This is a genomic window from Acinetobacter pittii (assembly GCF_022449185.1).
Classification (GTDB): domain Bacteria; phylum Pseudomonadota; class Gammaproteobacteria; order Pseudomonadales; family Moraxellaceae; genus Acinetobacter; species Acinetobacter pittii_I.
In genome coordinates, this window is record NZ_JAKUKO010000004.1 from 1 (window position 1) to 57671 (window position 57671).

The 57671-nt window shown below is 39.5% G+C and carries 53 protein-coding genes, 4 tRNA genes and 2 pseudogenes (1 of these 59 running past the window's edge); 43 read left to right on the top strand and 16 right to left on the bottom strand.

Annotated elements, in window-relative coordinates:
* From MKX14_RS10330 to MKX14_RS10385, 12 genes and pseudogenes are all read left to right on the top strand, one after another.
* Nucleotides 1-93: pseudogene (locus tag MKX14_RS10330) on the top strand (hypothetical protein); the annotation flags it as partial.
* Between the two features lie 60 nt (nt 94-153).
* Nucleotides 154-229: transfer RNA gene (locus tag MKX14_RS10335), tRNA-Trp, on the top strand.
* Between the two features lie 75 nt (nt 230-304).
* Nucleotides 305-745 carry a preprotein translocase subunit SecE gene (secE, locus tag MKX14_RS10340; protein WP_108009257.1) on the top strand — a complete coding sequence of 147 codons (441 nt, stop codon included), beginning with the start codon at nt 305-307 and terminating at the stop codon, nt 743-745.
* A 7-nt stretch (nt 746-752) separates the two neighbouring features.
* Nucleotides 753-1286, top strand: coding sequence for a transcription termination/antitermination protein NusG (gene nusG, locus MKX14_RS10345; protein WP_002115092.1), 534 nt, complete (start codon nt 753-755; stop codon nt 1284-1286).
* 109 nt (nt 1287-1395) lie between these two features.
* Nucleotides 1396-1824, top strand: a complete 429-nt coding sequence (rplK, locus tag MKX14_RS10350) for a 50S ribosomal protein L11 (protein WP_001074682.1) — start codon at nt 1396-1398, stop codon at nt 1822-1824.
* A gap of 3 nt (nt 1825-1827) precedes the next feature.
* Nucleotides 1828-2523 (top strand): 50S ribosomal protein L1, encoded by a 696-nt coding sequence (gene rplA, locus MKX14_RS10355; protein ID WP_005804118.1) that lies wholly within the window; start codon nt 1828-1830, stop codon nt 2521-2523.
* 311 nt (nt 2524-2834) lie between these two features.
* The gene (rplJ, locus tag MKX14_RS10360) at nt 2835-3341 is read left to right on the top strand and encodes a 50S ribosomal protein L10 (protein ID WP_002115099.1); all 507 of its coding nucleotides are present in this window, start codon (nt 2835-2837) and stop codon (nt 3339-3341) included.
* A gap of 42 nt (nt 3342-3383) precedes the next feature.
* Nucleotides 3384-3755, top strand: coding sequence for a 50S ribosomal protein L7/L12 (rplL, locus tag MKX14_RS10365; RefSeq protein ID WP_001229360.1), 372 nt, complete (start codon nt 3384-3386; stop codon nt 3753-3755).
* A 304-nt stretch (nt 3756-4059) separates the two neighbouring features.
* Nucleotides 4060-8148: a DNA-directed RNA polymerase subunit beta gene (gene rpoB, locus MKX14_RS10370; RefSeq protein WP_002114857.1), complete on the top strand. Its 4089-nt coding sequence runs from the start codon at nt 4060-4062 to the stop codon at nt 8146-8148.
* Between the two features lie 86 nt (nt 8149-8234).
* The gene (gene rpoC, locus MKX14_RS10375; RefSeq protein ID WP_002114988.1) at nt 8235-12428 is read left to right on the top strand and encodes a DNA-directed RNA polymerase subunit beta'; all 4194 of its coding nucleotides are present in this window, start codon (nt 8235-8237) and stop codon (nt 12426-12428) included.
* A 181-nt stretch (nt 12429-12609) separates the two neighbouring features.
* On the top strand, nt 12610-12975 hold the full coding sequence (locus MKX14_RS10380; protein WP_046812204.1) for a hypothetical protein: 366 nt from the start codon (nt 12610-12612) through the stop codon (nt 12973-12975).
* A 203-nt stretch (nt 12976-13178) separates the two neighbouring features.
* Nucleotides 13179-13535, top strand: coding sequence for a hypothetical protein (locus tag MKX14_RS10385; RefSeq protein ID WP_002115127.1), 357 nt, complete (start codon nt 13179-13181; stop codon nt 13533-13535).
* Nucleotides 13536-13575: 40 nt separating this feature from the next.
* On the opposite strand, the gene MKX14_RS10390 is transcribed toward MKX14_RS10385, so the two are convergent.
* Nucleotides 13576-14061, bottom strand: coding sequence for a DUF4442 domain-containing protein (locus MKX14_RS10390; RefSeq protein WP_240282399.1), 486 nt, complete (start codon nt 14059-14061; stop codon nt 13576-13578).
* A gap of 117 nt (nt 14062-14178) precedes the next feature.
* On the opposite strand from MKX14_RS10390, the gene MKX14_RS10395 reads away from it, so the two are divergent.
* The 5 genes from MKX14_RS10395 (at nt 14179) to htpG (ending at nt 19980) form a co-directional block, all read left to right on the top strand.
* Nucleotides 14179-15057 (top strand): alpha/beta fold hydrolase, encoded by an 879-nt coding sequence (locus MKX14_RS10395; RefSeq protein ID WP_240282509.1) that lies wholly within the window; start codon nt 14179-14181, stop codon nt 15055-15057.
* Nucleotides 15058-15133: 76 nt separating this feature from the next.
* Nucleotides 15134-16498, top strand: coding sequence for a Na+/H+ antiporter family protein (locus MKX14_RS10400; protein WP_046812201.1), 1365 nt, complete (start codon nt 15134-15136; stop codon nt 16496-16498).
* Between the two features lie 330 nt (nt 16499-16828).
* Complete coding sequence (locus tag MKX14_RS10405; protein WP_240282400.1) at nt 16829-17419, top strand: OmpW/AlkL family protein; 591 nt, start codon at nt 16829-16831, stop codon at nt 17417-17419.
* A 186-nt stretch (nt 17420-17605) separates the two neighbouring features.
* Nucleotides 17606-17959 (top strand): lysozyme inhibitor LprI family protein, encoded by a 354-nt coding sequence (locus MKX14_RS10410; protein WP_240282401.1) that lies wholly within the window; start codon nt 17606-17608, stop codon nt 17957-17959.
* Between the two features lie 101 nt (nt 17960-18060).
* On the top strand, nt 18061-19980 hold the full coding sequence (gene htpG / locus MKX14_RS10415; protein WP_060465171.1) for a molecular chaperone HtpG: 1920 nt from the start codon (nt 18061-18063) through the stop codon (nt 19978-19980).
* An 84-nt stretch (nt 19981-20064) separates the two neighbouring features.
* On the opposite strand, the gene MKX14_RS10420 is transcribed toward htpG, so the two are convergent.
* From MKX14_RS10420 to dsb, 3 genes are all read right to left on the bottom strand, one after another.
* Nucleotides 20065-20961 (bottom strand): selenocysteine synthase, encoded by an 897-nt coding sequence (locus MKX14_RS10420; RefSeq protein ID WP_240282402.1) that lies wholly within the window; start codon nt 20959-20961, stop codon nt 20065-20067.
* A gap of 124 nt (nt 20962-21085) precedes the next feature.
* Nucleotides 21086-22228, bottom strand: a complete 1143-nt coding sequence (locus tag MKX14_RS10425; RefSeq protein ID WP_240282403.1) for a hypothetical protein — start codon at nt 22226-22228, stop codon at nt 21086-21088.
* A 358-nt stretch (nt 22229-22586) separates the two neighbouring features.
* Nucleotides 22587-23288, bottom strand: coding sequence for a DsbA family oxidoreductase (gene dsb, locus MKX14_RS10430; protein ID WP_108009267.1), 702 nt, complete (start codon nt 23286-23288; stop codon nt 22587-22589).
* A gap of 177 nt (nt 23289-23465) precedes the next feature.
* On the opposite strand from dsb, the gene MKX14_RS10435 reads away from it, so the two are divergent.
* Nucleotides 23466-24224, top strand: coding sequence for a hypothetical protein (locus MKX14_RS10435; RefSeq protein ID WP_002114707.1), 759 nt, complete (start codon nt 23466-23468; stop codon nt 24222-24224).
* A 14-nt stretch (nt 24225-24238) separates the two neighbouring features.
* On the opposite strand, the gene hmrR is transcribed toward MKX14_RS10435, so the two are convergent.
* Nucleotides 24239-24619 carry a MerR family transcriptional regulator gene (gene hmrR, locus MKX14_RS10440; RefSeq protein WP_240282404.1) on the bottom strand — a complete coding sequence of 127 codons (381 nt, stop codon included), beginning with the start codon at nt 24617-24619 and terminating at the stop codon, nt 24239-24241.
* Nucleotides 24620-24690: 71 nt separating this feature from the next.
* On the opposite strand from hmrR, the gene MKX14_RS10445 reads away from it, so the two are divergent.
* Both MKX14_RS10445 and MKX14_RS10450 read left to right on the top strand, forming a co-directional pair.
* Nucleotides 24691-25338 carry an RBBP9/YdeN family alpha/beta hydrolase gene (locus tag MKX14_RS10445; protein WP_240282405.1) on the top strand — a complete coding sequence of 216 codons (648 nt, stop codon included), beginning with the start codon at nt 24691-24693 and terminating at the stop codon, nt 25336-25338.
* A 250-nt stretch (nt 25339-25588) separates the two neighbouring features.
* Nucleotides 25589-26080 (top strand): hypothetical protein, encoded by a 492-nt coding sequence (locus tag MKX14_RS10450; RefSeq protein ID WP_240282406.1) that lies wholly within the window; start codon nt 25589-25591, stop codon nt 26078-26080.
* Nucleotides 26081-26123: 43 nt separating this feature from the next.
* On the opposite strand, the gene fadA is transcribed toward MKX14_RS10450, so the two are convergent.
* Together fadA and fadB are read right to left on the bottom strand one after the other, a co-directional pair.
* Nucleotides 26124-27296, bottom strand: coding sequence for an acetyl-CoA C-acyltransferase FadA (fadA, locus tag MKX14_RS10455; RefSeq protein WP_005065826.1), 1173 nt, complete (start codon nt 27294-27296; stop codon nt 26124-26126).
* A 12-nt stretch (nt 27297-27308) separates the two neighbouring features.
* Nucleotides 27309-29462, bottom strand: a complete 2154-nt coding sequence (gene fadB / locus MKX14_RS10460) for a fatty acid oxidation complex subunit alpha FadB (RefSeq protein ID WP_017398716.1) — start codon at nt 29460-29462, stop codon at nt 27309-27311.
* A gap of 389 nt (nt 29463-29851) precedes the next feature.
* Between fadB and MKX14_RS10465 the strand changes: the two genes are divergently transcribed.
* Both MKX14_RS10465 and lpxO read left to right on the top strand, forming a co-directional pair.
* Nucleotides 29852-30859: a hypothetical protein gene (locus MKX14_RS10465; RefSeq protein WP_240282510.1), complete on the top strand. Its 1008-nt coding sequence runs from the start codon at nt 29852-29854 to the stop codon at nt 30857-30859.
* Nucleotides 30860-31033: 174 nt separating this feature from the next.
* Entirely contained in the window at nt 31034-31948 is a 915-nt protein-coding gene (gene lpxO / locus MKX14_RS10470; RefSeq protein WP_000598899.1) for a lipid A hydroxylase LpxO, read from the top strand.
* A gap of 45 nt (nt 31949-31993) precedes the next feature.
* On the opposite strand, the gene MKX14_RS10475 is transcribed toward lpxO, so the two are convergent.
* Nucleotides 31994-32254, bottom strand: a complete 261-nt coding sequence (locus MKX14_RS10475) for a hypothetical protein (RefSeq protein WP_046812067.1) — start codon at nt 32252-32254, stop codon at nt 31994-31996.
* Nucleotides 32255-32620: 366 nt separating this feature from the next.
* Between MKX14_RS10475 and MKX14_RS10480 the strand changes: the two genes are divergently transcribed.
* From MKX14_RS10480 to MKX14_RS10505, 6 genes are all read left to right on the top strand, one after another.
* Nucleotides 32621-33448: a hypothetical protein gene (locus MKX14_RS10480; protein WP_046812066.1), complete on the top strand. Its 828-nt coding sequence runs from the start codon at nt 32621-32623 to the stop codon at nt 33446-33448.
* 211 nt (nt 33449-33659) lie between these two features.
* Nucleotides 33660-34190, top strand: coding sequence for a CHAP domain-containing protein (locus MKX14_RS10485; RefSeq protein WP_240282407.1), 531 nt, complete (start codon nt 33660-33662; stop codon nt 34188-34190).
* A 133-nt stretch (nt 34191-34323) separates the two neighbouring features.
* Nucleotides 34324-36123 (top strand): excinuclease ABC subunit UvrC, encoded by a 1800-nt coding sequence (gene uvrC / locus MKX14_RS10490; protein ID WP_240282511.1) that lies wholly within the window; start codon nt 34324-34326, stop codon nt 36121-36123.
* A 121-nt stretch (nt 36124-36244) separates the two neighbouring features.
* Complete coding sequence (locus MKX14_RS10495; protein ID WP_240282408.1) at nt 36245-37039, top strand: thioesterase family protein; 795 nt, start codon at nt 36245-36247, stop codon at nt 37037-37039.
* Between the two features lie 118 nt (nt 37040-37157).
* Nucleotides 37158-37745: a CDP-diacylglycerol--glycerol-3-phosphate 3-phosphatidyltransferase gene (gene pgsA, locus MKX14_RS10500; RefSeq protein WP_002114808.1), complete on the top strand. Its 588-nt coding sequence runs from the start codon at nt 37158-37160 to the stop codon at nt 37743-37745.
* A 168-nt stretch (nt 37746-37913) separates the two neighbouring features.
* Nucleotides 37914-38525 (top strand): alpha-ketoglutarate-dependent dioxygenase AlkB family protein, encoded by a 612-nt coding sequence (locus tag MKX14_RS10505; RefSeq protein ID WP_078224388.1) that lies wholly within the window; start codon nt 37914-37916, stop codon nt 38523-38525.
* A 184-nt stretch (nt 38526-38709) separates the two neighbouring features.
* On the opposite strand, the gene MKX14_RS10510 is transcribed toward MKX14_RS10505, so the two are convergent.
* Nucleotides 38710-39483 (bottom strand): IclR family transcriptional regulator, encoded by a 774-nt coding sequence (locus MKX14_RS10510; RefSeq protein WP_002114686.1) that lies wholly within the window; start codon nt 39481-39483, stop codon nt 38710-38712.
* Between the two features lie 367 nt (nt 39484-39850).
* Between MKX14_RS10510 and MKX14_RS10515 the strand changes: the two are divergent.
* From MKX14_RS10515 to ydhJ, 4 genes and pseudogenes are all read left to right on the top strand, one after another.
* A pseudogene (locus MKX14_RS10515) lies at nt 39851-39982 on the top strand (hypothetical protein).
* Nucleotides 39973-42072, top strand: coding sequence for an FUSC family protein (locus MKX14_RS10520; protein ID WP_064786120.1), 2100 nt, complete (start codon nt 39973-39975; stop codon nt 42070-42072). The pseudogene MKX14_RS10515 and the gene MKX14_RS10520 overlap by 10 nt, the downstream one beginning before the upstream one ends.
* Nucleotides 42065-42271, top strand: a complete 207-nt coding sequence (locus MKX14_RS10525) for a DUF1656 domain-containing protein (RefSeq protein WP_002115096.1) — start codon at nt 42065-42067, stop codon at nt 42269-42271. The genes MKX14_RS10520 and MKX14_RS10525 overlap by 8 nt, the downstream gene beginning before the upstream one ends.
* Before the next feature lie 39 nt (nt 42272-42310).
* Nucleotides 42311-43312, top strand: a complete 1002-nt coding sequence (ydhJ, locus tag MKX14_RS10530) for an HlyD family secretion protein (RefSeq protein WP_002114928.1) — start codon at nt 42311-42313, stop codon at nt 43310-43312.
* 31 nt (nt 43313-43343) lie between these two features.
* Here ydhJ and ruvX read toward each other — a convergent pair whose 3' ends face one another.
* The 3 genes from ruvX to recN all read right to left on the bottom strand — a co-directional run bounded on the left by ruvX (nt 43344) and on the right by recN (nt 46129).
* The gene (gene ruvX, locus MKX14_RS10535; protein ID WP_002115066.1) at nt 43344-43784 is read right to left on the bottom strand and encodes a Holliday junction resolvase RuvX; all 441 of its coding nucleotides are present in this window, start codon (nt 43782-43784) and stop codon (nt 43344-43346) included.
* Nucleotides 43784-44338 (bottom strand): YqgE/AlgH family protein, encoded by a 555-nt coding sequence (locus MKX14_RS10540; protein ID WP_002114753.1) that lies wholly within the window; start codon nt 44336-44338, stop codon nt 43784-43786. The genes ruvX and MKX14_RS10540 overlap by 1 nt, the downstream gene beginning before the upstream one ends.
* Nucleotides 44339-44461: 123 nt before the next feature.
* Nucleotides 44462-46129 (bottom strand): DNA repair protein RecN, encoded by a 1668-nt coding sequence (recN, locus tag MKX14_RS10545; RefSeq protein WP_016142382.1) that lies wholly within the window; start codon nt 46127-46129, stop codon nt 44462-44464.
* A 114-nt stretch (nt 46130-46243) separates the two neighbouring features.
* Between recN and MKX14_RS10550 the strand changes: the two genes are divergently transcribed.
* From MKX14_RS10550 to MKX14_RS10565, 4 genes are all read left to right on the top strand, one after another.
* Nucleotides 46244-47554: a tetratricopeptide repeat protein gene (locus MKX14_RS10550; RefSeq protein WP_240282409.1), complete on the top strand. Its 1311-nt coding sequence runs from the start codon at nt 46244-46246 to the stop codon at nt 47552-47554.
* A gap of 76 nt (nt 47555-47630) precedes the next feature.
* Entirely contained in the window at nt 47631-47957 is a 327-nt protein-coding gene (locus tag MKX14_RS10555) for a pyrimidine/purine nucleoside phosphorylase (RefSeq protein WP_002115102.1), read from the top strand.
* A 102-nt stretch (nt 47958-48059) separates the two neighbouring features.
* Nucleotides 48060-48809, top strand: a complete 750-nt coding sequence (rlmB, locus tag MKX14_RS10560; protein ID WP_005079348.1) for a 23S rRNA (guanosine(2251)-2'-O)-methyltransferase RlmB — start codon at nt 48060-48062, stop codon at nt 48807-48809.
* A 36-nt stretch (nt 48810-48845) separates the two neighbouring features.
* Nucleotides 48846-49760: a DMT family transporter gene (locus MKX14_RS10565; RefSeq protein ID WP_240282410.1), complete on the top strand. Its 915-nt coding sequence runs from the start codon at nt 48846-48848 to the stop codon at nt 49758-49760.
* Here MKX14_RS10565 and coaE read toward each other — a convergent pair.
* The 4 genes from coaE to pilB are packed head-to-tail and all read right to left on the bottom strand — an operon-like array spanning nt 49757 to nt 54180.
* Entirely contained in the window at nt 49757-50353 is a 597-nt protein-coding gene (gene coaE / locus MKX14_RS10570) for a dephospho-CoA kinase (RefSeq protein WP_240282411.1), read from the bottom strand. The genes MKX14_RS10565 and coaE overlap by 4 nt on opposite strands.
* 1 nt (nt 50354) lies before the next feature.
* Entirely contained in the window at nt 50355-51215 is an 861-nt protein-coding gene (locus MKX14_RS18245) for a prepilin peptidase (protein ID WP_275891847.1), read from the bottom strand.
* Nucleotides 51215-52441 (bottom strand): type II secretion system F family protein, encoded by a 1227-nt coding sequence (gene pilC / locus MKX14_RS10585; protein WP_046812057.1) that lies wholly within the window; start codon nt 52439-52441, stop codon nt 51215-51217. Before pilC ends, MKX14_RS18245 begins: the two co-directional genes overlap by 1 nt.
* A 26-nt stretch (nt 52442-52467) precedes the next feature.
* Nucleotides 52468-54180 carry a type IV-A pilus assembly ATPase PilB gene (gene pilB, locus MKX14_RS10590; protein WP_240282412.1) on the bottom strand — a complete coding sequence of 571 codons (1713 nt, stop codon included), beginning with the start codon at nt 54178-54180 and terminating at the stop codon, nt 52468-52470.
* Nucleotides 54181-54471: 291 nt separating this feature from the next.
* Between pilB and tpiA the strand changes: the two genes are divergently transcribed.
* From tpiA to nusA, 7 genes are all read left to right on the top strand, one after another.
* Nucleotides 54472-55266, top strand: coding sequence for a triose-phosphate isomerase (gene tpiA, locus MKX14_RS10595; protein WP_046812055.1), 795 nt, complete (start codon nt 54472-54474; stop codon nt 55264-55266).
* A 12-nt stretch (nt 55267-55278) separates the two neighbouring features.
* Complete coding sequence (secG, locus tag MKX14_RS10600; RefSeq protein WP_032005670.1) at nt 55279-55608, top strand: preprotein translocase subunit SecG; 330 nt, start codon at nt 55279-55281, stop codon at nt 55606-55608.
* A 56-nt stretch (nt 55609-55664) separates the two neighbouring features.
* A tRNA-Leu gene (locus tag MKX14_RS10605) sits at nt 55665-55749 on the top strand.
* Nucleotides 55750-55788: 39 nt separating this feature from the next.
* Nucleotides 55789-55865: transfer RNA gene (locus tag MKX14_RS10610), tRNA-Met, on the top strand.
* Nucleotides 55866-55954: 89 nt separating this feature from the next.
* Nucleotides 55955-56031, top strand: a tRNA-Met gene (locus MKX14_RS10615).
* Between the two features lie 215 nt (nt 56032-56246).
* Nucleotides 56247-56771 (top strand): ribosome maturation factor RimP, encoded by a 525-nt coding sequence (rimP, locus tag MKX14_RS10620; RefSeq protein ID WP_002114922.1) that lies wholly within the window; start codon nt 56247-56249, stop codon nt 56769-56771.
* 37 nt (nt 56772-56808) lie between these two features.
* Nucleotides 56809-57671: the 5' portion of a transcription termination factor NusA gene (gene nusA, locus MKX14_RS10625; protein WP_002115134.1), read on the top strand. It continues 622 nt past the right edge of the window; 863 of the gene's 1485 nt are visible here — the first part of the coding sequence; the start codon lies at nt 56809-56811; the stop codon falls past the right edge of the window.

A 57671-nucleotide genomic window follows, 5' to 3' on the forward strand; every position in this document is an offset into this window, starting at 1 on the left:
CACCCAATCGCAATGGACCCAGGTCTACGTTTTGCGATCCGTGAAGGTGGTCGTACTGTAGGTGCTGGTGTTGTTGCGAAAGTAACTGCATAAGCATATTATAGTGACGGATTACGTCTCAGGTTGAGGGCTTTGGCTCTCAACTTGCATTATAGGTCAGTAGTTCAATTGGTAGAGCGTCGGTCTCCAAAACCGAATGTTGGGGGTTCGAGTCCCTCCTGACCTGCCATATTTTGAAATAAAAAGCTTGATGCTGGCTTAGTTGTTCATATAATAAGTCGCGAGTTCTACGACGAGTACAAAAATGTCGAATGATAAATCGCGTGACGCATTGAGCGACGCGCCAATTCCTCAAAGAAATAATTCTGCTGAAGTTATTCGTTCTGGTTCGCCTCTAGATATTGTTCTATGGGTGATAGCAATAGCATTGTTGCTTTTAGCTACTATGGTGAATCAGCATTTGCCAGCGTATTGGGCACCAGCAAATAATGTTTGGGTGCGCGTTGGGGTAATTTTTGCTTGTATCGTTGTGGCTTTAGGTTTATTATACGCCACCCATCAAGGTAAAGGCTTCGTTCGCTTGCTAAAAGATGCACGAGTCGAATTGCGTCGAGTAACTTGGCCAACAAAACAAGAAACAGTCACTACATCGTGGCAGGTTCTATTGGTTGTAGTTGTCGCATCATTGGTTTTATGGTGCTTTGACTATGGTTTGGGTTGGTTAATTAAGTTGATTATCGGGTAAAAGAGCTATGAAACGTTGGTACATTATTCATGCCTACTCTGGCTATGAAAAACAAGTGATGCGTTCACTTACAGAACGAATCCAGCGTAGCGCTGTTGCCGATAGCTTTGGTGATGTCCTTGTTCCTACCGAAGAAGTGGTAGAAATGAAGGATGGTAAGAAACGTAAATCTGAGCGTAAATTCTTTCCTGGCTATGTGTTAGTCGAAATGGAAATGAATGATGATACTTGGCATATCGTTAAAGAATGTCCAAAGGTTCTAGGTTTTATTGGTGGTACACCTGAAAAACCAGCACCAATCACTCAACGTGAAGCAGATGCGATTCTTGCGCGTGTACGTAATACTGGTGAAGCACCACGTCCTAAAACGATGTTTGAGCCAGGTGAAGAATTACTTGTTATTGACGGTCCATTCACAGACTTTAAAGGTGTAGTGGAAGAAGTTCAATACGATAAGTCACGTTTAACGTTGACGATTAATGTATTTAATCGACCAACTCAGGTTGAACTCGAGTTTCGCCAAGTCGAAAAAACGATTTAATCTCAATTGGTTGAAAAGCGCCCGATTTTATCGGGCATTGTTGTTGTAACAGTAGTGTTGCGTAAAGATTGGGGAGCCTAGCGGCGTTTGTACCCAGAGGTATTTTAAAATGGCTAAGAAGATTGACGGCTATATCAAGCTGCAAGTTCCAGCTGGTAAAGCAAATCCATCTCCACCAATTGGTCCTGCGTTAGGTCAACGTGGTGTAAACATCATGGCATTCTGTAAAGAATTCAATGCTGCTACACAAAAAGTTGAACCAGGTCTTCCAATTCCTGTAGTGATTACTGTGTACAACGACAAGTCGTTCACATTCATCATGAAAACTCCTCCAGCTTCTATTCTTCTTAAGAAAGCTGCTGGTATTCAAAAGGGTTCATCTGTACCAAACAAAACTAAAGTTGGTAAGTTGACTCGTGCTCAGTTAGAAGAAATTGCGACTACTAAAGAACCAGATTTAACTGGTGCTGATTTAGACGCACGTGTTCGTACCATCGCTGGTTCTGCACGTTCTATGGGCTTGGAAGTGGAGCTATAAGACATGGCAAAGTTAACTAAACGTCAAAAAGCCATTGCTGCTGCTGTTGAAGCAAACAAAGTTTATACTTTGGAAGAAGCAGTACAAGTTCTTAACAGCCTACCTGCTGCAAAGTTCAAAGAATCTTTGGATGTAGCTGTAAATCTTGGTGTAGACCCACGTAAATCTGACCAGGTTGTTCGTGGCGCAACTACATTACCTGCAGGTACTGGTAAAACTGTACGTGTAGCTGTATTTGCTCAAGGCGCGCAAGCAGAAGCTGCTAAAGAAGCTGGTGCTGATGTTGTAGGTTTTGATGACCTTGCTGAAAGCATCCAAGGTGGAAACCTTGACTTTGATGTTGTAATCGCTGCTCCTGACGCTATGCGTGTTGTTGGTAAGCTCGGTACAATTCTTGGTCCACGTGGTTTAATGCCAAACCCTAAAGTTGGTACTGTAACTCCTGACGTAGCGAATGCTGTTAAAAACGCTAAATCTGGTCAGGCTCGTTACCGTGTAGACAAAGCGGGTATTATCCATGCTGCGATCGGTCAAGTAGGCTTTGATGCTGCTGCTATCCGTCAAAACGTTGAAACTTTAGTTGCTGACTTGAAAAAGTTAAAACCTGCAACTTCTAAAGGTGTATACATCAAAAAGATCACTTTGAGCTCAACTATGGGTCCTGGTCTTACTGTTGATGTAAACAACGTTTCTAACTAAGTTTAGACTTAGTAAAGAATTTTAAAGTCCTGATTGGGGACAGAACTTAAATAGAAATATTTTTCTATTTGGTTGGGTGGGGCAAAGCTTTATCCCTTACTCATCAGGCGGACTTTGAATTGATAAATGAGAATTTATCAGCGTCAAAGACCTCAGGCGAAGAGATGTCGTTTTCGAATAGCACTTTTCTTAATAAACCAGCCTGCGTAGACGCGGTGGTGTGATTTGTTCCTCCTCCGCGTGTAAGTCGAAAGGCTTACGAATTGGGAGTGTGCCCATTGGGTACATAAATCACCTTAGGAGGTTTTACAATGGCTCTTCTTATTGAAGACAAAAAACAGATCGTTGCGGAAGTAAGTGAAGTTGCTTCTAAGGCGTTTGCAGCCGTTGTTGCTGACTACCAAGGCTTAAGCGTAGAGCAATTAACAACACTTCGTGTTGAAGCTCGTAAGTTAGGTGTTTCTACACGTATTGTACGTAACACTTTGGCTAAACGCGCACTTCAAGATACTCAATTCAATATCTTGAACGACAACCTTGTTGGTCCAACAATTCTAGGTTTTTCAACTTCTGAAGATGACATGGGTGCAGCTGCACGTTTGTTCGAAGATTTTGCTAAAACTAACAAAGCATTTGAGTTAAAAGCTGCTGCATTTGACGGCAAAGTTTATCAAGGTGCTGACGTTAGCGTAATTGCAAACCTTCCGAACCAAGAGAAAGCTCTTACTATGCTTGCCTCTGTCCTTCAAGCTCCTATTTCGAAATTGGGTCGCCTTATTACAGCGCTCAAAGAGAAAAACGAGTCAGAAGCTGCTTAATCAATTTTACACACCATTCAATATCCATTTGGAGTTATTCTCATGGCTTTAACTAACGAAGAAATCTTAAACGCAGTTGCTGAAAAAACTGTTCTTGAACTTGTTGAATTAATTTCTGCTTTCGAAGAAAAATTCAACGTTTCAGCTGCAGCTGTTGCTGTTGCTGCTCCAGCTGGTGGCGCTGCTGCTGCTGCTGAAGAACAATCTGAATTCAACGTTGAGTTGACTTCTTTCGGTGCTAACAAAGTAGCTGTAATTAAAGCAGTTCGTGAAGCAACTGGCCTTGGTCTTAAAGAAGCTAAAGACCTAGTTGAAGGTGCTCCTCAAGTTCTTAAAGAAGGCGTTTCTAAAGAAGAAGGCGAAGAACTTAAGAAGAAACTTGAAGAAGCTGGTGCTACAGTTACACTTAAGTAATTGTAAAAGGAGTCGGTTTTTAAATCGGCTCCATAAAATGGCTGATGGCTCTTGGGTCATCAGCCTTTTTGCGTTACAATAATCGGCTCGATTTTTGTTAGTTTTGTTTGTTTTTTAGAAAAATTCAAATAAAGCAAGTAATTTCAAATGTTTACCAATATTTTTCTTTTTTAAAAATATTGTTAAGCGTTTTTATACCACTAAAAATTGCAGCATTTGTAAACAGTGGTGGCCATATCGGCCTGCGTAATTCCTTCTGAGCCCGTTCTGCAGGCGGGCTTGGTTTACTTTCCGAGGACTCCAGATGGCATACTCATATACCGAAAAGAAACGGATCCGTAAGAATTTTGGTAAATTGCCCCAAGTAATGGATGCACCGTACTTACTTTCGATTCAGGTCGATTCGTACAGAACATTCTTGCAAGATGGCAAAACTCCAAAAAACCGCGAAGATATCGGTCTCCAAGCCGCATTTCGTTCAGTTTTTCCTATCGAAAGTTATTCTGGCAATGCTGCTTTAGAATTTGTTGAGTATAGCCTTGGTAAACCTGAGTTCGATGTACGCGAATGTATTCTTCGTGGTTCGACTTATGCGGCACCAATGCGCGTTAAAATTCGTTTGATTATTAAAGATCGCGAAACTAAATCAATTAAAGACGTAAGAGAACAAGAAGTCTATATGGGTGAAATACCACTCATGACTGAAAATGGTACATTCGTCATTAATGGTACTGAGCGTGTAATCGTATCTCAATTACATCGTTCACCAGGCGTTTTCTTTGATCACGATAAAGGTAAAACCCACTCAAGTGGTAAAGTGTTGTATTCAGCACGTATCATTCCTTACCGTGGTTCATGGTTAGACTTCGAATTTGATGCAAAAGACTTAGTTTACGTACGTATTGACCGTCGTCGTAAATTACTTGCTACTGTTGTGTTACGTGCACTAGGTTATAACAACGAACAAATCTTGAATTTGTTCTATGAAAAAGTACCTGTGTATCTTGATATGGGCAGTTACCAGATTGACCTAGTACCTGAACGTTTACGTGGGGAAATGGCTCAATTTGATATTGCTGACAATGACGGTAAAGTTATTGTTGAGCAAGGTAAACGTATTAATGCTCGTCACGTACGTCAAATGGAAGCTGCTGGTTTAACAAAACTTTCAGTTCCTGATGAGTACTTATATGAGCGTATCACTGCTGAAAATATTACTTTGCGTGATGGTGAAGTAATTGCTGCGAATACTTTGTTAAGCCATGAAGTTATGGTGAAGTTGGCAGAAGGTGGTGTTAAGCAGTTCAATATCTTGTTTACGAATGATATTGACCGTGGTTCGTTTGTTGCTGACACATTACGTGCAGATACAACAGCTGGTCGTGAAGAAGCATTAGTTGAAATTTATAAAGTAATGCGTCCAGGCGAGCCGCCAACAAAAGAAGCTGCTGAAAACTTATTCAACAACTTATTCTTCTCTTCTGAGCGTTATGACTTATCTCCAGTAGGTCGTATGAAGTTCAACCGTCGTTTGGGTCGTCCATACGAAGTTGGTACTGACCAGAAGTCACGTGAAGTAGAAGGTATTTTATCGCACGAAGATATCATTGATGTATTACGTACATTAGTTGAAATCCGTAACGGTAAAGGTGAAGTCGACGATATCGATCACTTGGGTAACCGTCGTGTACGTTCTGTTGGTGAAATGACTGAAAACCAATTCCGTGTTGGTTTGGTTCGTGTTGAACGTGCAGTTAAAGAACGTTTAAGCCAAGCAGAAACAGATAACTTGTCTCCACAAGATCTAATTAACGCTAAACCAGTTGCTGCTGCAATCAAAGAATTCTTTGGTTCAAGCCAATTATCTCAGTTCATGGACCAAAACAACCCATTATCTGAGATTACTCATAAACGTCGTGTATCAGCGCTTGGGCCTGGTGGTTTAACACGTGAACGTGCGGGCTTTGAAGTACGTGACGTACATCAAACTCACTATGGTCGTGTATGTCCAATTGAAACGCCGGAAGGTCCAAACATTGGTTTGATCAACTCGCTTTCAGTATATGCAAAAGCAAATGACTTTGGTTTCTTGGAAACACCTTACCGTAAAGTGGTAGATGGTCGAGTAACTGATGCAGTTGAATACCTTTCTGCGATTGAAGAAGTAGGTACTGTTATTGCACAGGCCGATTCTGCAGTAGATAAAGATGGCAACTTAACAGAAGAGTTTGTTTCTGTTCGTCATCAAGGTGAATTCGTACGTATGCCACCAGAAAAAGTGACGCATATGGACGTTTCTGCTCAGCAGGTCGTATCTGTTGCTGCATCACTTATTCCATTCCTTGAACACGATGACGCGAACCGTGCGCTTATGGGTTCAAACATGCAACGTCAGGCAGTTCCTACTCTACGTGCGGATAAACCGCTTGTAGGTACAGGTATGGAAGCGAACGTTGCACGTGACTCTGGTGTGTGTGTAATTGCAAACCGTGGTGGTGCAATTGAATACGTAGATGCTTCTCGTATCGTTATTCGTGTAAACGAAGATGAAATGATTGCTGGTGAGGCTGGTGTAGATATCTACAACCTCATTAAATATACGCGTTCTAACCAGAACACTTGTATCAACCAAAATATTATCGTGAATTTGGGCGACAAAGTTGCTCGCGGTGATATCTTGGCAGACGGTCCGTCTACAGATATGGGTGAGCTTGCGCTTGGTCAAAACATGCGCGTTGCATTCATGACTTGGAATGGTTACAACTATGAAGACTCGATCTTATTATCTGAGCGCGTACTTCAAGAAGACCGTTTAACTTCTATTCATATTCAAGAATTATCTTGTGTAGCGCGTGATACTAAGTTAGGTGCAGAAGAAATTACTGCCGATATTCCTAACGTTGGTGAAGCTGCACTTTCTAAACTTGATGAATCAGGTATCGTTTATATCGGTGCTGAAGTTACAGCAGGTGACATCCTCGTTGGTAAAGTAACGCCTAAAGGTGAAACTCAGTTAACTCCTGAAGAAAAATTGCTTCGTGCAATCTTTGGTGAGAAAGCAGCTGACGTTAAAGATTCATCTTTACGTGTTCCATCTGGTACAAAAGGTACAGTTATCGATGTTCAAGTCTTCACTCGTGATGGCTTAGAGAAAGATGACCGTGCATTGGCTATCGAAAAAGCACAGCTTGATGCTTACCGTAAAGACTTGAAAGAAGAATACAAGATCTTTGAAGAAGCAGCTCGTGAGCGTGTAATTCGTTTGCTTAAAGGCCAAGAGTCTAATGGCGGTGGTTCAACTAAACGTGGTGACAAACTCGTTGAAGAAGTGTTATCTGGTTTAGAGCTTGTTGATTTACTTGAAATTCAACCGGCAGATGAAGCAATCGCTGAGCGTTTAACTCAAATTCAAGTGTTCTTAAAAGAAAAGAGCGCAGAAATTGATGAGAAATTCGCTGAGAAGAAACGTAAGCTTGCAACAGGTGATGAATTAACAACTGGCGTATTGAAAGTTGTTAAAGTTTACTTAGCTGTTAAACGTCGTATTCAGCCTGGTGATAAGATGGCTGGTCGTCACGGTAACAAGGGTGTTGTATCTAACATCTTACCTGTTGAAGACATGCCACACGATGCTAACGGTGTACCGGTAGATATCGTATTGAACCCGTTGGGCGTACCATCTCGTATGAACGTGGGTCAGATTCTTGAGACTCACTTAGGTATGGCGGCTAAAGGGCTTGGTGATAAAATCGAGAAAATGTTGAAAGAACAACGTACAGTTTTAGAACTGCGTGAATTCTTAGACAAGATTTATAACAAAGTCGGTGGTGAGCAAGAAGATCTTGATAGCTTAACTGATGCTGAAGTCTTGGCACTTTCAGGCAACTTACGTGCAGGTGTACCTTTAGCTACTCCTGTATTTGATGGTGCTGAAGAAAGCCAAATTAAAGACTTGCTTGAGTTAGCTGGTATCTCTCGTACAGGCCAAACAGTATTGTTTGATGGCCGTACTGGTGAACAGTTTGATCGTCCTGTAACTGTAGGTTACATGTACATGCTCAAATTGAACCACTTGGTTGATGACAAGATGCATGCGCGTTCAACTGGTTCTTACTCTCTTGTTACACAGCAACCGCTTGGTGGTAAAGCACAATTCGGTGGTCAGCGTTTCGGTGAGATGGAGGTCTGGGCACTCGAAGCTTACGGCGCAGCATATACTCTCCAAGAGATGTTAACTGTTAAGTCGGATGACGTCGAAGGTCGTACACGCATCTATAAGAATATTGTAGATGGTAACCATTATATGGATCCGGGTATGCCTGAATCGTTCAACGTATTGACCAAAGAGATCCGTTCTTTAGGTATCAACATTGAACTGAAAAATGGTGATTAAGTCATAAGACTCACGATTTTTTAGGTAAAAACAATATTTGTGACCCAGTCGGGTAAGCGTTGCTTCCCGACACACGGAGAAAAAAATTGAAAGACTTGCTCGATATCATGCGTAAAAAAACGGACTCAGATGGTCATGCACCAATTGAGTTTGACCGTATCCGTATTGGTCTTGCGTCACCAGAAATGATTAAGTCATGGTCTCATGGTGAAGTTAAAAAACCTGAGACAATTAACTACCGTACTTTTAAACCAGAACGTGACGGTTTGTTCTGTGCCAAAATTTTTGGTCCAGTAAAAGATTACGAATGCTTGTGTGGTAAATACAAGCGTATGAAATACAAAGGCGTCATTTGTGAAAAATGTGGCGTTGAAGTAACTACAGCGAAAGTTCGTCGTGAACGTATGGGTCACATTGAACTTGCTTCTCCAGTTGCACATATCTGGTTCTTAAAATCGTTACCGAGCCGTATCGGTTTATTATTAGATATGACACTTCGTGATATCGAACGTGTATTGTATTTCGAATCATACGTTGTAACTGACCCAGGTATGACTCCGTTTGAAAAGTATCAACTTTTAACAGACGAAGAATACTTCAATGCACTTGAAGAACACGGTGATGAATTCACTGCGAAAATGGGTGCAGAAGCGGTTCAGGACTTATTGAAAGATATCGATCTTGAAGCTGAAATCGCACGTTTACGTGAAGAAATTCCTCAAACAACTTCTGAAACGAAGTTGAAAAAAGCGTCTAAACGCTTGAAATTGATGGAAGCATTCAAAGATTCAAACAACAAGCCAGAATGGATGGTGATGAATGTACTTCCTGTACTTCCACCTGATTTACGTCCATTAGTTCCACTTGAAGGTGGTCGTTTCGCGACTTCTGACTTGAACGATTTATATCGTCGTGTCATTAACCGTAACAACCGTTTGAAGCGTCTTCTTGACCTTGCCGCTCCAGATATCATCGTACGTAACGAAAAACGTATGTTACAAGAGTCTGTAGATGCATTGCTTGATAACGGTCGTCGTGGTCGAGCGATTACTGGTTCTAACAAGCGCCCATTAAAATCTTTGGCAGATATGATCAAAGGTAAACAAGGTCGTTTCCGTCAGAACTTATTAGGTAAGCGTGTTGACTATTCTGGTCGTTCGGTAATTACTGTAGGTCCTACTTTACGTCTTCACCAATGTGGTCTTCCGAAGAAAATGGCACTTGAATTATTTAAGCCATTCATTTTCGCGAAACTACAAGCTTCAGGTCAGGCGACTACCATTAAAGCTGCGAAGAAAATGGTTGAGCGTGAGACTCCGGAAGTTTGGGACGTTCTTGCTTCTGTAATTCGTCAACACCCAGTAATGTTGAACCGTGCGCCAACACTTCACCGTTTAGGTCTTCAAGCATTTGAACCTATTCTTATTGAAGGTAAGGCAATCCGTCTTCACCCACTCGTTTGTGCTGCGTTTAACGCCGACTTCGATGGTGACCAAATGGCGGTACACGTTCCATTGACACTTGAAGCACAGTTAGAAGCTCGTGCATTGATGATGTCAACAAACAACATCTTGTCACCAGCAAACGGTGAGCCAATCATCGTTCCTTCTCAGGACGTTGTCTTGGGTCTTTACTACATCACACGTGATGCTGTAAATGCCAAAGGTGAAGGCATGGTGTTCGCGGATACTCATGAAGTAAACCGTGCACTTGCTACTGGACAGGTTGCGATCCATGCGCGTGTTAAAGTACGTGTACACCAAACTGTTATCAATGAAAATGGTGAACGTGAACACCAAACTATTATTGTTGATACAACACCTGGTCGTTGTTTGCTTTGGGAAATTGTTCCACAAGGCTTAAGCTTTGACATGATCAACCTTGAGATGACTAAAAAGAACATCTCTAAATTGATCAACTCTTGCTACCGTAAACTTGGTTTGAAAGATACAGTTATCTTTGCTGACCAATTAATGTACTTGGGCTTCCGTCAAGCGACTCGTTCAGGTGTATCTGTAGGTATGGAAGACATGCTCATTCCACCTACTAAGCACACAATTATTGATAAAGCAGAAACAGAAGTTCGTGAAATCGAACAACAGTTCGAACAAGGTTTCGTAACTGCTGGTGAGCGTTATAACAAAGTTGTCGATATCTGGGCGCGTACAAACGACCAAGTTGCTAAAGCAATGATGGATAACTTGTCTTATACACTTGTTAAAAACAAACAAGGTGAAGACGAGAAACAAAAATCATTCAACAGCATCTATATGATGTCTGACTCGGGTGCCCGTGGTAGTGCGGCGCAGATTCGTCAGCTTGCTGGTATGCGTGGTTTGATGGCAAAACCGGATGGCTCGATTATTGAGACTCCGATTAAAGCGAACTTCCGTGAAGGTTTAACAGTACTTCAGTACTTTATTTCAACACACGGTGCGCGTAAAGGTTTGGCCGATACAGCATTGAAAACTGCGAACTCTGGTTACTTGACTCGTCGTCTTGTAGACGTAGCGCAAGACTTGGTAATTACTGAACCTGACTGTGGTACAGCGGGTGGTTTAGTAATGACTCCATTCATTCAGGGTGGTGATGTCATCGAGCCATTACGTGACCGCGTATTAGGTCGTGTAACTGCTGAAGATGTACGTCGTGCATCTGATGATGAAGTTGTATTACCTCGCGGTACGTTAATTGACGAGAAAATCGCAGCTCAGCTTGAAGAAGCTGGTGTCGATGAAGTTAAAGTACGCTCAGTAATCGCATGTGAATCAACATTCGGTGTATGTGCTCGTTGTTATGGTCGTGACCTTGCACGTGGTCACTTGGTGAACCCAGGTGAATCAGTAGGTGTAATGGCTGCACAGTCAATTGGTGAGCCAGGTACACAGTTAACGATGCGTACGTTCCACGTTGGTGGTGCTGCGAGCCGAACTTCTGCTGCGAACAGCGTTCAAGTACGTAACAAAGGTACTGTACGTTTCCATAACGTGAAAACTGTACAACATGCAAAAGGCCACTTGGTTTCAGTTTCACGTTCAGGTGAAATTGGTATTGCCGATGATTTAGGTCGTGAGCGCGAGCGTTATAAACTTCCTTACGGTGCAAGCATCTTGTTGAAAGATGGTGAAGCTGTAGAAGCTGGCGGTATCGTAGCGACTTGGGATCCGCATACACATCCATTGGTAACAGAAGTTGCCGGTAAAGCGCGCTTCAGCCAAATCGCTGATGGCGTAACTGCAACATCGAAAACTGATGATGCAACTGGTATGACTACTGTTGAAATCTTGCCTGTAACAGCTCGTCCTGCTTCTGGTAAAGATTTACGTCCTGCAATCGTGTTGGATACAACAGATGGCGGCGAACAGTTCTACTTCTTGCCACAAAATACAATCGTAACTGTCCGTGATGGCGAAACGATTGGTGTGGGTGACGTTATTGGTCGTGTACCACAAGAAACATCACGTACTCGTGATATTACCGGTGGTCTTCCGCGTGTAGCTGACTTGTTCGAAGCGCGTAAGCCAAAAGAGCATGCAATTCTTGCTGAAGTATCAGGTGTTGTAAGCTTCGGTAAAGAGACTAAGGGTAAAAACCGTTTGGTAATTACTCCTGATGATGGTTCTGAGATTTACGAAGAATTGATTCCAAAATGGCGTCAAATCAACGTATTCGAAGGCGAGCATGTGAACCGTGGTGAGACTATTTCTGATGGTCCACAAAACCCACATGACATCTTGCGTTTGAAAGGTGAAGTTGCATTAACTAACTACATCGTGAACGAAGTTCAAGACGTTTACCGTCTCCAAGGTGTAAAAATCAACGATAAGCACATTGAAGTTATCGTACGTCAAATGTTGCGTAAAGTTGATATCACTGATGGCGGTGATACAAGCTTCATTAAAGGTGAGCAAGTGGATTACATCCGCGTTGTTCAAGAGAACCAAGCTGTCTTGGCTCAGAACAAGTTCCCTGCGAAGTTTGAACGTCAATTGATGGGTATTACGAAAGCATCGCTTTCTACTGACTCGTTCATCTCTGCTGCATCGTTCCAGGAAACAACTCGTGTGTTAACTGAAGCGGCTGTAACAGGTAAAGAAGATGATTTACGTGGCTTAAAAGAAAACGTTGTAGTAGGTCGCTTGATTCCAGCAGGTACTGGTCTTGCGTACCACTTAGAGCGTCGTCGTCAAGAAGCAGAAGCTGCAGAGCATGAGCTTCATAATGACTTCAGCGAAGTAGACCAAGCATTCAGCCAAGCATTAAACTCTGAACAATTCTAAGTTTAGAATGGCACTAAAAAAGGCACCTTAGGGTGCCTTTTTTTATTTATATTTATTTATAACAATTTCAAATTGTAATTACATAAATATATTAAAGAGCAATTATTTTATTACTTAAGCGGGATAAAGACTCCACAAAAACACATTAGGCTACCTGCTTATGAAGACTGGAGTAAATCTAATGAAAAAAATGATGATGATTGTTAGTATTGGCCTGATGTCTACAACTTTGTTTGTTGGTTGTCAGAATGCAAGCCCAGAAAGTCAACGTATTGGTTCAGCTGCTATTGGTGGTGGCGCAGGTGGTGCGGTAGGAAAACACGTGGGCGGAAATATCGGTGCAGGTCTAGGAGCGGCACTCGGTGCAGGTGTTGCAGCTAATGCAAAAGGGTCTAGCAGTAAAACCGTACGTAATAGTGCAATTGGTGCTGGTGTCGGCGCAGTATTAGGTGGAGCAATTATTGGTGGCGATGCTGGTGCTGCTACAGGCGGAGCATTGGGTGGTAGTGCTGGTGCAGCCTATGAAGAGAAGAAAGGGAAGTACTAAAACTATTCTTAATAATATCTAAACCTAGAAGTCTTTAACTTATTAAGGACTTCTTTTTTATAATTAAAATTTTGCTAATAAATATAAAAGGAAGAGCTTTACAAAATATCAATCGATTAGGACAGATGAATAACACAATCTGACTAAATTCCTCATAAAAGGGGATTATTCTTTTCATTAGAACAGGTATTGGGAGTATGGCCATGAAAAAAACAATTGGATTAGTTTCTGCTTTAATGTTGTCTACACTTATGTTCACAGGCTGCCAAAATATGAGCCCATCTGACCAACGTATTGGTGCAGCAGCAGCAGGTGGAGCACTTGGTGGTGGTTTAGGTAACCATGTAGGTGGAGGTATTGGTGCAGGCTTAGGCGCAGCGGTAGGTGCAGGCGTAGGTTCTAATACCCAAGGCGGCAGTAAACAGACAACGACTAAGAGTGCGATTGGTGCTGGTATCGGTTCAGTCGTAGGTAAAGCACTGATTGGTGGTGACTCTGGTGCTGCAATTGGCGGTGCAATCGGTGGTGGTGCTGGTGCAGCGATTGAAGAGAAAAGATAAAAAATTAACAAATAAAAATAAGCGCTTTTAGCGCTTATTTTTATTGAGGAAAAGGTTTCGCCTTTTTACGTCTGATATAAAGCGTTTTCTGAACCTCTGCAATTCTTACCCCCGATTCATCAAAAATGTTTAGATGATAAGTTCTTAAAACAGGTTCATAGTCCTCGGCAAGTTCACGAATTTGTTCTATTTCAGCTAAATCAACTCGAATATCTGCATGTACAGTACTGCGTCCTGGAGAAAGAAAATTGATTTCGGCAGCTTTGTCCCAAACAATATATTTTGATCCGAGATGATGCATAAGAATCATCATATAAAATGGGTCAACCATTGAATAAAGGCTTCCACCAAAATGTGTACCGACTAAATTTTGGTTTTTCCAAGTCAGCGGCATCTTTACACGCACATGGCAAAGTTCTAAATTCATGATTTCAATATAAATCCCCGCGCCACGATAAGGGGGGTAGTGATTAAATAGAAATTTTGAAATCGTAGGATTGTTCTGAAGTCTTCTTAAAATAGCCATAATAGTCAATTTTTTTTATTGCAACAGTATTCATACTAGATAAGTATCATCTTTTTTATATTGATGGCAATGCTCTATCCGACTAACGACATGATCGATTGAAAAACAAGATAGGAAATAATTATGCAGCCAAAAGTTTATACAGTTACAACAAGTGATCAACAAACGCTTTGTGCTAAAACATGGGGTGACGAAAAAAATACTCCCTTGGTTTTAGTACATGGTTACCCAGACAACCAAGAAGTATGGGAATCAATCATTGAGCATTTGATCAATGACTTCTACATTGTTACTTACGATGTGCGTGGAGCTGGTTTGTCATCTATACCAAAACGTATACGTGATTATCGTTTAGAGCGTTTATCTCTAGATCTCCAAGAAGTTGTTGATGAGTTATTGCCAAATCGTCAATTCCATATGGCTGCACATGATTGGGGATCAATTCAGTCTTGGGAGTCAGTCACTGAGCCTAAGTTCAAAGGTCGTTTATTATCATACACCACCATTTCTGGGCCATGTCTTGATCATGCCGCTTTATTTTTACGTGACAAATTTAAATCTTCACCCGCTCAAATCTTAAAAATATTAACCAAATCTTGGTATATCGGGGCCTTCCATCTTCCTTTATTAGCACCAACGGTATGGTCTCTATTTAGTCCTGAAAAATGGGGTAAAGTTCTTACTCAGCTGGAAAGGAAAAGTAATTTACCTTTAAATAATAATATTAATGCTGATGGTAAATATGGCATTAATTTATATCGTGCCAATTTTATTCCTCGCTTAACTGGCCCACGTCAACGTTATGCGCAGTGCCCAGTAAAAGCTGTTATTTTAAAATATGATACTTTTGTAAGCCCAGAATACATTACTGAGGCTATGCCAAAGTGGGTTGAAAAATTTGAATATGTAGAGCTTGAAGCAAATCACTGGGCAGTACTTAGTCAACCTGAAAAAATTGCGGATTATATACGTCAATTTATCGTGAAAAATGTATAAATAAAAATCATAGGATAGCAATCGCTCAATTTAAACTCTGTTAAAATGACGCCCTCGTTTCATTTAGTTCAAAGTTATGTTTGCGATTATTGCAGCGGTTGCTGTCATGTTTGGCCTTTCCCTAGGACGTGTTCCAGTCGTATTTGCATTGGTCATTGGCGCTTTGACTGGTGGCTTGTTGGCTGGTTTAGGGCTACAAGGTACTTTAGATGCATTTAATAATGGCTTGGGCGGTGGTGCAAAAATTGCGCTAGCTTATGGCGTGTTAGGTGCTTTCGCTTTAGCTTTGGCACGTTCAGGTTTACCTGATCTTTTAGCTTATAAACTTGTTAAAAGTCTCAAAAATGACGCAGATATACGTGCACAAATGCAGGTGAAATTTCTCATTTTTAGTACGATTGGACTTGCAGCTATCGCATCACAAAATGTCATTCCTGTACATATCGCATTTATACCTGTCTTAATTCCGCCCTTACTTATTGTATTTAATCATTTACGTTTAGATCGTAGAGCTGTCGCTTGTGTACTTACGTTTGGTTTAGTCGCTACGTATATGTTCTTACCAATGGGATTTGGTGCAATTTTCTTAAATGATATTTTAGCGCATAACATTAATCATTTTGGTCAAAGCTATGGTTTTCATATCAGTAATGATCAAATTCCACGAGCAATGTTAATCCCTGTATCGGGAATGTTCTTAGGGATGCTAATAGCTGTTTTTATTAGCTATCGTAAACCTCGAGATTACCAAGATAAAACATTACATAATGTTACTCGTAGCATTGCTGGAGAAATGATTCAGGAACAACAAGCTCCTCAAATTGCACGGTTTACCTTGTTTATGGCTGCTTTTGCAGTAATAGCTACAATTATTGTTCAACTTTATTCAGACTCTATGATTGTCGCAGGGCTGGTAGGTGTTGCGATTTTGAGCTGTGCAGGAATTTTCAAATGGAAAGAAGCTGATGATGTTATCGTTAGTGGTATGAGAATGATGGCATTGGTTGGCTTTACTATGATTGCTGCTCAAGGCTTTGCAGCGGTGATTGAGGCAACACATCAAGTTCCTGAATTGGTCAAAGCCACAGCTGGATGGATTGGTGATAGTAAAGCACTTGCTGCTTTTGTGATGTTGTTAGTGGGATTATTGATTACTTTAGGAATTGGTTCTTCATTTTCTACTGTGCCAATTTTGGCAATCATGTACGTACCTTTATGTTTACAATTTGGTTTCTCTCCTATGGCTACAATTGCACTTATTGGTACAGCAGCAGCATTAGGTGATGCTGGATCGCCAGCCTCTGACTCAACCTTAGGGCCAACAGCTGGTTTAGGGGTAGACGGGCAACATGATCATATTTGGGATACGGTTGTACCTACATTTGTTCACTTCAATATTCCGCTATTAATTTTTGGCTGGATTGCAGCAATGGTTTTATAATTTTTTATAAAATATTGAATCATAAACCTTCTTAATAACGATCTTTAGATTTAAATTAAGAAGGTTTTTTTATTGTCTAAATAAAACATGTATTCAAAATAAATTATATTAAAATACTCGGAATTTAAAAGTATATTAAAATAGTTGGTATTATAAAATAATCTTGATTAATGAGGTTGGAATAAAAAACCTATTAAAATGGTTGGATAATATATAATTTTATTTAAAACAGTAATTTAAAAATAAACTATAAAATAATTTTATAATGAGTATTGCATGGTTTTAAAATAAATGTTTATTATAAATATAAATAAGGTTGGAGATATTAAAGTGTTTAAAAAAGCTTTGGTTGTTGCATTAATGGGGATGTCTTCTTTTACTTTTGCTGGTAACTGGCAAGTGAAATTTGGTGGTAGTGTTATTGCTCCATCTGAAGATACAACAACACCTTTAGGCGTAGTAAAAGCAGATCATGAATATGCATTTACTCCATCGGTTGAATACTTTTTTGGTCAGTCTCCATTTTCGGCAGAATTATTATTAGCAACACCGGTTAATCATGATGTATTGCTAGATGGTAAAAATATAGCGCGTATTAAACAGTTACCACCAACAATTACTGCAAAATATCATTTTAAAAACTCTACGCGTTTCACCCCGTATATTGGTATTGGTGCCACAGCATTTATTCCTTGGGATGAAGAAGGGGCAGCAGTAAAAGTTAAAGAAGATTTTGGTGTAGCAGGTCAAGTTGGTTTTAATTTCCAACCTGCTGATGCTAAAAACTGGGGTGTATTTGTAGATGTACGTTATGCTGATATTAGTCCTGAAGTAACAATTGATCCATCAATTGCTAACTACAAGTTTGATCTAGATATTAATCCTTTTGTATACACTTTAGGTTATAGCTATAAATTTTAAGCATAATAATAAATAGAAAAATATAATAATAAACCTAGACTCAGGCACCTCACATATATTTTATGTGAGGTTTTTTTATGGATTTTATTTGCACTAAAAAAAGCATAAAACTGACAGTTTTATACATATTTTCTGCAAGTTTTTTTCTAAACTAATTTATATTCATTACAAGCATGGGAGTAAAACATGAATAACAAATTAGCGATTTGTTTAGCACTTTTGAGCGGTATTGCTTTTACTCAAAATTTACAAGCTGCAAGTTTTTCTTGCGATGCTGCAAAAACGAAAACGGAAAAAAGTATTTGTAAAAACCGTTCTTTAAATGATGCAGATGTAAAAATGGCAACGACGTATCAAATCGTTCTGCATGCTTTACCTATGGGTGGGCGAGATAACCAGAAAGATACTCAGTGGCAATGGCTGAAAAAAAGAAACGCTTGTGCTGCCAATGTCAGTTGTATTGGCAAAGCTTACCAACAACGTCAAAAGCAGTTAGATACGATATTGCAAGATAGAGTGTTAAGCCAGGGCCCATTTTAATTAGAGTAAAAATTTTTAATATTCAGGATTGAAAAATTCTAGAAGTACTCCATTCATAAAGCATTCGAGAACAAACAGCTTCAAAATTTAAGGAGTGATTTATGAGTGAACAAGCATCACAAAATTATAGTTTCCAAGCAGAAGTTGCCCAGCTTTTACATTTAGTGACGCATTCTCTCTATTCTAACCCTGAGATTTTCTTACGTGAGCTTATCTCTAATGCATCAGATGCATGTGATAAATTACGTTTTGAAGGAATTAATCATCCTGAATATTATGAAAATGATCCGGACTTACATGTGCGAATCAGCTTAAATAAAGAAGATAAAACCTTAACAATTTCTGATAACGGTATTGGTTTAAGCCAACAAGAAGCGATTGATAACTTGGGTACCATTGCAAAATCAGGCACTAAAGATTTCATGTCAAAATTGACTGGCGATCAAAAAGCAGATGCTCAGTTGATTGGTCAATTCGGCGTGGGTTTTTATTCTGGTTTTATTGTTGCCGACAAAATTACGGTTGAATCACGCCGTGCAGGCTTAGATGCATCTGAAGGGGTGCGCTGGATTAGTGGTGGTACTGGCGAGTTTGAAGTTCAGCAAATTGATAAAACTTCACGTGGTACCGACATTATTCTTCACTTACGCGATGATGCGCTTGATTATTTAGAATCTTATAAAGTTAAGCAAATCGTTAATAAATACTCTGACCATATTAGCTTGCCAATTGAAATGCAAAAAGAAGTTTGGCAGGAAGAAGAGGTTGCTGAAGGTGAAGAGCCTAAAGGCGGCCGAATGGTCAAAACTGACGAGTGGGAAGCGATTAACTCGGCAAGTGCTTTATGGACACGTAACAAAAGCGAAGTGACTGAAGAGCAATATATTGAGTTCTATAAAAACTTAACTCATGACTTTGAAGCACCACTGGCTTGGGCACATAACCGTGTTGAAGGTAGTACGGAATATACCCAATTACTCTATATTCCAAGTAAAGCTCCACATGACATTTTTACTCGTGAAGCAAAAGCGGGAATTAAGCTATATGTAAAACGCGTCTTTATTATGGACGATGCAGATAACTTAATTCCAAACTATTTACGCTTTGTGCAAGGTGTAGTGGACAGCGCTGATTTACCGCTTAATGTTAGCCGTGAGTTGTTGCAAGAAAGCCGTGATGTCAAAACGATTCGTGAAGGTAATGCACGCCGTGTATTAACTGTACTTGATGGTTTGGCTAAATCGGAAGATGAAAAAGACCAAGAAAAATTCAAGACTTTCTACAGTGAGTTTGGTTCAGTACTTAAAGAAGGCTTGGGCGAAGACTTTGGTAACCGTGAACGTATTTTAAAATTATTACGTTATGCGACTTCAACAAATGATGAAGTAACGACTTCTTTTGCTGACTATAAGGCACGTATGAAAGAGGGTCAAAAAGCCATCTATTATGTGACTGCTGACAGTCTAGCAGCAGCGAAAAACTCGCCGCAGCTTGAGTTGTTTAAGAAAAAAGGCATTGAAGTATTATTAATGGCAGAGCGCGTTGATGAATGGGCAATGAATTTTGTTCAAGAGTTTGACGGTACACCATTAAAGAATGTGTCGAAAGGGGCTGTTGATTTAGGCGATTTGCAAGATGCTGAAGAGAAGAAGGCACTTGAGCAAGCAGCTGAACAGTTTAAGCCTGTTGTTGAGAAACTAAGTGACTCATTAAAGGCTAAAACTAAAGAAGTACGTGTAACTACACGACTAGTTGATTCTCCAGCGTGTTTAGTAACAAGTGAAGGGGAGTTGTCTCCGCAACTTATTCGTATGCTTAAACAAGCGGGGCAAGCTGTACCTGAAATTAAGCCAATTTTAGAAATTAACCCTGAGCATCCTTTGGTGAAAAAACTTGAAGGTTCAGAACAGTTTGATGATTTGGCAAACGTGATTTTTGATCAGGCTGTGATTGCAGAAGGTGGTTTACCAGAAGACCCAGCAGCTTATGTGAAGCGTATTAATAGCTTATTGTTGAAATAATTTTTTGATATAAAAAAGCCTCTGAACTGTCAGGGGCTTTTTTGTGGATAAAGAAAGAGTTATCCACAACTTGATGATTTTTGGTTAAAAATTAGCTTCAAGATTCATTTGCACACTAAGTTGATGCTTAGGATCATCATCAATATGGTTAAAAAAATTAAGATCATTTTGCATAAAAATCCAATCTCGCCATATCGGTTGGCGCCATGAAATATAAGGACCCCAGCTATTTAGTCGAATATCATTTTTGGTATATACGCCACCGCTATAAATACCGTAAGTCAGACTATTATCTTTTACAAACTCAAATTGTTGGAAAGTCCAATTGCCCCAGTTGTAATCTTCATTTTCGCTCTTATTCACATTAAATTTGTTAGCGAATAGGGTGTTGTCTTGCATTTTCTGCGTTAAGTTGAGCGTTGTTTCAGTGTAATTTCGGCTGGTTGAACCGTAGCGAAATATCTGCTCTGTATGAAGGCTAATGTTATGTCTCAAAGTCCATTTCTTTTTAGCCAGAAACTGGACATACACATCACTCTCAGAGTTAGAGCCTAAATCAAGATCATTTTCAAATGGCATCCATGTTGAAATGGTAGCCCAGCTTGCACTCAGTGGATTCGTGGATGAAACCTGTGCCGATGAGGTCTTCTTCTTTTTCTTACCAAAGGCTTTATAAGTTTGTTCAGGCTGAGTCGCACGTTTCCATAACGTATCATTTCCAAATACAGCCATAAGCTCTTGAATTAAACCAGCATCAGCTAAAGCATTGTGTGCTTCTACTTCACAAGGTGAGTGTGAAAGTGATTGTCTTTTTACTTTAGCGAAACTCGTAGAAGAATAGTGATAACGCCGTGACCGTTGGTGTTTTAAAGAGTTATAAAAAAATTGAGTATGTGGAAGTAAAGCTAATAGACCTAAACTATAAATACAAATGAAGACTGTCGATTTATTTTGAAATGGAGGAGAAGAAAATTGATTCATTTTTAAAGATAAGGAATCAAAAATAAAATAAGAACAATACTTTAAAAGGCTAATCTTAAAATTTTATTTAAAAGTATTTTATTATTCATCACCTTGGATGAGGTCCAAGGTGATGTTTGCTAGCTTAGAAAAGTGCTTCTAAACGCAAGAAGGTGCTGACAAAATGGTTACGGTCTTCGCGGTGGTCATTAAAGTAATTTACATCGCCTTGTACAAAGAACCATTCACGTAAAACGGGTTGGCGCCATGAAACAAACGGTCCCCAACTGTTTAAACGTAAGTCATTGTCGTTGTAATAACCACTTGTATAAATACCATAGTTAAAACGATTGTTTGCAAAGAAATGATGTTCTCGGAAAGTTCGATTTTCCCAAGCTAGATCATCGTCTTGATCATCAGCATAGGTCAGGCTGAACTGATTCGATAAAAACGGTTGATTCGGTCTAGCGTGTGTAAGTTCAAGATTAGTACGCAGATAATTTTCGCTGTCTATGCCGTAACGATAAATTTGCTCTGCATAAAACTTAAAGTCATTACGAAGTTGCCAATCTCTCGATGCTTTTAAACGAACATAAATATCGTCTCCAGAACGAATACCTAAGTCTGCATCGGTTTCAAAAGGCAATTTTTTCGAGAAATTTGACCAACGTAAAGCGATTGAGCTGTTGTCATCTCGAGTTCTTTTACCATCTAACTTTTTATTTGGATCTTGATTTGGATTTTGATTGACATTGGCTGGGCTATTATTAAATTCGTCATCTAAAGAGTCATCACCAAATACCACGCTAATGCGTTTCTCTAGAGTAGGTAATTTAATCTTACCGCGAATTCTGGGTTTGATTTCATAGTTATCGTATTCATTCCAATAGTTATCAACCATGACGCGAATGGTTGCGGTAGCTGGTTTTTCTGGATCGACTTCTCCAAACCAATTATCAATTTTTTCAGAAGTACGATCGGCCCAATTACGAATTTTCTTTTGCTTACGATCAACCCAGGTTTGGTCTTCTGTTTGTTCGGTAGGCGGAACAATAGGCTCATTAGACTGCTCTGGAAAAATGGTTGGGGTTGCATCCACCCAGCGCGGAATTTGATCTAAGAGGTTCTCGTCTGTGGTGACTTCAGCTTGTACTCCAGGTGATGTACTTCCTACTTGTTGGTTTGCAGAAGAAGAGGCGGTCTCTGCATGAGCGATGCATACTGAACCAAATCCAATCGTTAAAAGTGCAAAAAGCTGCCGGTAAGGCATTACATGAAATGTTTTCATATCTATCTTTATGTTTTGTTGTTGTTTCCACTTTTGTTGATTTTTCTAATAAAATCAAGAGGGAGACACAAAAGTTAAGTAAATTTAACTTTTTTTACATATTTGAAATAAATGAAAAAGTTTAAGCTATTAGCGATTATTTTTAGCCAAAAAAATCCCCCATTGAAGGGGGATGATAGATCAAGGAAACTTCAAATTCCGATCATTAAACACATAAAAAACAGAACATTACAGCGCGAATATTCTAAGCGGCAATAATAAACTGATTTTTAGCAATTAGATAGTTCTTTTTTTAGAACGCTCTATTGCTAAAATGATGATAAAACATACGATTTGATCACATTTTAATTGTGTTCATTTATTTCTTTGGAACATCACAAGTTTCATCGGTACAAACAGCCGCATCATCTTGCTCGACTTCTTCAGTATTTGCTTTGATTTGTGCTTTTTCCAAAACTTGTAAAAAGACTTCACGTGGTTGAGCGCCAGCAAGAGCGATTCTTTGGTCGAATACAAAAAATGGCACACCTGTTACATTGAGCTGCTCTTGAGCAATTTTTTCATCATGGCGGACAAAGTCAGATAGTTCGTTGGTATCTAGTACGTATTCAACTTCAGCATTGTCTAAACCAATACGAGATGCAATTTCTTCTACAACTTCACGTTCGCCAATTGCGAGACCTTCGGTCATATAAGCATGGAAAAAGGCTTCTTTAGCTTCATTACCTAAACCTTTGCTTTGTGCAAGGTGAATAATACGGTGTGCATTAAAACTATTGCCTGAGTTGGCTTTTTGCCATTGAAAATCAATACCTTCAGAGGCAGCCATGGCCGCAATATTGCGTTCCATTTCTTCCATCTCTTCATAGGTACGGCCATATTTTTTAGCTAAACGCTCAGTATTTGAAGTGTCATGTTTTGCTGGCGCATCAGGATCTAATTCAAAACTATGCCAGTGAATTTCAAGATCAATACCTGCTTCCGCAGCTACATGTTCAAGGCGTTTTTTGCCGATATAACAGAAAGGACAAACTACATCAGACCAGACATCAACACGCATGGGAGAATCTCATAAATTTTAATTACCCATCATAATAGGGATGATGGATAAGGATTTAAAGCTTTGAGTAGCGAATACAGTGTTGCGTATTGTGAAATAAATGGCATATAAAGAAGAATAAGCTCTATTTTATAACTATAAAGAGCAAAACTATAAGAAGGGAAATAGGAGGTGTGTATGCGCCGAGTTTTGATTGCGATTGCAAGTTTGATTGTTATCACAAGCATTATTTTTTTCACCTATCAGCATATCAAACAGCAGCAAGCCAAAGACAGTAGTCAAATGTTTGATGTCGTCATGACTGAAAAAATGAATCAGCTTTATGACCAAGCACAAGACTGGTCTAAACCCGTCCAGCTCGATATTCACGATAAGCGTTTGGCAGGACACTATAAGCAAATTTCAGAATTTCTTTTAAGTTATTGGATTCAAAATATTAATGCACGCAATGCATACTTAAGAGAACTTAAAGCAGCCAAATGGGATACCTTTTTAAATGTGGATCGTTTAGATCTTGATAAAAAACAAAAATTTGCGGAAACCGAAAAGATGCTAGCTGATGTCCGTAAAGCGTCAGATCAGTATCAGACTGAATATGAAAAGATTCATAAAACTTTCTTAGCAAAGGTTCAGGAATTATCTGTTGATGCAGAGATGAGGCAACTTCTTGAAATGAAATTGGGAACTCAGCAAAAAGCAGATCAAGATCATGCAATTTTTATGATTGAGCTACAAATTTTAGATAAAGCAGAAGAAATGTTTAAACTTCTAAAAAATTATGAATGGCAAAAAAAAGATCAGATGATTCTTTTTCATGAAAATGCTCAGGTCAAAAAATTTAACGGGCTTTATCAAGATGTTCTAAAGCTAAATGCAAAAATTGAAAAAATTAAGAAAAAGAATGTAGCTGCACTCGAAGGAGATTTAAAAGAATAAGTGAAGCCTGAGCATCAAATATTATGATTTGGTGCTCTCGACTTTTCCTTTTTTCCTTTAGTTAAAAAAGATTGTAATAAACTTTGAGAAGTTTGTAGTTTGTTTAACTGCTCAGACACATTCATGAGTTCAGTTTGCAGTTTTTCTTGAACCACTGAGCATAGTGTAAATACTCGTTCATCTAAATCAAAACAAGGCAGCAAAACCTGAATATCTTTTAGGTGCATGCCTGCATCATTTAATATTTTAATTTTCTTAATATTTTCAATATCTTTTTGCGTATAACTTCGATAGTTATTACTCGCTCGAAGAGGCTGTATAAGCCCTAAACTCTCGTAATAACGCAGCATACGCGGACTTACTTTTGTGAGCTCGGCAACTTTAGCTAAGTTCATAAAATGGGGTTGACCTTAACAGTGGTGTCATAGTTTAGCATGTTTTTATCTTTCAAAATGGTACTTGTTCAATGATCAGAAAACTCATTTTATTGGTGTTATTCGGATTAATGTCATTTGTTGCAAATGCCAAAACACTTGAACTTCAGGAGAAGAACATGCGTCAAATATTTGTGCTTCACGGTTACTCTGCTTCTATAAATGATCACTGGTTTCAAGATTTAAAGCATCAAATAGAAGATGAACACACTTCTGTTACCCTAATTCCATTTCCAGATGCTGAGAATCCGGACGTAGAGGCATGGCAGAAAGTTTTAGATCAACAGATCCCGAGCGTGGAAGAAAATACTTATTTTGTTGCGCACAGTTTAGGAGTAATTACGTTACTGCACTTTTTGCAAAGACATGACTATCAAAATATTGGAGGAATGATTTTAGTATCTGGATTTTCTGGTTTAATTTCAGATTCTTCTGTTCTTAATAGTTATATAACGAAGAGTAAAGTCGATACAAATTACTTTAAGGGCATAAAGAAAAAGCTGGTGTATTTATCGGATAATGATGATTTAGTTCCGCCAAAACTGACTATTGAATTGGCGAAAGAAATTGATGCACCGTACATTACTGTTCCTAATGGCGGGCATTTTTTAGGTAGAGAAGGTTATACGAAATTTCCGCAATTAGTTGATTCTTTAAAACAGATGTTAGACAGCAAATAAAACCAATAAGTTAAATTGCACTCTATAATCTGAACACTTTTCTTTTGTCCAAGTTATAGAGTGTTTTATATAAATTTCATTCTTGAATAAATAAAGTCCCTTACTATTACATTAAAAATTTTAATTATATTTACCGTTTATCTGAGCCTTACTGAATCAAATTCGACTTTGTTGTAGCCTATTTATAGATACTTTTAATTTAATCATCATCTTTTAATTGAAATAGGGTGACTGATTTTTGGAGCAAGTTATGAACTTTCTAAAACAATCAGCCTTCATTGCTGCATTTGCTTTTATGGGTTTACCGACTGTTCAAGCAGAGGAAGTAGCGACTTTACCAACAATTCGCGTTATGGCTGAATCTGAGCTACGTGAAGAGGTGGGATTTGTACCCTTCCAAGAAGATAAAAAAGTGCGTCAGGCGCTGCAACATCATGAGTATAAAACACATTACGATATACAAAATGCTTTGGTGCCTGAAGGTATGACGACAGTAGACTATCAACCTGTTATGGCACAACCTGATTTGTCTCAATTTTCTCCATTCTTACAACAATACATTTTAGCGGTAGCGGGTGGAATACAGTCTTCTGATCCAACCAATGGCATCTTTGAAATGTTAAGAGATTTGAATATTAACCGAAGTAATGTTGACGCTTATCGCGATGGTACGATGAAAGTGAATATTGATGACATTATAGATTTACGGAAGAAAATCGAGAATGGATTAGCTGGTCGATAAAAAATCCCCGCATTGAGCGGGGATTTTTTTATCTTGGTGTTAATTAAACACGTTCGATTACTGTTGCAATACCTTGACCAAGGCCGATACACATGGTCGCAAGACCAATTTGAGTATCTTGTTGTTCCATTACGTTTAACAACGTAGTGGTGATACGCGCACCAGAACAGCCTAGTGGATGACCCAAAGCAATTGCACCACCATTTAAGTTAATGATGTCTTGCTTGTCATAAATACCTAAGCCTTTCATTACTGATAAGCCTTGAGCAGCAAATGCTTCGTTTAACTCGATAGTTTGAATATCAGCCATCGTTAAACCAGCACGTTTAAGCGCTTTTTGAGTTGCTGGAACTGGACCATAACCCATGATTGCTGCGTCACAGCCTGCAACCGCCATAGAGCGAATTACAGCGCGTGGTTTTAAACCTAACGCTTGTGCGCGTTCAGCAGACATAAGTAACATTGCAGAAGCACCGTCAGATAAAGCTGAAGATGTAGCCGCAGTTACAGTACCGCCTTTCGGGTCAAATACAGGACGTAATGCTTTGAACGCTTCAAGGTTTGCATCTGGACGAATTACTTCGTCGATGTCGCAAAGGATTTTAAAGCCATTTGCATCGTGGCCTTCAACACCAACGATTTCGTTTTTGAAACGGCCTTCTTGAGTTGCAGCCCAAGCACGGCGGTGGGATTCAACACCAAAAGCGTCTTGCTCTTCACGGCTAATGCCATTCATGCGACCTAACATTTCAGCAGTTAAGCCCATCATATTAGATGCTTTTGCATAGTGTTTAGATGCTTCTGGGTTTAGGTCGATGCCATGCATCATACCTACGTGGCCCATGTGCTCTACACCACCAATAATGAAAATATCACCTTGGTTTGTTGCAATCTGTGCAGCAGCCGTATGAAGCGCTTGCATAGAAGAACCGCAAAGACGGTTTACCGTTTGACCAGCAACAGTTTTTGGTAAGTCAGCCAATAAGCCGATGTTACGGCCAATGTTCATACCTTGTTCTAGAGTCTGGTTTACACAGCCCCAGATCAGATCTTCAACTTCGTTTACATCAAACTGGTTACGAGCAACGAGTGCACGAACCAATTCAGCAGATAAGCTGTCAGCACGTACATTACGGAACATACCGTTTTTGGTTTTACCCATTGCAGAACGTACGCCATCAACGATGACAACGTCACGTGGATTTAAAGTAGCCATTCACGTTGCTCCTTAACCGTAGAATTTTTTGTTGTTAGCAGCCATGTCGCGCAACATTTGTGGCGCTTCATAAGCCTTACCTAAGTGTGCATATTTGTCGCAAAGTGCAACGTATTCAGCAACACCTGTTTGGTCGATATAACGACATGGACCACCACGGAATGGAGGGAAACCTACACCCATAATCATTGCCATGTCTGCTTCAGCAGCAGTTGCAACAATGTTGTCTTCTAAGCAACGAACTGTTTCGTTACAGAAAGCAAGCATCATGCGGTCAATGATTTCTTGGTTATCAAACTCGCGTTTTTCACCAGTGACGAAAGGAGCAATGATTTCATAGGCTGTTGGATCAACAGTTTTTGCTTTTTTGCCTTTCTTATCGAGTTCGTATTTGTAGAAACCAACGTCATTCTTTTGACCAAGACGCTTAGCTTCGTACATTGCTTGGATTGAACCTTTAAAGTCTGGCTTCATACGGTCTGGGAAACCTTCAGCCATGACTTCTGCACCATGTACACCTGTGTCGATACCTACAACGTCGATGAGGTAAGCAGGACCCATTGGCCAACCAAACTTAGACATTACATTGTCAACTTGCTGGAAGTCTGCGCCGTCTTTTACAAGAAGGTCAAACGCACCAAAGTAAGGGAACAATACACGGTTAACCAAGAATCCTGGGCAGTCGTTTACAACGATCGGTGTCTTACCCATTTTTTGAGCAAGAACAACAGTAGTTGCAATCGCTTCTTCAGAAGTCTTTTCACCACGAATAACTTCTACAAGCGGCATCATGTGAACTGGGTTGAAGAAGTGCATACCAACGAAGTTTTCAGGACGTTGTAATGCTTTTGCTAAACGTGTGATTGAAATCGTAGAAGTATTAGAAGCAATAATCGTATTTTCACGAACATTCTTCTCAGTATCCGCAAGTACCATTTCTTTTACTTTTGGATTTTCTGTAACTGCTTCGATCACGATGTCAACTTCTTTAAACTCATCGTAGCTTAAAGTAGGACGGATACGTGCAAGCGTTTCACCCATTTGCGCAGGTTTCATTTTCTTACGTTCAACTTGTTTAGTTAACAAGCTGTTCGCTTCTTTCATACCTAAAGCAAGTTGTGGGTTACCAATATCTTTCATAATAATTGGTGTGCCTTTGCTTGCCGCTTGGTAAGCAATACCACCACCCATGATACCAGCGCCAAGTACAGCTGCTTGGTTTACAGGGTGTGCACCTTTTTCATATTTTTTAGCAGTTTTCTTAACAACTTGGTCATTGAGGAATAAACCAATCAATGCACCAGCTTGTGGTGTAATCGCAGCTTTTGCAAAACCTTCAGCTTCAGCTTTTAATGCTTCGTCACGCGCAAGGCTTGCACCCGCTTGTAATGAATCAAGTAATAATTTTGGAGCAGGGTATTGAGCAGGGTTTGCTTTAGCAAGCACTGCACCTTTTGCAGTATTGAACGCCATCATTTGTTCAAGTGGGTTCAATTTTACAGCTTCAAGCTTTTCTTGACGTTTTGCTTTCCAGTTTAAACGACCAGAAATTGCTTGCTTAACTAAGTCAGTTGCAGCTTCAAGTAATTTATCAGCAGCTACAACCGCATCTACCGCACCATCTTTTAGGGCAGCAGCCGGTTTTTTAGGAGCAGCCATCGCCATCCATTCAACCGCGTTGTCGATACCGATCAGACGGCTTAAACGTACGCTACCGCCGAAACCTGGGTAAATACCAAGTTTAATTTCCGGTAAGCCCACTTGTGCAGCTTCTGACATCACACGATAGTCACAAACTAAACACATTTCAAAACCGCCACCTAACGCCATACCGTTAATAGCAACAACTTTTGGAATTTCTAAATCTTCAAAGCTATTGAAGATTTCGTGAACAGGCATAAGCCAGTCAACAATTGCTTTTTCGCCTTGTGCGAAGTTTTCACCAAATTCGGTAATGTCTGCCCCAACAATAAATGTCGATTTGCCCGAGGTAACAACTAAGCCTTTAATATCATTATTTGCTTTTACCGCAGCAATAGCAGCTTGGAAATCTTCAATTGTTGCACGGTTAAATTTATTGACCGACTCACCTTGTAAGTCAAAGCGGAATTCTGCAATTCCGTCCGAAAGCATTTGGACGGTAATGGCATTGCCAGCGTGGATCATGCCTGATCTCCTTAGTTTTGGAGGACTTCTAAGTTGATGTTATGAAGCGTGTGCACATCTTAGGTACACATTTATGCTTCGCTAATCTTACGATAACTATATCTAAAAAAAACCTGACAAGTTGTATCAAGCCGTGACGCAAGGGTCATCAATTATTTTTAAATAATTTTTTTAATCTATATTTATGAAAAATATATTTTTAATTGTAAAAGCTTCTTGTTAAGAAGGGACAAGATAAAGTTAGAAAATGTAGTAGACAATTAATAAATTATTTTTGGTCTAGTAATAAAAATTAATATTTTATGTGAATTATTAGACGGACAGTATTGTCTATTTTTTTATCTTTGGATAAACTTTGTGTTATAAAAATGTTCAATAAAGTATCTATTATGTTAAAAAATAAATTTATGATTTTGGCCATCCTTCCTTTTATGTTGAGTGCATGTGGAGGCGGTGGTTCTAGTGATAATAATTCTGCAAATAACAACCAAAGTGGTACATCACAAGATTCTATTGCGGATGGTACGCGTTATTATTTTATGGATTACAATGCTAATGAAAAAACAGATGAGCTAAATAATGCTTATTTTGAAATTTTTAATAAAAAATCAATAGATGGCTCCTCTAATCAAGCTTTAAATGAGTATTTGTTAACAGAGAAAAAACTCTATTTCCCTACTGATAAAGCAATCAATGTCATGAATTTTAATTCAATGACAGATTGGAGATTAGACATCATTGGAGATGTTAAAGAGGATTGGAAATTTCAAAGAGTTGATTTATCTGATAAGAATATGTTTGATACTGTCTTACCAGGGTATCGAGCATTAGGCTTTTCAGTGAGTGATGAAAGTACGACTAATGGGCGTCTATTTCTTACTACCTACGGACAGAATAAATTCCCTCAAGGGAGTAGCTGTTATCGTTTAGTTTCAAAAAAATCTAATCAAGAAACATTTGCATTTAATATTGACCAAAACTATCAAATTAATCAGAGTTTTGATGAGTTTGATGCTGAAAATGGTCCATATCTTAATTATTTGAATCAAACAAATCCATTTGGTTTTACTTATAAAGCAGTTAAGGGATCATGGCAAAATGTTCTATGGACAACGATTTATGATACTACTTTAGGTTTTGCTATGGGTGATGGTGTTGCGGTGCAACATCAAGGTAAGCTCTATAGAGCAAATTATACGAGTAATATTGCTTGGACTGCTGATCAAGAAATCAAGCATTGGGAAATATATTTAAAAAATGCCGATACTCCTGAAAGCAGTCGCTTTGCCCAATTAACAATTGCTCAATTGAAATCTGGTTGTTATGCCTACAATGAAACTGCTGCAAAAGCACTTGTTTCTCTGACTGGATTAGATTGGAAACCATATCAAGACTAACTTTGGAAGTTGAGTTTGAGAAATCTCAAAAATGGTTATTTTTGAGATTTCTATTTAGTCAAAAAATAATACTTGCTGATCTAGGTCTGAATTTTCTTCGAGACTTTGTTATTATTCCCTCAATTTCAAATTCCTTCGAAGTATCTTTAAAGATGCTTAAATGCGAGTAACTATATGATTAAGTGGATCATATTAGCGATTTTTGTGATATCAGCATTGTATATTCAACATCGCGGCAAAGTGCGTCACTCGTTTTATCGTCAATTTTTTGACCATTCAACCTTGCTCGCACCGATTAACTTTTTAATGTACATCTTTTCAAAGGTGCCGAATCAACCTTATATCGATACACAGCATTTTAAAGATTTAAAAGTGCTGGATGAAAATTGGGAAATGATTCGAGATGAAGCGAAAGCTTTATATGACCAAGGTGGGATTAAAGCTTCAAGTACCTATAACGACTTAGGTTTTAACTCATTCTTTAAAACAGGTTGGAAGCGTTTTTATCTCAAATGGTATGAATCGAGTCATCCGTCTGCTGCTGAGCTTTGTCCAAAAACTACAGCACTTCTTAAAACATTGCCGACAATTAAAGCAGCAATGTTTACCGAACTTGCACCTGACAGCCGTTTGGTAAGACACCGTGATCCGTATGCAGGTTCATTGCGTTATCACTTAGGTCTAATTACACCAAATGATGACCGTTGTTTTATTGATGTCGATGGTGAAAGATATTCTTGGCGTGATGGTCAAAGTGTTGTATTTGATGAAACTTATATTCACTATGCTGAAAATAAGACTGATCAAAACCGTATTATTTTCTTTGCAGACGTTGAACGTCCAATGAAAGTAAAATGGATGGAGCGTTTCAACCATTGGTTTGGTCGTAATGTGATGACTGCGGCAAGTTCACCGAATGAAACAGGCGACCAAACAGGTGGCCTAAATAAAGCTTTTGGTTATGTCTATCAAATTCGTATTAAAGCTAAGGCTTTAAAAGCTAAGAACCGTAAGTTGTATTACTTCTTAAAATGGTTCTTGATGCTTGGGATTTTTTTCCTGATTTTTGTTCGACCATATGTATTTTAATTAAAGCGCCCGAAAGGGCGTTTTTATTTTAAATAATGATATTCATCATGCATCATTTATTGCGTATTGAATGATCTTAAATACAAGGTCTTGATTATTTAAAGAGTCATCTAAGTCCTCTATTAACTCTCTGATAATAAATACTTCAAGAAAATAGCTGTAGCACGTATCCTTGATAAAAACCTCCATCTTTTCATCGTTTGATAGAGCAATTGCTTTGGATGTAATATCCCAAGGTTGTTCAGCATAGATGGTGTGTTCATCAGAAATATGTTCAATATTTGATATCATTTCTTGTAAGGGCATGGGATATTTCAATGGAATTTAACCTGCTAGTCTAATTAACACAAAACTTTTATAAAGATTCGTGATGTTAATGATTAGGTTTTAATATTGAAGGTTTTTAGATTAATTTAGCATGAAAATTTTAGTTCTCTTTTCTAAAAGAAAAAATAAAAAAAGACTATAAAATAATTTAGAAAAAAGATAATAGCAGTGAGTCAACTTATTTAATTATATGATTTTGCTTAGTCTAAGATTAAAATTTTATAAAATAGTTCTTAATAAAAACATAGTGCTTTTTATCTGAATATTTAATTTTAGATTGATAAAAAGAGAAAATTATTGATAATTCAGATTACATTATATTAATAATTTGACTCGAGGAACAAAATGAAAAAAATACTACTTTCATGTTTATGTATATTAAGCCTTTCAGCATGTAATGATGAGACAGAGGAACAAGGTGAGAGACTTGTTGGTTTTTCTGTGGGTCAGATCGCTGGGAATCCAATAATTGAGAAGAAAAATTATAAGATTCAGGATAATAAGATTTATATAAGCTATCCTGATAATCATCCATTAGGTTATGAACTTAGTCAGCATTATTTCACTGATCAGGGAGTGACCTTAGATCCCATTAAAACAACAGATGGCACATGGTATTTGTTAGGTTCTCAAGTCCAATTTTCTGATACAGCTTTAAACTATCAACCTGCCAATTTGGTGAAAGACGATAATTTATTTTTAAATCAAGATTTAATTAAAATTGATATTTCAGGTCAACCAGTGACTAAGTATTTAGGTCAGTGGATTTATGAGTCATTACCACTTAGTCAACAGGGCTTTTTTGAAGATTATTACAATGCATTATTACAACAAAATGTAGCTAATTTTCCGAAAGGTTCCACCTGTTGGATGATTAATAAAACTTACAGCAATAAAGATTATATTGGGTTCTCTAGTGACGGTACTGCACCTTTATATACAGAATCAAATGCTACTGCGCCTGTAATGGGAACATGGCAAGGTATTAACTGGTCGCGCGATGAGTTATTATTAGCAATGAAATTTACAATAAACGATACCGAATATTCTGGGCAGTACCACCATAAGTCGGGTGTGGACGAATATGTTCCACCTTATGCAGGTAAATATTGTCACTTTGTTAGTGAAATTGCTGCGGATACTATGATTAAAACTTGGAAAGGGGAGCCTTAAGCTCAGTAATTGAATTTCATTTGTAATGTATATTTATACAAATATTAAAGCGCCCGAAAGGGCGTTTTTTTATGACATAAAGTATCTAATAGATTTTGTGACCTATTTCACAGTGCTGGTAATTTGTTACAACTATTAAGAGCCAATAGGTAATTTTGATTCTACAATGGCGCGGTTTTTTCGAAGACTGGTCAGCGGAAGTAGGTTTAAAATGGCTCATGCTCATCACGCAGCTCATGCACATGTTCATCATATCGAAGAGAGAAAAGAAGAAAGTTCTCAAGGCGATTTAAAAACAAAAGTGATGTTAAGACAAGCAGCTTCGAAGACTGAAAAATCTAATCGATCTAGAACTAAAAATCATAAAACTGAAGACCAAAATATTAATTTGCATAAGTTCTCAAGTAAGCTCGAAAGTATCTCTGCCAACCATAGTAAAGAGAAATGTGCCAAAAATATTCGTATTGCTCTACAAGCGGCTGGAGCAGATGTGTCAAAGCATCCTGTAGCTGCTTCTGATTGGGGGCAAACGTTAGAAAAGAATGGTTATAAGAAAATTAAACCTGCTTTCAACCGTCCACAAGAAGGTGACATTTACATTATTGAGCGAACAAGTGGTCACACTTATGGTCATATTGCAGGCTATACGGGCAATGGTTGGTTCTCGGATTTTCGTCAAAAAACCTATGCGGTGTATAAAGAAAAAGACGTTAAATATAGTTACTATCGTCTAGATTCTTAAGCAAGTACGACACAATTTGTCGGGTCATATCTAAATCTGTTTCCAAATTTATGTTCTGGCACAGTAAAGCACTTGAAAAGTAGGGGTGAAAACATCACATTAGGTATTCAGTATTAAGCCATGCATGCCAATAGTGAATCAAAACGCTCGTCCTCATATTGAAAAAATTTTAGCCAACATGACCCAGCTTCCAGGTGTTTATAAAATGCTAGGGAAGGAGGGTGAATTGTTATATGTTGGCAAAGCAAAAAATCTCAAAAATCGGGTATCGAGTTATTTTGTTAAAACGATTGAGCATCCTAAAACACAAGCTTTAGTTGCGCGAATTTATGATATTGAAACTTTGGTTACTCGTTCAGAAACCGAAGCTTTACTCTTAGAACAAAACTTAATTAAACAACACCGTCCGCCTTATAACATTATGCTGCGGGACGATAAGTCTTATGTCTATATTTTTGTTTCGGCTGATAAGCCTTACCCTCGGCTTGCCAGTGGGCGTGGTAAAGGTAAGCACCAAATTGGTAAGTTCTTTGGACCGTACCCAAGTGCCTATAGTGCACGAGATACGTTACTGGTTTTGCAAAAACTTTTTAATGTGCGTCAGTGCGAAAATAGTTATTTTGCACAGCGCAAGCGTCCATGTTTGCAATATCAAATCAAGCGATGTTCAGCCCCTTGTGTAGGTCTGATTTCACCCGAAGATTATAAAGAAGACGTTAATAATAGTATTCGCTTTTTGCAAGGTGATACCAAAGAGCTTAATCAAGAACTCATTGCCAAAATGGAACAAGCAGCGGCTGAGCTTGAATTTGAAAAAGCTGTTTTTTACCGTGATCGATTATCTTTACTGCGTGAAGTTCAAGCGCAACAAGCCGTTTTTAAAGTTAAAGGTGAAGCGGATATTCTGGCAATTGCATATCAGGCTGGTGTGACATGCGTGCAAATTATGTATGTACGCAATGGGCGAATGCTGGGTGGAAAAAGTTATTTCCCAGACATGCTCGGTGATGATCTTGGGCAAATGCTCAGTGATTTTATGGCGAACTTTTACTTTCAAGTTGCAGATGAAGTTCCCAATGAGCTTATCGTAAATATTGCTTTGCCTGACTGTAAAGAATTAGAAGAAGCGTTGGCACAGCAGTTTGGCAAAAAGGTTCAGATTAAGAGTAATGTTCGAGAAACTCGTGCCGAGTGGCTGGAGCTAGCTGAAATGAACGTTCAACATGCCATTAAGGGGCAGTTGAGTAATCATTTAGAACTTAATGAACGTTTTCATCAGTTAGAGCAAGTGGTGGGAAGACCTGTCGATCGTATTGAGTGTTTTGATATTAGTCACACCATGGGGGAAGCTCCAATTGCCTCATGTGTTGTGTTTGATCAAGGGGGCGCTCGTAAGCGTGACTACCGCCAATTTGCGATTCAAGACATTACTGCAGGTGATGATTATGCTGCTATGCGTCAAGCCTTAACACGACGTTATAAAAAGGCCATATTGCCTGATTTGCTGTTGATTGATGGTGGTAAAGGCCAACTCCATATGGCAATGGAAGTTATGCAAGAGCTTGGCCTAGATGCTTTTATGGTGGGTGTATCTAAAGGTGAAGGGCGTAAACCCGGACTTGAAACTCTGCATTTTACCGATGGCACAAAAATCCAGTTACCAGAGGACCATAAGGCATTGCATTTAATTCAGCAGGTGCGTGATGAGGCCCATCGTTTTGCGATTACCAAGCATCGTGCTAAACGCGACAAACGTCGAAGTACCTCAGTTTTAGAAGCAATTCCAGGGTTAGGGCCAAAGCGCCGTCGAGATTTATTAACTCATTTTGGTGGGATCCAAGGTGTTTTAAAAGCGTCTGAAAAAGAGCTCACTCTTGTGCCTGGTTTTGGGGACATGATGGCAAGAACGATTTATAAAATTCTGCATGAATAAAGATACATTTCTATGCCGAGTGACCAAATAGTTGGCATATAAGTACAAGAATGATCATTCACATTCCTTTTAAAATGATGAAAGATGTTTCATCAAGAGTCGGAGTGCTTTAGGGAAGTGAATGTCATTACTGCAACTGTTTGAAGAAATAAAGCAAAAGGAATCGATTGAAATACCTGAAGGGTGGTTACAAGGACGAACTGTTTTTGGTGGTCTTGTTGCGGGATTGCTGATGCAAAAAGCGTGCGCCAATATTCAAGATCCAAATAAAAGATTATTAAGTTGTAGTGTTACTTTCGTGGGCCCTGTACAGCAGGGAGCTGCCCAATTGACTATTGAAATTTTAAGGGAAGGAAAGTCGGTCACTACACTTGAAACCCGTTTATGGCAAGATGGTGCGGTACAAACGATTTTGGTCGCAAGCTTTGGTGTGCCGCGTGCATCGAATATTGAAGTGCGACATGAGCCTATCGTTCCACTTTATAGGCAACCTGAAGAGTTGCAACCTATTCCTTTTGCTAGACAAATGCCAGAATGCTATCAACATTTTGATGTATGCTGGGCAGAAGGTCATTATCCTGTTACAGGAAGTCAGTATGCTGATTTTGGAGGATGGTCAAGGTTTAATCCCGATAAGCATGAAAATCGTCAAATGACTTTGCCAGATTTAATTGTTTTGATGGATATTTGGCCACCTGGTGTATTGCCAATGTTTAAGCAAGTTGCTCCTGCAAGTTCTTTAACTTGGCACATTACCTATGTCCATCCGTTCCAACATCAATTGTGTGACTGGTTTAAATATAAAGTGGTGACCGAATATGCGGGTGAAGGTTATTCCACAGAATATGCCCATCTTTGGAATCAAAATGATCATTTAATTGCAATTTTACGGCAAACTGTTACGGTATTTACCTAAGCAGTCCACTTCCTCGATTCATATATTTCGTATAAAGTGGCTGTTACAGATAGATACAATATTGAAGAAAGTATTTTTGTCTGTTACAAGATGCATGAAGACTTAATTGGCGGTGTTTATGACCACAGGGCGAATCCTGAATATCCCAAATATCCTAACATTAGCGCGTATCGCGCTTATTCCTGTATTTTTGGTGATCGCGTATTGGCCGCCTGCAATGGGTATTGGTGAGCATGAAGGTAGTATGAGTCGTCATATTATCTTGACGGCTATTTTTGTGTTTGCTGCTATTACCGATTGGTTTGATGGCTATTTGGCACGAACTTTAAACCAGACTTCAGCATTTGGCCGTTTTTTAGATCCAGTTGCAGATAAGCTCATGGTGGCGGCTGCACTGATTGTTTTAGTGCAGTGGAATCCAACCATTTCAATGGCTTTTGCCGCAATTGTTATTATTTCACGGGAAATTACAGTTTCTGCTTTACGTGAATGGATGGCTGAACTTGGCGCACGAACCAGTGTAGCAGTATCGACTGTAGGTAAATATAAAACAGCCTTTCAGATGATTGCCATTAGTGTGTTCTTACTTAATTGGCAGCCTTTAGAAATGCTTGCCTATGCTTTGTTGTATACAGCGGTCATTTTAACTCTATGGTCTATGTTTATTTATCTTAAAGCAGCTTGGCCTTATTTAAAGCAGCCTTAAGTGCATATTGAATGATTAAGCCTTTCTACAATGAAAGGCTTTTTTATTTTTGAAGAGTGCAAGAATGGGCTACTTGTACAATGATATGGTTGGAGAATATCATTGGCAAAAAGGGCGTAAATTGGCATTGTTAGCTTGGGAGATGTCAAAGCAACATGGAGAGACCGTATGACCTTGGATTTATTTTCTCCAGAGCCTTGTGAGAATTTATTACCCTACGATGGTGAAGTTCAGGACTATGGTTGTATTTTAAGCCCTGAAGAAGCTGAACAATATTTTCACTACCTTTATCAACACCTCGCATGGAAACATGACGAGGCTAAGTTGTATGGCAAGCACTTTATTACAGCTCGAAAAGTTGCATGGTATGGAGATGATTACTATCAATATAAATATTCGGGTGTCGCACGTGATTCTTTACCTTGGGACAAAGCACTCGCCAAACTAAAACAACAGGTAGAAAAAATACTTTCAGAAAAATTTAATTCTTGTTTGGCAAATCTTTATGAAGATGGAACCCAAGGAATGGCTTGGCACAGTGACTCGGATGTTTCTTTGGCAAGAACGACAACAATCGCTTCTTTAAGCTTTGGTGCTACCCGTAAATTTTCTTTTAGACATATTCAAAGTAAAGAGAAAGTTGAATTGTGGCTACAGCCAGGCCAACTCATTGTGATGCGTGGTGAGACTCAACAATATTGGCAACACCGTTTAAATCGCTCAACAAAGATTTTACAACCACGTATTAATCTTACTTTTCGGCAATTTAAGTTTTTATAAGAATAAGACAAGAAAAAAGCCCATGATGGCAGCATGAGCTTATTCCTCTGAGGGGGATGCTTCTACTGATGAGCTGCTGATGAAAAGAATCATCAATAGGAGCTAAAATCATAATATGAGAATATTGTGATATATTCAATGTTTTAAAGTGTAAGAAAAGTTTAAATTATCATAAGGTGGAGTTTTAGATTTCACCTTTTTCAGATAATTCCATAAAACGTTGTTCAATAAGTGCTGCATTTTCTTGCAAAATTTCGATGAGCTTTTCAACGTTTAAAAAATCAAAACGATTTTTAGAGGCAACTAAAGTCAAAGCCAAAGGTACTTCTTTGTTTGAAAAACGAACAGGAACAGCTAGACCTGAAACATTTGGGTCAATCTCACCTTGTGAGAAATAGAACCCTTGTTTTTTAATTTTACGCATACGCTGAATAAAGCTCGGTTCATCTTCAGCAAAACCCGATTGTTTTAATTCTTGCTGGTAACGGTGGTAGTAGTCTTGCATGCGCTGCTTACTTAAATGCGAAACCATTGTTTTTGGAGATGATCCAACGTAAATCGGTCTTGGGCAGCCTCGGCCATATGAAAGTAGCTCAGTGTCTTTAAATATTTCATGATGTATGTCAATGCAATAGTCATCATTTAAATAGGTAAGCAAACAGCAAAGTTCAGTACGCTCTACAATATTTCGCATAAACGGTGTGCTGATCTGAACTAATGGATCGGTTGTTCTGGATATATAGTCAAGAACTGCAATTTTTGAGCCTAAGGTATAATCGCCAGAGGTTCCATTAATGCGTTTTAATAGATCAGCTGATACTAGCTCTTTAAGGTAACGGTAACTCGTTGGTTTGGACAAGCCAAGTTCTTCGCAAATAATATCGACATTAATGATTGGACGCGAAACTGAAAATAGGTCCAGTACGGTTAAAATTTTGCCAAAACTTGAAATTGCCATAATGTCTTGTTCGTATCCTTTAACAACGAGTCATCTTTGAGTTTTTATAACAGAAAAAAAGAAGATTTGTCTCAATTCTAAAATAAATGCCTGATTTGAGTATTTTACTCTGACAAAGAGAAAACTTCTCTTGGCTTATACATCATATACGATAATTAAAAAATATATCAAATTATCAAATAGAGATATTTTGGTTGACTAAATCGCTTTATTTTGAAAAAATTGCCAAACAAAATATCTAATCGAGAAATTTATCGGTTCTAAATTGATTTCTTGATACCTCTTCTTTCCAAAGCTTGGCCGTTTAAATGGCGCCCAAACTGAAATCATTTCGGCCAATCAGGCGAGATGTGGAAAAATCATTGTATTGAAGGATGCTCCTCATATCATTTGCTTTGAGGCAAATGGCAAAGTTGTGTTGTCTTTAGAAAGATAATCAAATATTGAAGGGCATGCTCATCAGTTCAGATCTGTATTTGAGATGAGTTCATGTTATTAAAGCAAATACTGGCGTTCCGCCCGAGTAGGCTTGATCTGATCTTTGCCTTAAAAACATTTATTGCCGGAATGTTGGCACTATTTGTTTCGTTTGAATTAGATCTGATTAACCCGATGTGGTCGATTGGTACGGTCCTGATTATTGCCAATCCATATTCAGGAATGGTGTCCTCTAAATGTGTCTATCGAGTGGTAGGGACAATCGGCGGAGCTGTGATTGCCTTAACGCTAACGCCACATCTAATTAATACACCTTGGATATTTACCGTGGTGTTGTCGTTGTGGGTGGGTTTTGCACTTTATGTGTCGTTACTCGATCGTACTCCACGTAGTTACGCTTTTATGCTGGCCGGTTACTCGACAGCCATGATCGTCTTTAATGCGATTACCTATATTGATCAATACAATATATTCGATATTGCTTTAGCTCGGGTCATAGAGATTTCGATTGGTGTAATTTCAAGTGCAGTGGTTTCTGCCACGATTCTTCCAATGCATATTGGCTCAGCAATTAAACAGCGGGTGATAAAAACCCTAAAAGATACAGAGAATCTGTTTGCTAATTTATTAAATACAGATTCGCAGCAGAACAATACTCAGCTCTTGGCTGCCATTACTCGTGACACCACAGATATTCATGCCTTGGCGGTACATTTGAGTTATGAGAAGGGCGAGTTGCATGGTATGACCAAACCCTTGCAGGAAATGCTTCATCAAATCTCAATGGTGGTCGCTAATCTAGTCGCTTTATCTGAGCGTATTAAGCAGCTTCAAGAACTGCGATTCATCGAGACTCATGCAGAAAAACTGCAACAGCTTTCAGCTCATGTTGTACAGTTTTTAGAGCAAAAAGATCTGATTGTTGATGAAAATATTTTGCAGTTGCCTGATGAGTTTGAAAGCGATTTTGCAAGTTTGATGGAGTCGGCTTCTACACATCAACAAGTTTTGGTTGCAGCCATGAAAATGGATGTGCGCCATTTCATTAGCAATGTGTTAGCCGTTAAAGTTTTGTGGCAGCGAATTCAGCAAGGTAATAAAGAAATTCCTGACAACATTACCCCAATGACCACCAAATATCCAAGTTTGCACCGTGACCATGGTGTGGCGATACGAGGCGGTATTAGTGCAGTCCTTATTACATTTATTGTGACTGGAGTCTGGATTGTTTCGGGGTGGAAAGCTGGATTTATGATGGCACAGATGGGCGCAGTAACCGCCTGTATTTTAACAGCCTTAGATAACCCGGTTCCGGTTCTGCGTATTTTTATCTGGGGCAGTATAGCTTCAGCAGTTTTAGTCTTCGTTTATGCATTTGGTATTTTCCCGCATGTCACCACTTTTTGGGAACTTGGACTGGTTTTATTACCGATGTTCTTATTCGCAGTGTCTATGATGGCTAACCAGATGCTGATGCCAGTAGGTATGGTGTTGGGTATTAATACCATGATGGGACTAAACCTGCACAATGCTTATAGCATGGATGCAGTGTCTTATCTTGATAGTTCATTTGCCATGATTTTAGGTGTTTTAGTGTCCTTGATTGTCATTGACGTTGTTCGTGCCATGTCACCAGACACGAGTGCAAGCCGTATTTTAGCCTTGCATTATCGTGCCATGCGACAAGCGATCTATCTGCCATATGGTCTTGATTTTAAGGTTCATCTACGCAGTATGCTAGATCGGATTGGGATTCTAAATAGCAAAATGGTGCAATCAGACGAGATTAAAACTTCAATTCATCAGGCTCTGATTGAGTCGAGTAGTATTGTTGATTTAAGCCGATTGCAAGAGTTAGCCAATCAGTTTCCTCAAGCATCTGAACTCACTCAGCATATTGGCGATTTGCAACAAAATCTGGATGAGCTGTTTAGAGCTAAAGAAAACGATGAAAATGATACGACAGCTTTAGTAGAGCGAATCTACCGAGCGTTATTTGAATTAAAACAGCTTGCTTCAAATGTTGAAGATATGACTATGCGACAAAGACTACTCATTTCACTGAACAATATTGCTTATAGCATGTGCCATGTTTCATCAGAGCAAATGAATGAAAACAGCACCCTGAGAGGAGCCACAGCAAATGGGTGAGTTTAATGTTTATGGTATTTATGTGCCTTCTTTGCTCGTTCAAGCACTCTTGGCATATATCTGTTTCCGTGGGTTAAGTCCTTTAACAAATAAGCTGATTGCACAAGGCTGGATTGCATTACCTAGTATTTTTAATTTGTGTTTTTACCTCTTATTACTTTTGGTAATACATCAAATTTTTGTTGGGGTCGGTGCGTAGAGATGTTTGCGAAATTAAAGATTGAGTTAGGTGAGTGAAATGAATCAGGTGGATTTGAAAAAAGTCATCCGTCCAGTAATTTTGATTGTCGCATTAATGGTGGCGGTCTATACCATTGTGCATTTGTGGAATTACTATAACGCGGCGCCGTGGACGCGTGATGGTCGAGTTCGTGGTGACGTTATTCAAGTATCTTCGGATGTTGCTGGGCTTGTGACAGAAGTATTGGTTCAAGATAACCAGACTGTGAAAAAAGGTCAGGTGCTCTTTAAAATTGATGTTTCTCGCCGAGCTTTAGACGTAGAGCAAGCAAAATCTGATTTAGCAAAAGCAAATGCAGCATTTGCCCAAGCGCAAGCTGGTTTAGCACAAGCAAAAGCGAACCTGATTAAATCAGATACGAATATTAAGTTAGCCGAGAAAAACGCAAGCCGCTATTCAAACCTCATGGATGGCGCTATCTCTAAGCAAGAACAAGATCAAGTTTTCGCAACACGTGATCAATCTCACGCTGAACATGAGCAACTCCAAGCTGCTATTCAACAAGCGGAAGCAACTGTTAAGCAACAACAGGCTCTTATTGAGGCGGCAACGAGTAATTTGCATTTGGCTGAGCTTAATATGCATCGTGCTGCGGTAATTGCTCCAGCTGATGGTACTTTATCTAACTTTGATATGCGCCCAGGTAACTATGTTCAAGTTGGTCAGGCTGTTGCGGCACTACTTGATCGTAAACAACTCTATGTTGTGGGCTATTTTGAAGAGACGAAGTTAAACCGTATTCATGTTGGAGATCAGGCCAGTGTACAGTTAATGGGTGATAGTCAGAAAATTAAAGGCCATGTACAGGGTATTGCATCGGGTATTGAAGATCGTGAACGCTCAAGCAGCTCTAAACTTCTTGCCAATGTAAATCCAACATTTAGTTGGGTTCGTTTAGCACAGCGTGTGCCTGTGAAAATCGTATTAGATGAAACTCCAAAGAACCAGCTTGCTTTTGTCTCTGGACGTACGGCAACTGTGCATATTATCGAGAAATAAAAAAGGAAGGCTTTAGCCTTCCTTTTTAATGTTACGGGGTTAAACCGACCGGATTTCGATACCAACTCTGAATGAGTAAGGCGGCTGCAAAACTATCTGCAGAAAGTTTTTTTGCTCGACCTTGCTCTTGGTAGAAACCGAGTTCTTCTCGTGCTTCACGTGTAGTTAGACGCTCATCTACCATTAATGTTTCAATATTGGTTTGATGGCGTAAACGTCTCGCAAATTTGCGAGCACGTGTAGAAAGTTCTGACTCGCTATCATCCATATTCAAAGGCAAACCAACCAAAAATAGATCAGGTTGCCATTCTTTCACGATTTTTAAGAGTTGATCCCAGTTTGGAATACCATCTTTCATCACAAATAGAGGGAGAGGATTGGCACTTTCAATTGAAGACTGGCCAATCGCCATTCCCATTTTTTGAGTACCAAAGTCAAAAGCCATAATCGATTTTGATTGTGTTTCGGTCATTAAGCATGTCCGATTTCAGATGCTAACCATGCACGATCTACACCGATCTTTTTATAAGCTGCATCCCAACGATCGTCATAAGGCAGGTTAAAAATTAGGTCCATATCGGCATCACAAATGAGCCAGTCACCGCGCGTAATTTCATCTTCTAACTGGTTTTTACCCCAGCTCGCATAACCTAAAGCAATTTGATATCGGCCGACACCTTCATTGTGGGCAATCGCATCAAGAATATCTTTACTGGTAGTAATACAAACATTTTCACCTACAGCAATAGATGAATGCCATGTCGGTTGTCCAGTATGAAGAACGAATCCAGCCTCGGGACGTAATGGGCCACCTTGTAAAACCACATGTGGATTTACATTGTCTGCTTCAATGTCGAGATCATTGAGTAATTCTTTAATTTGAATGCCGGAAGGGCGGTTAATAATAATGCCTTGAGCACCTTCTTCATCATGACGGGCAAGATAAATTACAGTGTTTGCGAAAAAGTCATCTGCCATTTCTGGCGGGGCAATCAGACAACGGTGAGTCAGATATTGTTTGGTCACCTAAGCGGTTCTCCCTCAAAAAATGTCACTAGAGGGTCTCTCGACCCTTTTATCTATATAGGTTCTTTTTATCAACATACAAGAGTTAATCGGATTTCGCCAATCTTTTTCTCTCATTTTTTATTAATTTGAAGAAGCCTGAAATTTAAGTTGGCGTAATTGTTTTGCGTGTTGCAAGGTTGTTTCATTAATTTCAACACCGCCTGACATGCGAGCTAACTCAAAAATGATTTGATTTTCATCTAATTCAACAATTGTACTGCTGGCTGGGTCAGTTTGTTGTTTCTTCACTAATAAATGCTGATCTGATTGAGCAGCAACTTGTGCTTGGTGAGTAATACATAAAAGTTGAACATGTTGGGCTAAGTCAGCAAGTAAACGTCCCACAACTTCTGCTGTACCGCCACTAATACCGACATCAATTTCATCAAACACTAACACTTCTGCTTCGGTTTTTTCAGCGTTCATCACTTGCATGACAAGTGCAATACGTGAAAGTTCACCACCTGAAGCGACGCGTGCTAATGGTTGTGGAGGAATACCCTTATTGGCAGTAAATAATAGCTGAATAAAGCTTAAGCCTTCAGCGGTAGGTTGCTCTAATGGTTCAAACTTAAACTCAAAATGTGCCTCTGGTAGTGCTAAAGGTTTAACCTGTTCAGTTAATTGTTTAGCAAGCGGAGCGGCAGCTTCACGACGAATATGGTCTAAATGCTGAGCTTTCTCCAAGAACTCCTCATGCGACTTTTCAACTTGTTCTGCCAGAGTCTCTGGGTCTTCAAGTTGATGTAATTGCTCAAGCTCGCTTTGCCAAGCTTCATATTCTTCTTTAAGCGTTTCTGGTTGAGTGCGGTATTTACGTGCTAAACGATGGAAAACTTCGAGTTTAGAATTAAGTTCTTCCATTCGTTCAGGATCAAAGCTTTGACGATCAATAAATTGACGCAAGTTTGCTGTTGCATCGTCTATTTCACTTTGAGCATTGAGTAAAGAATTATAAATCTCAGAAAGTTGTTCGCTACGCCCCGCGTGAGACTCTAGACGGCGAATAATCGAAGACATTTCTTGAGTAATATTCTGCTCAGCTTCATCTAAAACATTTAAGCTATAGCTACAGTCTTGCATGATATGTTCATGATGACTGAGGCGATCGAACTCTTGCTCAATTTCTTTATAGTCAGTTTGAATGACCTCTTCGAGCTCTTCAATTTGATGCTCTAAAGTACCAATACGTTGTAGGCGGGTTGCTTGTGCATCTAAGGCTGCTTGATGCAAACGAATGGTACGTTGCCATGTGCTATAGGCTTCACGTACATCATTCGCTTCAGCATAAAAATTGTTATAACGGTCTAGCCAGTGCTTTGGATAAGGCGGTTCAAGCAGCTGCTGCTGGCTGTGCTGACTATAGAGTTGAACCAGCAAACGGCCTAATTCTTTGAGTTCAGATAGACTACTTGGACGTCCATTGACCCATGCTTTACTACGACCAGTTGCAAAAATCACACGACGTAAATGAATTTCCCCAGAATCATCATCTAGCTCGTGGTCTTGGAGCCATTTTGCTTCAGGACTATTATTTTGATAGGTAAAAACAGCGGTAATATCCGCTTTGTCCGAACCATAACGGACATAATTTGTATCTGTACGTTCCCCTAGGCAGGCAGAGAGTGCATCCAGTAATAATGATTTTCCGGCACCTGTTTCGCCTGTTAGAACATTAAATCCTTGTTCTATATCAATAGCCAAATGATCAGCTAATGCAAAATTAATTAAAGTTAAATGTGTGAGCATAAACGCATCCAACGCGCCAAATTATGGGTTAAAGATAGAGAAGTTTTGAATTTGCTACAAGTGATCTATTATTCTAACTGAAATTATAGAACAGCAAGATTGTGGATATTTACAATGAAAAAAACATTAAGCTTACCGAAACCACCAATAGGGATGATCAACCGCCATAAAAAAAACAATCCTGCGGAAATGAATAAAATTTTAAAACAGCATTTTAATGCATTTAAACAGGCAGCAGCACAAGGGGATTATGCCAAAGCTTATCAACATGTTAAACAAGCTGTTAATTTGGTTCCCAAGCATGCTGGCGCCTTATCAGATTTAGCTTATACCGAATTGCGCTTAGGCCGTTATAACGATGCCTATCAACATTATTTACAAGCGATTCAAGCAAGTGGAGCTAACGTAAATACAAATTTATATGATGGACTCACAGAAGTTTGTCATCATTTAAAGAAAAAAGAAGAAACAATCAAATTTGGACGTTTGGCAATTGCAACCAAAAAAGAACTAGCGAAGAGCGAACCTGTTTTGGCTATTCCAGATCATGCACCACCAACCTTTAGTGCAAACCCTCAAGAAAATATTATTGCTTTTTCTTTGTTTGGAGCAAACCCTCGTTATTGTGAAACCTCTATTTTAAATATTCAGTTAGCCAAACAAATTTATCCTGAATGGACGTGTCGCTTTTATGTCGATGATACGGTGCCAGTATTGGTGCAACAGCGTTTAAAAGAGAAGGGCGCGCAAGTTATTCAGGTTACAGATTCTCAAAAACAGCTATCTGGTCTGTTCTGGCGCTTTTTGGTAATGGATGATCCGACAATTAAGCGTTTTCTGATACGTGATGCCGACTCCATTGTCTCGCACCGCGAAAAAGCAGCTGTGGATGCTTGGCTCAAGAGTGATAAATGGTTTCACTTAATGCGAGATAATTATTCTCATACTGAGTTAATTCTGGCGGGAATGTGGGGCGGGTGTACAGGGATTTTTCATAATATTGAAGCACATATCAGGGATTATGTTGCCACCGGACGTTATCTGGATAATCGGGTGATGGATCAACATTATTTACGTTACTGTATTTGGCCAACCTTAAAACAAAGTGTGCTTATACACGATAGTCAGCAATTTGATTCAGATGCTATCGATTTTCCAGCTTATGATCTGGCGTTAATGCAAAACGACAGTGAAAATTTTCATGTAGGAATGAATGACGGTTCACCAATAATTGCTACAGTAGTTGCCCATCCAACTGCACAAAGAGTATGTTGGATACTCCTAGATGAAAATCAGGTCGAAGTTTGCAGATACGATGCAATTGTGTCGAGTAGTCGAAATATTGAGATCAACTTACCTTATGCTTTTGCTAAAAAAATTCAGGCACAGCAGTGGAAATTACAAGTTTATCCGTATGAAAACTGATTGATTAGTTATTTAGGCACAATTAAACTACATTCATCATAATTTATATAAATACGGCATTATCTGGAGAGTGTGCATGAGTTCAACCCAATTTGATCATGTAACGGTCATCAAAAAATCAAACGTTTATTTTGGTGGAGCATGTATCAGCCATACCGTGCAATTTGAAGATGGAACGAAGAAAACACTAGGTGTTATTTTGCCGACTGAGCAAGCTTTAACTTTTGAAACCCATGTTCCTGAGCGTATGGAAATTATTTCAGGTGAATGCCGTGTAACAATTGCGGACAGTAATGAAAGTGAGTTGTTCCGTGCAGGCCAATCATTTTATGTGCCTGGTAATAGCCTTTTTAAAATCGAAACTGATGAAGTGCTCGATTACGTGTGCCATTTAGAAGGCTAAGAAATTCCTATTCAAATCGGGTACACTATGCCCAAAGAAATCCTGTGAAGTTGGCTTTGCAGGATTTTTATTTTTTTGCTCAAACGTTGTTAGAGGTCATGCATGGCAAAACCGGAATATTATTATGGCGTTCATTCAGTGGAGTCATTGTTAGAACTTGAGCCGGAACGTGTGCTAACCCTGTTTACTTTAAAAGGACGGGATGACCAGCGTTTGCAAAAGATTTTGCAATTGGCAGAGCCTTTTGGAATTAGTGTACAAAAAGCAAGCCGTGATAGTCTCGAAAAGCTTGCAGGTCTACCGTTTCATCAAGGTGTGGTTGCAGCAGTACGTCCGCATCCGACTTTAAATGAAAAAGATCTAGATCAGATCTTGGCTGAAACCCCAGATGCTTTATTGCTGGCATTAGATCAGGTGACAGACCCGCATAACTTAGGAGCCTGCATTCGTACCGCAGCTGCAATGGGTGTGCAAGCGGTGATTGTACCTCGTGATCGTTCGGCAAGTTTAACCCCAACAGCTCGTAAAGTTGCAGCGGGTGGAGCTGAGAAAGTTAAATTCATCCAAGTAACAAACTTGGCTCGTACATTAGCCCATCTCAAAGAGACAACTCATACACGTGTTATTGGCACTATGCTTGATGAAAGTGCAATGCCAATTCAAAAATGTGATTTCTCTGGTCCAGTCGTGATCGTGATGGGAGCAGAAGATACGGGTTTACGCCCAATTACACAGGCACAGTGTGATCATAAAGTTTATATTCCGATGTCTGGAAATTTACAAAGCCTAAATGTGAGTGTGGCAACGGGTATGGCACTTTATGAGGCTTGTCGTCAGCGTTCTGAGGTATAATCTAGCTGCCTTTCTAGTTTTGTAAGCAGTCTTGATATGTCTCCCCGTAAGCAAGGTTATTTTTTTGTATTGGTGACCATGTGCATTTGGGGCGGGTTTACACTTTTTGCCCGTTTAAATGCACAGTGGCACATCAGTGCTTGGGACATTGCTGCACTGCGCTTTGCTATCGCCTTCCTGATTTTGATGCCGATTCTGATCTATAAGAAAGATCTCGCTTTTTTGTGGAGTAAGCACGCTGTTATTTTGGCGCTTATTGGTGGGGTCATTTATTGTCTTACCGTCTACACTGCGTTTCTCTATGCTCCCGCTGCGCATGCTGCCATTTTTTTAAATGGTTGTATTCCAATTTGTACTGCGTTCGCAGCATATATTTTATTTAGACAACCATTTGATAAGCATACATGGGCTAGTCTGGCAATTATGATCACTGCCTTGGCTCTCATGAGTGTGTTGATGTTGCAAGGTAATGCTTCGGCCTTTGGTGTGGGGGATTTGCTTCTTTTTATTAGTGCGATTTGGTGGGGCATTTTCACTGTATTACTTAAACAGTGGAAACTTTCTGCATGGCACTCTATGGCAAGTGTTGCGATTTGGTCTGCAATTATTTATTTACCCATCTATGCGTTATTTTTGCCTAAACACTTCATGGAAGTGAGTCCTGTTCATTTAGCGATACAGGGCATTTTCCACGGTGTGTTTGTCGTTATTATCGCAACTTTGACTTATGTGGCAGCCATTCAGCGACTTGGTGCTTTTAAAACGGGAAGTATTGTCACTTTGGCGCCGTTTATTGCTGCCATTTTAGCTGTACCTTTACTTGGCGAGTTATTAAGTCCATCAATTGTTGTGGGCTTGGTTGGAATGGGAATCGGTGCCTTACAACCTTGGCGCTGGTTTCGACAAGATAGCTTGGCACAAAAGATTCAGCAGCAAAATAAGCAAAACTAGTTGGCGCGCTTCAAATAGCTTTGATGTAAAGGCTCTAATTGCTGATATAAATGTTCGAGTAATCCGTCATTAAATACAATGTCATTGGCAAGTTCACGTTTACGCTCGCGCGGCATTTGAGCTGCAATAATTTTCTGGATTTGTTCTTGATTTTGCCCATCACGTTGGCTTGCACGTTGAATTTGAGTTTGTTCACTCGCATCAACTAATAGAGTGTGATTAACCAATTCATGCTGGTTGGTTTCAAAAAGTAGTGGTGAAACTAAAATCACATAAGGACTTTTTGGGTTTTGTAGCTGTTGAATAATAGATTGGCGAATGGCTGGATGCGTGATTTTCTCAAGCGTTTGTCTTGCTTCAGGGTTTTGAAAAATATATTCACGTAGGGCACGACGATCTAGATTACCGTCGGGTTGAAGCACCCAATCTCCAAAAGTTTGTTGGATTTTTTGGAGGGCAGGTTGGCCTTTTTTAACCACTTCGCGAGCAACAATGTCGGCATCGACGACTTGGATTCCTTGGGATTCAAACCATTGTGTTGCAGCAGATTTGCCACTGCCAATACCACCTGTGATTCCCAGAATAAAAGCCATCTTAACCTCCCAAATAAATTTTCATAATCTGGTCACCCCATAAAAAGGCAACCCAACCCGCAATGGCAATATATGGCCCAAACGCAAAGGGCTGATTATCATTACGTAATTTTAGTAAAATGATGCCAATAATTGCACCTAGTAAAGATGACAATAACACAATTAATGGCAGCATCAATGGCCCCATCCAAGCGCCTAATGCGGCAAGCAATTTAAAGTCGCCGTAGCCCATGCCTTCTTTGCCTGTAATGACTTTAAATAAGTAATACACAATCCATAGACATAAAAAGCCAATCAGGTAACCCCAAATGGCTGAATTAGGCGAGGTGTAAATATTAAAGGTGTTAATGCCCAAACCAAGCGCAGCTAAAGGTAGGGTAAAACGGTCGGGTAGCAGCTGAGTATCAAAGTCTATAAATGTTAAAGCAATCAAAACCCAAGTGAGCACTAGCCCCCAAAGCATTTGTAGGGTTGGACCGAAAACTATGACGACGACTAATGAACATAGCATAGTGAGTAATTCAACCGCTGGATAACGAATGCTAATAGGATGTTGGCAATCGCCACATTTTCCTCTTAACATTAACCAACTTATAACTGGAATATTTTGATACCAACGGATCGGTTGCTGACATGCAGGACATGATGAAGCAGGCTTACTTAATGTCAGCTTTTCATGCTCAATGATGGGTTGTTCGGGGTTGAGCAACATTTGACATTCCTGCTGCCAATCTTGTTCCATCATTTTCGGGGTGCGATAAATCACCACATTCAAAAAGCTACCAATGCATAGGCTCAATAATGCAACTACAATATAAAGTGCAGTTAAGTTTTGAATAAAATAATCAATAATTTCTTGCATTATATGACTGAACCCATTTGGAAAATCGGAAGATACATAGCAACAACCAGACCGCCTACGAGCACCCCTAAAATTGCCATGATTAAAGGTTCCATCATTGAAGTTAAACCATCAACGGCATTATCAACTTCATTTTCATAATAAGTGGCAACTTTATCGAGCATGCTGTCTAGTGCACCAGATTCTTCACCAATTGCGACCATTTGTATAGCCATAGATGGAAAACGATTTGAAACACGCATTGCAAATTGGAGTTGTTGGCCTGTAGCAACATCTTCACGAATTTTCATGACGGCTTCTTCATAAATGACATTGTTGGTTGCACCAGCCGTTGACTCAAGCGCATCAATGAGCGGAACACCAGCGGCAAACGTAGTGGCTAAGGTGCGGCTATAACGGGCAATAATCGCCTTATAAACCAGATCACCAAAGATAGGCAGTTTTAGTGTAAGTTTGTCTAAGCCATCACGGAATTTTTTACTACGCTTTTTGGCTTCCAGAAATGCGGCAATAATTGCCCCAATCACAATAATCATAATGAACCAGTATTCTTGCATCCATTTCGACATATTCACGACCATTTGGGTGAATGCAGGTAAATCTGCACCAAAAGAAGAAAACAGGTCTTGGAAAACAGGAACTACTTTAACCATCAAAATAATGGTAACAACCACAGCAACCACGATAACCGTTGCTGGATATTTCATAGCCTTCTTAATTTTCTGCTTAAGTAATTCACTTTTTTCTTTGTAAATTGCCACACGGTCCAACATGGTTTCAAGCGCACCAGATTGTTCACCGGACTCTACAAGAGAACAAAACAAGTTATCGAAGTGTTGAGGATACTTTCTTAAAGCTGAAGCAAAAGTACTACCACCTTCAACCTCACCTTTAATCCCGAGTACCACCTCGCGCATGGCTGGGTTTTCTAGGCCCTCCGCTACAATTTCAAAGCCTTGTACCAGTGGCACACCTGCTTTCATCATCGTTGCAAGTTGCCTAGTAAAAATCGTGATATCGAGTGTTGATACTTTCTTCTTGAATAAACCCTCAAGAATATTTTTACGCTTTTCCCGAATATTACGGACAGTTACACCTTGTTTGCGTAGGGTGACTTTGGCTAAGGCCATATTCTTAGCTGGAAGTTCGCCCTTAATTTTTACGCCCTTACGGTCAACCCCTTCATAAGCAAAAGTCGGCATCATTTGTGCCTTTTTGACAGTCATGAATTATCCTTATTTTAAATTGTCTTTTATTCACTGGTCACGCGGTTGACTTCTTGTAAGGAAGTAACACCTTGCATGACTTTCTTTAACCCTGAACGACGCAGATTATTAAACCCCAGTTTTTCAGAAGCAGCAGCGATTTCTAAAGCATTGCCATCTTCCATAATAATCTTGGAAATTTCAGGTGTAACTTTCATCACCTCATAAATACCGACACGACCTTTGTAGCCTTCACGACACTCAGTACAACCCACAGGTTGAAAAACTTGAAAATCGGGATGGGTTAAATCTTGGTCGGTAAAGCCCATTTCTAATAGGCTCTGTTTAGGAATGTCGGCAGGTATTTTACACTGTGGGCATAACCGACGCGCCAAACGTTGAGCAATCACCAGATTGACAGACGTTGCGATATTAAAGGATGGAACACCCATATTACGTAGGCGAGTAAGTGTTTCTGGCGCACTATTGGTATGCAGTGTGGACATTACCATGTGACCGGTTTGTGCAGCCTTAATCGCAATTTCAGCCGTTTCTAAGTCACGAATCTCACCGACCATAATAATGTCGGGGTCCTGACGTAAAAATGATTTCAGTGCGGCCGAAAAAGTAAGACCTACTTTCGGGTTAACGTTAACTTGATTAATACCTTCAAGGTTGATTTCGACTGGATCTTCGGCAGTGGAAATATTAGAGCTTTCAGTATTTAAAATATTTAAGCCAGTATACAAAGATACCGTTTTACCAGAACCTGTAGGGCCTGTAATGAGAAGCATACCTTGTGGTTTATCGAGTGCTTCTAAAAAAAGAGCTTTCTGATCTTCTTCATATCCTAAAGCATCAATGCCGAGCATTGCGCTAGATGGATCGAGAATACGTAGAACCAGTTTTTCACCAAACAAGGTTGGAAGTGAGTTCACACGAAAATCGATTGCTTTAGTTTTTGATAACTTAAGTTTGATACGACCGTCTTGAGGCACTCGTTTTTCGGAAATATCCATTTGAGACATGACTTTTAAACGTGAAGCCAAACGGTTAGCCAATTGCAAAGGTGGATTTGCAATCTGACGTAACACGCCGTCGACTCGATAACGGACCCGATATGATTTTTCATAGGGTTCAAAATGTAAGTCTGAAGCCCCCATACGAATTGCATCGATGAGTAATTTATTAATATATTTAACAATAGGTGCTTCATCGCCTTGAGGCGTTTCTTCCTCCTCCTCTTGTGAGGGTGGAGCTTCTAGATCTACATCAAGATCAAACTCTTCATCACTAAACTCGAAACTGCTTTCTTCAATAAATTGCTGCGCCAGAATTTTCTCAAGCTTATGGTGCTCGACAATAACGGGTTCAACCATGAGTTTGCTATTGAAGCGAATGGCATCAATTGCTTCAATATTACTCGGGTTGCTGGTCGCGACATATAAAATCTGCCCTCTTTGTATAAGAGGTAAGACCCGATGTTTTAAAATCAGTTTCTGGTCGACCAAATCTTTGGGAATTTGGCTTGTATCGTAAACATCCAGATCAAAATATGGTTCAGCAAATTCAATAGAAATTGTTTCAGCTAATAACGAAGGGGAGAGATGAACCTCTTCAATCAGGTACGCAACCGTATCCCGTTTAGCTCTTTTTGCTGCATCTAATGCTGTTTGCATGGTCGCTGCCGACACATGTTTTTCTTCGACTAATCGCCGAAAAAACCCCGAAAATTTTGGAGATGTATGTATGACTGACATCTGCCTACCTGTGCTCATATGTTTATAATTGGTATATAAAAAATTATACTTTTGTTATCTAAAATTACTACCTGAGAAAATGATGCTCTGGTCTTGATCCACTCGCCAAAGCTTGAACTAGTCGAAGTTTTTATTCATTAATTTTTAAAAGACGATTCTTTATACTCAATAAAGTTTTATAACTGTTTTCAATTAGTAGAAAAGATATGAGCAAAGCCGTTAAAGAAAAGTATCTGAAATTTGTATAAATGCGTGTAGAATGTGCTGCATTTTTGATGAAAGGTGAGCCGTATGTCGGGTTCGACGATTACGCCTTGGGTAGTTGGCAACTGGAAAATGAACCCAATGCGTGCCAATGCCAAACAACTTATAGAAGAATTTAAACAACTATTGCAACAAAACCAAATTGCAGATGAAAGCTGTCATGTAGGGGTTGCTCCGGTTTCTATTGCGCTTGCAATGGTACAAACACAATTGCAAGATGCGGCAAGAACAGTATATACAGTTGCACAAGATGTATCGCGTGTAGCGGGTACTGGCGCGTATACTGGCGAAGTTAGCGCAGAACTATTAAAAGATAGCCAAATTAATTTTGTACTGGTTGGGCATTCTGAGCGCCGTGATATTTTTGGCGACAACGTTGAAATTTTGAAAGCTAAACTCCAAAATGCATTAAATGCGGGCTTGACTGTCATTTATTGTGTTGGTGAAAGCCTCGAACAACGTGAACAAGGTTTGGCAGAGCAAGTTGTATTGCAACAAATTTGTGATATTGCTCCTGTAGTGACTGCTGAGCAGTGGCAAAAGCAAATTGTAATTGCCTATGAGCCAATCTGGGCAATTGGGACAGGTAAAACTGCTTCTCCACAAGATGCACAGGCAATGCATGCTAAGATTCGTGAAGGTTTAAGTCAGATTACCCCAGCGGGTTCAGACATTGCGATTTTATATGGCGGTAGTGTAAAAGCTGAAAATGCGGTCGAATTGGCAGCATGTCCAGATATTAATGGTGCGTTGGTAGGCGGTGCTTCATTAAATGCAGCATCTTTTTATCAAATTGTACAAGCCTTTGCACAAAGTAAATAACGAGGATAGGGTATGCACTCTTTTGTACTGATCGTACATATTATTTTAGCGGTACTGATGATTGCCTTAATTCTAGTGCAACATGGTAAAGGTGCTGATGCCGGTGCTTCTTTCGGTGGTGGCGGAGCAGCAACTGTATTCGGTGCATCAGGTTCAGGTAACTTCCTTACTCGACTTACTGCTATCTTAACAGCGTTGTTTTTTGTGACGAGTTTAACTCTCGCTGTTTTCGCAAAAAAACAGACGACTGAAGCATATAGTTTGAAAACTGTACAAACGACAGCGCCAGTTCAAACGACATCGCCTGAAACTTCACCAAATGCACCGAAATCGAGTCAATAATTCGAAATAGGGCTTTCCTTTTGCAGTGGGAAGGGCTAGAATGCGTCCCACAAGCTGCGGTGGTGGTGGAATTGGTAGACACGCTACCTTGAGGTGGTAGTGCCTTCGGGCGTGGGGGTTCAAGTCCCCCCTTCCGCACCAACTTTGAACCAGAAAGTTGAGTGCAAGCAGTTTTTTTGATGCGGGATGGAGCAGTCTGGTAGCTCGTCGGGCTCATAACCCGAAGGTCGTTGGTTCAAATCCAGCTCCCGCTACCAATTTGATTAAGGTGCAACTTAATCAAGCGAATATTAGATAAGTTTACATTGACTTTTTTCGATATTTGTATATAATTTTTGCACGTTGATGCGGGATGGAGCAGTCTGGTAGCTCGTCGGGCTCATAACCCGAAGGTCGTTGGTTCAAATCCAGCTCCCGCTACCAAGTTTCTTAAAAGAGGCTCACAGACAGGTGGGCCTTTTTGCACAGTGGACTATTGTTTTCTGTGCTAAATAGGGGCGATTAACGCCCTTTTTTATTGGTTATCGTATCGCTATCGTGTAGTGTCGACATCAATTGGTCAAATAGTCATGCTTCACTATAGTAGGTCTGTGTCGGTTAAAACAACCGATTGAATCGCACGAGAATGACGAGAGTAAATGAAATTATCAAATAAATCCCAAGCATTGCATGACTTAATTGTTCCTGCAGTGGAAGCATGTGGTGTCGACCTTTGGGGAATCGAGTTTCTCCCACAAGGTAAACGTTCATTATTGCGTATTTATATCGATAAAGCGGTAAGTGAAGATGCTGAGCCTGTAATTAATGAAGATGGTGAAGTAGAACTAGGCCGTGGTATTGGTGTACAAGATTGTGTGCGTGTAACACAACAAGTTGGCGCAATGTTGGATGTTCATGATCCAATTTCAGGTGAGTATTCATTAGAAGTTTCTTCACCGGGTTGGGACCGTCCATTTTTTCAACTAGAACAGTTACAAGGCTACATCGGACAACAAATTGCTTTGCGTTTAATTGCAGCAGTAGAAAACCGTCGTAAATTTCAAGCAAAACTTATCGCAGTAGACCTTGAAAATGAAGAAATTCAGGTTGAAGTTGATGGGAAGCATGTGCTTGTGATCGACAGCAACAATATCGATAAAGCAAACTTGATCTATCAAGATTAAATTTATTTAAATTTTATAAGAAATCGGTAGGTGACTTATGGGCCGCGAAATTCTTACCGTTGTTGAAACGGTTAGTAATGAAAAAGGTGTTAGTCGTGAAGCGATCTTCGAAGCTTTAGAACAAGCTCTAGTTGCTGCAACGAAGAAAAGATTTTACGAAGGTACGCATGCTGAAGAAGCTCAGCTTCGTGTAGAAATTGATCGTAAAACTGGTGATTACCGTACGTTCCGTCAATGGACTGTTGTGGCAGATGAAGATCATGAAATGCCAGCTTGCCAAGATGCAATTTCTGACGTTGATCCAGCTAAATGGTCAATTGGTGACGTGCGTGAACTCGAAGTAGAGTCTATTGAGTTTGGTCGTATTGCTGCACAAATTGCAAAACAAGTTATTGTACAAAAAATTCGTGAAGCTGAGCGTGCTTTAGTTGCTGATGCATACGAGTCTAAAGTTGGTGAGTTAATTTACGGTGAAGTGAAAAAACAAACCAAAGATGGCTTCATTATCGACTTAGGCGACAATGCAGAAGCTTATCTTGCACGCGAAGAGATGATTCCAAAAGAAATTCTTCGTCCAAAACAACGTGTAAACGCTATTTTATATAATGTTAACCGTGAAGGTCGTGGCGCTCAGTTGTTGTTATCACGCGCTAAGCCTGAAATGTTAATTGCTTTAATGAAAAAAGAAATTCCTGAAATTTCTGAAGAAATTATTGAAATTAAAGCAGCGGCACGTCAACCGGGCGTTCGTGCTAAAATTGCAGTGAAAACAAATGATCACCGTATTGACCCTGTAGGTGCATGTATTGGTATGCGTGGTACGCGTATTCAAGCTGTACAACAAGAGTTAAATGGTGAACGTATTGATGTAGTGGTCTGGTCTGATGATCCGGCTCAGTA

Bases quoted from the DNA above. Each gene is read 5' to 3' on its own strand.
- MKX14_RS10520 (WP_064786120.1), top strand. From the start codon at position 39,973: ATGTTATTAAAGCAAATACTGGCGTTCCGCCCGAGTAGGCTTGATCTG.
- rlmB (WP_005079348.1), top strand. From the start codon at position 48,060: ATGGCAAAACCGGAATATTATTATGGCGTTCATTCAGTGGAGTCATTG.
- MKX14_RS10400 (WP_046812201.1), top strand. From the start codon at position 15,134: ATGTTTGCGATTATTGCAGCGGTTGCTGTCATGTTTGGCCTTTCCCTA.
- htpG (WP_060465171.1), top strand. From the start codon at position 18,061: ATGAGTGAACAAGCATCACAAAATTATAGTTTCCAAGCAGAAGTTGCC.
- MKX14_RS10525 (WP_002115096.1), top strand. From the start codon at position 42,065: ATGGGTGAGTTTAATGTTTATGGTATTTATGTGCCTTCTTTGCTCGTT.
- MKX14_RS10435 (WP_002114707.1), top strand. From the start codon at position 23,466: ATGCGCCGAGTTTTGATTGCGATTGCAAGTTTGATTGTTATCACAAGC.
- ydhJ (WP_002114928.1), top strand. From the start codon at position 42,311: ATGAATCAGGTGGATTTGAAAAAAGTCATCCGTCCAGTAATTTTGATT.
- MKX14_RS10450 (WP_240282406.1), top strand. From the start codon at position 25,589: ATGAACTTTCTAAAACAATCAGCCTTCATTGCTGCATTTGCTTTTATG.
- MKX14_RS10390 (WP_240282399.1), bottom strand. From the start codon at position 14,061: ATGGCTATTTTAAGAAGACTTCAGAACAATCCTACGATTTCAAAATTT.
- MKX14_RS10550 (WP_240282409.1), top strand. From the start codon at position 46,244: ATGAAAAAAACATTAAGCTTACCGAAACCACCAATAGGGATGATCAAC.
- fadB (WP_017398716.1), bottom strand. From the start codon at position 29,462: ATGATCCACGCTGGCAATGCCATTACCGTCCAAATGCTTTCGGACGGA.
- MKX14_RS10565 (WP_240282410.1), top strand. From the start codon at position 48,846: ATGTCTCCCCGTAAGCAAGGTTATTTTTTTGTATTGGTGACCATGTGC.
- secG (WP_032005670.1), top strand. From the start codon at position 55,279: ATGCACTCTTTTGTACTGATCGTACATATTATTTTAGCGGTACTGATG.
- rpoB (WP_002114857.1), top strand. From the start codon at position 4,060: ATGGCATACTCATATACCGAAAAGAAACGGATCCGTAAGAATTTTGGT.
- fadA (WP_005065826.1), bottom strand. From the start codon at position 27,296: ATGGCTACTTTAAATCCACGTGACGTTGTCATCGTTGATGGCGTACGT.
- MKX14_RS10410 (WP_240282401.1), top strand. From the start codon at position 17,606: ATGAATAACAAATTAGCGATTTGTTTAGCACTTTTGAGCGGTATTGCT.
- recN (WP_016142382.1), bottom strand. From the start codon at position 46,129: ATGCTCACACATTTAACTTTAATTAATTTTGCATTAGCTGATCATTTG.
- MKX14_RS10485 (WP_240282407.1), top strand. From the start codon at position 33,660: ATGGCTCATGCTCATCACGCAGCTCATGCACATGTTCATCATATCGAA.
- lpxO (WP_000598899.1), top strand. From the start codon at position 31,034: ATGATTAAGTGGATCATATTAGCGATTTTTGTGATATCAGCATTGTAT.
- rplJ (WP_002115099.1), top strand. From the start codon at position 2,835: ATGGCTCTTCTTATTGAAGACAAAAAACAGATCGTTGCGGAAGTAAGT.
- pilC (WP_046812057.1), bottom strand. From the start codon at position 52,441: ATGACTGTCAAAAAGGCACAAATGATGCCGACTTTTGCTTATGAAGGG.
- MKX14_RS18245 (WP_275891847.1), bottom strand. From the start codon at position 51,215: ATGCAAGAAATTATTGATTATTTTATTCAAAACTTAACTGCACTTTAT.
- MKX14_RS10425 (WP_240282403.1), bottom strand. From the start codon at position 22,228: ATGAAAACATTTCATGTAATGCCTTACCGGCAGCTTTTTGCACTTTTA.
- MKX14_RS10495 (WP_240282408.1), top strand. From the start codon at position 36,245: ATGTCATTACTGCAACTGTTTGAAGAAATAAAGCAAAAGGAATCGATT.
- MKX14_RS10505 (WP_078224388.1), top strand. From the start codon at position 37,914: ATGACCTTGGATTTATTTTCTCCAGAGCCTTGTGAGAATTTATTACCC.
- MKX14_RS10475 (WP_046812067.1), bottom strand. From the start codon at position 32,254: ATGCCCTTACAAGAAATGATATCAAATATTGAACATATTTCTGATGAA.
- MKX14_RS10465 (WP_240282510.1), top strand. From the start codon at position 29,852: ATGTTAAAAAATAAATTTATGATTTTGGCCATCCTTCCTTTTATGTTG.
- rplK (WP_001074682.1), top strand. From the start codon at position 1,396: ATGGCTAAGAAGATTGACGGCTATATCAAGCTGCAAGTTCCAGCTGGT.
- nusG (WP_002115092.1), top strand. From the start codon at position 753: ATGAAACGTTGGTACATTATTCATGCCTACTCTGGCTATGAAAAACAA.
- rplA (WP_005804118.1), top strand. From the start codon at position 1,828: ATGGCAAAGTTAACTAAACGTCAAAAAGCCATTGCTGCTGCTGTTGAA.
- pilB (WP_240282412.1), bottom strand. From the start codon at position 54,180: ATGTCAGTCATACATACATCTCCAAAATTTTCGGGGTTTTTTCGGCGA.
- tpiA (WP_046812055.1), top strand. From the start codon at position 54,472: ATGTCGGGTTCGACGATTACGCCTTGGGTAGTTGGCAACTGGAAAATG.
- rimP (WP_002114922.1), top strand. From the start codon at position 56,247: ATGAAATTATCAAATAAATCCCAAGCATTGCATGACTTAATTGTTCCT.
- dsb (WP_108009267.1), bottom strand. From the start codon at position 23,288: ATGCGTGTTGATGTCTGGTCTGATGTAGTTTGTCCTTTCTGTTATATC.
- MKX14_RS10420 (WP_240282402.1), bottom strand. From the start codon at position 20,961: ATGAATCAATTTTCTTCTCCTCCATTTCAAAATAAATCGACAGTCTTC.
- coaE (WP_240282411.1), bottom strand. From the start codon at position 50,353: ATGGCTTTTATTCTGGGAATCACAGGTGGTATTGGCAGTGGCAAATCT.
- MKX14_RS10385 (WP_002115127.1), top strand. From the start codon at position 13,179: ATGAAAAAAACAATTGGATTAGTTTCTGCTTTAATGTTGTCTACACTT.
- MKX14_RS10480 (WP_046812066.1), top strand. From the start codon at position 32,621: ATGAAAAAAATACTACTTTCATGTTTATGTATATTAAGCCTTTCAGCA.
- rplL (WP_001229360.1), top strand. From the start codon at position 3,384: ATGGCTTTAACTAACGAAGAAATCTTAAACGCAGTTGCTGAAAAAACT.
- pgsA (WP_002114808.1), top strand. From the start codon at position 37,158: ATGACCACAGGGCGAATCCTGAATATCCCAAATATCCTAACATTAGCG.
- secE (WP_108009257.1), top strand. From the start codon at position 305: ATGTCGAATGATAAATCGCGTGACGCATTGAGCGACGCGCCAATTCCT.
- MKX14_RS10555 (WP_002115102.1), top strand. From the start codon at position 47,631: ATGAGTTCAACCCAATTTGATCATGTAACGGTCATCAAAAAATCAAAC.
- ruvX (WP_002115066.1), bottom strand. From the start codon at position 43,784: ATGACCGAAACACAATCAAAATCGATTATGGCTTTTGACTTTGGTACT.
- MKX14_RS10380 (WP_046812204.1), top strand. From the start codon at position 12,610: ATGAAAAAAATGATGATGATTGTTAGTATTGGCCTGATGTCTACAACT.
- MKX14_RS10510 (WP_002114686.1), bottom strand. From the start codon at position 39,483: ATGGCAATTTCAAGTTTTGGCAAAATTTTAACCGTACTGGACCTATTT.
- MKX14_RS10445 (WP_240282405.1), top strand. From the start codon at position 24,691: ATGATCAGAAAACTCATTTTATTGGTGTTATTCGGATTAATGTCATTT.
- hmrR (WP_240282404.1), bottom strand. From the start codon at position 24,619: ATGAACTTAGCTAAAGTTGCCGAGCTCACAAAAGTAAGTCCGCGTATG.